Source organism: Limimaricola cinnabarinus LL-001, from assembly GCF_000466965.1.
Classification (GTDB): Bacteria; Pseudomonadota; Alphaproteobacteria; order Rhodobacterales; family Rhodobacteraceae; genus Limimaricola; species Limimaricola cinnabarinus.
The window spans coordinates 1-57671 of sequence record NZ_BATB01000005.1 but is presented as its reverse complement, the minus strand read 5'-3'; the positions used below and the strand labels follow the sequence as shown (position 1 = coordinate 57671).

Genomic DNA, 57671 nt, shown 5'->3' with positions numbered 1-57671 from the left:
AGATGAACGCCTGCTCGGCCTGTAGCAGCGCCGTGAGGTCATCGAGAAGGTTCTGCATGGATGGTCGCCCCCGGTTGGTCTTTTCGCACCTTGTGCCTGACGGGGCTGAGGAAATCCAGCCGATCCTTAAGTTACCCGGTAGTGCGGCGAGCCAGTATAGAGAGGTTACGGACAAGCAGAATGTTTGGAGAACAGCCACTATTTAGTGACGTGTCACAGTGACTTTGGGTATCTGGCCATAGCGACTGTGAAATACTTCCTGCATGACTTTTATCAGGTCGTGTTCATGATCTCTTGTGACAATGAAGCTGTCGTGTACCGGCAGGACCGGCACATCAAGGTCTGCGAAGTGCAGCATGATCTGCTCGGCTAAGTCGCTGTCCTCGCTTTGGAGGCTTAGCCCGATCCCAGCGCCGAATATGCCCGGCAACATGTGAAATGCATCTCTGACCACTTGGCGGAAGTGCTCTGCGGTCATGCCATGTACCTCACTGTCGAAGCCTCTAGGCTCCGCCGTATCGCCATCACTCGCATTCAGCAGGGCAAGAAGGGTTTTCTTGGCATGCTCACGCAATGTCTCATTGCCCGCGACACCGGGCACAAGGGCGTACGGGTCCGATGGAATACTCAAACCATTCTTGGCGAACAAGATAGCCGGATGCAGACCTCTGAAGTCCGCCTCAACAGTGGGCTGTCCTTCAATTGTTATGAAGCGGCGCTGTAGCTTCTTCAAGTTCTGCCACCAACCGCCGTAGAACCTTCCCCCTTGCTGAAAGCTACTATTGTTGAATATCCGATAGAGGTCAGTTCTCTCCATTACACTCCTGTTATCGCCTTCCCTCCCTGTATCGAGCGGTCGAGACGTGTTGATGTCTGTAACCGCCAGCAGGTCGTTCAAGCGTCGGGCATTGGCGCGCATGGCGTGTGTCTGACAAGTGTCATTGTATTTAGTTAGGCGCCCATAAGCATCCTTAAGTTGTATCACTTCGCCCAACCTGCTCTTGAGAAAGGCCCGCGCCGTCAAGCCGGATACAAAAAGCAATTTAGCGCCAGTCTCAGTCAATGCATATCGAGCCGTTTCCGCATATGTTTCTTGCCGATGACCTGACTTCACCTTATAGATCAAGCCATGCCCTATTAGCGCGCGTAGCGCAGTGCGGTGATACTGTACTGACATGAAGTCAGGGAGGTACCGTCTTTCCGCATCCAGCCGCCCTTTTCCACTAGGTATGCCTACCGTCAACTTGGTATCCACAACTCGTACGCGCAGCAAATTGAGTAAAATCACGCGGAGGCAACTGACGAAGTTGCGCTGCCGCTCCGGGTTTGGTTTGCGCTGGAAGTCCCGCATCCAGTGATCCCGTATGTCATTCAGAACAGATTCAAGAGTGATGCTGGCAACTCTATGGTCTAACTCAAGATAAGGCTCAAATGCCCAAGACCGCAGACCGCGCTGATCCGGCAACTCAGCAATCTGGGCGTCAGTCAAGAATGCTGTGAGTGGTCTATTTGGATCGGTCATCACAATTTCTCGGCACATTTTTTCGTGCCCCCTATCTATCCAGTCGGGCACCGGACTTCCCCCATACCCCTCGCCATAGCGGATACATACCGTACTCCGCCATCCGCTCAAAGGAACCAGCGCACGCCTCGCTACAACTGTCTGACCAGAGACAACCAACCGGGGCACGCTTGACAGACGTACAACCCAGAAAGCATATGGGTGGCACAAAGTGCGACACACAACTCAACCTCGCACCCGATTATTCAGGCCTTCCAGTGGCTTAGAAAAATGGTAGCGGGTCCGGTACCCGCCTCCACTCTTCACCTGGCCTCCCCTCCAATCGACCTCGCATGTGGGCAGCACAGTTTCGTCGATGACAGCGAGACAGGCCCCTGCAGTGTGGTCATGCGAAGGGCTCGGTCAGTCCAAGGCCCCTCCCCGTGACGGCACACATCAGAACCCCGGCCCTAACGGATCCAGACGCGCGCGTGCGGTGGCAGGGCGATCGCGCCTTGCGCATCGAGCACCGGGGCGTCGGACAGCGCATCGTGCAATGCATGCGCTCCGTGCTGGATCGCCCAGTCTCCAGGCATGTTCTGCCAAGTGTCCGTGAAATTGAACAGGCAGACCACGCTCCCCGTGGGGGCGCGGCGCGCGAAGGCGAAGAGCGCGGCGTTGCCGGTGTTCAGTATCTCGATGGCGTGGCTTGCATGAAACTCGGGCGTCGCCGCCCGCCGTGCCAGGATGTGGCGCAGCCCGGCCCGCAAGCGTCCCGCTGGGCTGTCGTCGCCCTGCCGCGCCGCTTGGGCCGTGTCCCAATCCATGCGAGGCCGATGCAGCCAACGGCTGTCATGCGCCTGCGCCGGATGGTTCACATAGCCATAATCGTTCAACAGCCCGATCTCGTCGCCCATGTAGATCAGAGGAATGCCCCCATAGCTCGCGATCAGCGCGTGTCCCATGAGGATGCGGTCGATGGCGTCGGACACGCCCGCCGCGTCACCCGCATCGAGCCCGGCCTCCAGCCCCGCGAGGGAGGCGCAGCTGCCGCTGATCCGCTTGTCGCCGGTCTCGGGGTTGTATTGGAACAGGGCCCCGCGCGAGAAGCTGCCCGGATATATGCCCTCGTAGAACTCCGAAAGGAAGGCGCGGTGCTGCGGACCGCCGAGTCCCACCGCCGCCGCGTCCTCGTCGGTCACGGCCCAGCCGATGTCGTCGTGGCACCGCAGATAGGTCGCATAGGTGGCGTTCGTCAGCACGGGCGGAAAATGCGTGGTCATGACATGGGTGAGAAGCCGTGTGTCGCGCGCTGCGAGAGCCGACCAGAACTGTACCATCAGCGAGTTGTGGTAGGCGAGGTTGCCCTCTTTGCCATCATGCTTGCCGCGCCCGAGATAGGGCAGCATCTCGGCCGGTCCCACGATCGCCTCCTCGAGATGGATCACCGCCGGTGCGGCGATGCGGCAGGCCGCGCGCAGAGCCTGCAACAGCATGTGGCACTCCGGCTCGGACTGGCAGCGCGTGCCCATCCGCTTCCACAGGAAGGCCACCGCATCGAGCCGCAGTACCTCGACGCCGCGATTGGCGAGAAACAACATCACCTCCACCATCTCGACGAAGACCTGCGGATTGGACCAGTTTAGGTCCCATTGATGTTCGTTGAAGGTGGTCCAGACCCATCTTTGCATGTCGTCGTAATAGGTGAAGCTGCCCGGCGCGTTGTCGGGAAAGATCTCGATCAGCGTGTCCTCATAAGCCTTCGGCAGCGTGTCGTCCTCGAAGGTGAGATAGTAGTCGAGATAGGTCGGATCGCCCGCGCGGGCCTTTTGCGCCCAGTCGTGCTCTTTGGCCGTATGGTTGAGGACAAAATCGATGCACACGCTCATGCCGCGCGCACGTGCGGCTGCCGTGGCGGCCTCGAAATCGGCCATGTCGCCATAGGCGGGGTTGATGGCACGGTAGTCCTGCACCGAATAGCCGCCGTCGCTGTCGCCCTCGCGCGGTTTCAGGCAGGGCATGAAATGCACATAGGTGATGCCAAGATCCGCGAGGTAGTCGAGCTTGTCGATTACCCCATTCAGATCGCCGGCGAAGCGATCGATGTAGAACACATAGCCGTTCATGCCGGGCCGCTGGAACCAATCGGGTTCCAGATCGCGCCTCAGGTCCAGGCGCTTGAGATCGGCAGGGCGAGCTGCCCAGCCCGCACGCAGCGCCGCGTCGAGTCGCTCACGGAAGGCGTCGAATCCCGGATTCTCGCCATAGAGCTCGTCGAGCATGCTCCAAAGGTCGTCATGGCTGCGCGCGTATCGCAGGTCGAAGACCGACTCGTCGGTAAGGGTGGCAGGGCTGGATGCAGTCGTCATCGCGGACACTCCGGCAAGAAATTCAATACTCAAAGCCCGCAAATCCACAAAGCCACAGGGGCGACGTCGATCCTGAAGACCTGAATCGCACGGATCAACCGTCCCGCGCGGGTCGCGTCTCGCTCGACTGCTCCATGGCCCAGCCGACGCTGAAGCCGTGCAGCAGGGTCGAACAGAGGATGACCAGCGCCACGAGGGACCACAACGAATCTTCGTCGACGAACTCGATATGGCTGCCCGCGTAGCACAGATAGTAGATCGAGCCGATGCCGCGCACGCCGTAGACCGCGACGATGGCCCTGTCGCGCCGGTCCATCCCCGCCCCCGTCAGCGCCAGCCAGCCCGCGACGGGCCGGACCAGCAGCAGCAGAACCGCTGCCGCCGCCACCTGCGTCCATGTCAGATCCGCGAACAGCAGCGGCAGCACCGTGCCCAGCGCCACCAGAAGCCCCGCCGTCAGCGCATGTTCGATCGATTCGGAAAAATCATGCAGGCGACGGTGAAAGTGATGGTCTTCCTCGATCCGCCGCAGCGTCAGCCCGAGGATCGCGACCGAAATGAAACCGTAGCCCTCGATCAGCTCGGTCGAGCCATAGCACAACAGGATGCCCGCGAGCGCGATCACACCCGATCCGGTCTCGGCCAAGGCCGCGTCGCGCGGCAGCCGGAACAACACGTAACCCAGCGCCTTGCCGCCAATCCAGCCCATCGCGACACCCACGGCGATCCGGTAGATCACGTCGAGCATGAGCCAGTCCAGCGCCCAGGCGCCGGGGTTGAGCCCTTCGGCGGCGATGATCAGACCAAGATAGACGAAGGGAAAGGCCAGCCCGTCATTGAGCCCTGCCTCGGTGGTCAGGGTAAAGCGCACCGGGTGTTCGGCCCCCTCCTGCGGCGGGCCGACCTGCACGTCGGCGGCCAGTACCGGATCGGTCGGTGCCAGCACTGCGCCCAGAAGGATCGCCCCCGCCACGGTCATGCCGGTGAGCCCCACCCCCAAAGCCGCCACGGCGAAGATCGTCAGCGGCATGGCGATACCCAGCATACGGAAGGTCGGTGTCCAGCGGGTCCATGGGCGCAGCTCGTCGATCCGCATGCCCGAGCCGAAGAGCGCCACGATGACAGTCAACTCGCTCACCAGCTCCCATGGCAGCGGCGTTTCACGCGGATCGGGCAGCGTGGCGAGGTCGGGTAGCAGCAGCGCGATCCCCGCGCCGAACAGGATCATCAGCGGCGCAGCCGCTGGCTCGCGCCGCGACACCAATCTCGGCAACCAGCGCGCGAGAATGACGACCATCCCCACCACAGCCAAAGCCACGTGATACGGGTTCAGCCCGAAGAACGGCTCGCCTTGCATCCCCCCTGCCCTCTTTCCAAGCTGCATTCGCATGGAAACTGCGTCGCCGGGCTCTCTCGGCAAGTGGCGTCGTGACGGCAACCGCGCATACGGAAACCGCGCATGCGGACGCGCGGGGCTTTTGGCGGGATCGCGCCGCTACGGGCCGGTCGCGAGTGACAGGGCAGCGCGTCCTGCCTAGTCTTCGCCCCGAACGGCGCCTCCCGATAATGGCCGCCGCCCGATGCCCCAACCCGAACGGATCGCTCCCCATGATGCGCCTTCTGCTCCTTATCATGTCTCTCGCCCTCCTGCCCGCAACCCTCGCCGCACAGGATCGCGCGGCGGTCGAACGGCAGTTCCGGGGCTGGCTCGAACAGGCGGTCTGGCCTCGCGCGCAGGCGAACGGCGTCGCGCGCGGCACCTTCGAGGCGGCCTTCACCGGCGTCACGCTCGACTGGGATCTGCCGGACCTCGCCCCACCCGGTGCACCCGCGCAGCCCCAAGGCCGGCAAAGGCAGGCCGAGTTCGGCAGCCCCGGCGCCTATTTCGGGCGCGGCACAGTCGATGGCGCAGCCTCGGTGGGGCGTCAGATGGCGGCGCGTCACGCGGGCACGCTGGCACGGGTGCAACGCGCGACCGGTGTGCCGGGGCACGTCATCCTCGCGATCTGGGGCCGCGAGAGTGCCTATGGACGCGCCGCGATCCCGCATGACGCATTTCGCATCCTCGGCACCAAGGGTTTCATGGGCCGACGCGCCGATTATTTCACCGACGAACTCATTGCTGCCCTGCGCATCGCTCAGGCGGGCCACGCCCCGGCGCGCTCCATGAAATCGAGCTGGGCCGGCGCACTGGGCCAGCCGCAGTTCATGCCGTCGAGCTTTCTGAAATACGCCGCCAACGGCGATGGCGATGGGCGCGCAGATATCTGGCGCTCCGAGGCGGACACCATCGCCTCGATCGGCACCTATCTCGCCCGGCACGGCTGGATCGCGGGGCGCGACTGGGGCTTCGAGGTCGCGGTGCCGGGGACCGTCTCCTGCGCGCTCGAAGGCCCGGATCAGGGTCGCGCGATCGCCGATTGGGCGGCGATGGGCATCAGGCGCGTGTCGGGCAAACCCTTTCCCGACCACGAGGTGCGCGCCGAAGGGTTTCTGATGATGCCCGCCGGGCGGCATGGCCCGGCCTTTATCGTGACGCCCAACTTCTACGTGCTCAAGGACTATAACATGAGCGATCTCTACGCGCTCTTCGTGGGTCATGTGGGCGACCGGATCGCCTATGGCTCGGGTGATTTCGCGGGCCGCTGGGGCGCGGTCGGCGGGCTGATGCGCTCGGACGTGGCGGCGATGCAGCGCGCGCTCGAGGTCATGGGACACGACGTGGGCGGGGCCGACGGACTCGCGGGCTACAAGACGCGCCGCTCCATCGGGCGCTGGCAGCAGGCCACGGGTCAGGCGCCCACCTGCTTTCCGCAAGCTGCGATGACCGCGGCACTGGCCCGCTGAGGGACATGAAAAAGGCCGGTGCCTCGCAGGCACCGGCCTTTGGGATTGAAGAGAACGACCGGTTCAGCCGCCTATCTTGTCTTGCGTCATCGTCTCGAAATCCTGCGCCGAGTGCCGCTCGTGAAGCTGAAGCTCCGGATCGCCGAAGGCGCGGTTGACCATGCGGCCCCGCTGCACCGCCGGCCGCGCGTCGATCGCCTTGGCCCAGCGCATCACGTGGCTGTAGCTCTCGACATCGAGGAACTCGGCCGCATCGTAGAGCCGCCCCAGCACCAGCTGACCATACCAAGCCCAGATCGCCATGTCGGCGATGGAATACTCGTCGGCCACGAACTCGTGCTCGGCCAGATGCCGGTCCAGCACGTCGAGCTGCCGCTTGGTCTCCATGGTGAAGCGGTCGATCGGATATTCGAACTTTTCCGGGGCATAGGCATAGAAATGCCCGAAACCACCGCCGAGATAGGGCGCGCTGCCCATCTGCCAGAAGAGCCAGTTCATCGCCTCGGTGCGGCGGCGCGGATAATTCGGCAGGAAGGCCCCGAATTTTTCGGCCAGATGCAGCAGGATGGCGCCGGATTCGAACACGCGTTGCGGCTTGTCGCCGGAGCGATCCAGAAGCGCCGGGATCTTGGAGTTCGGGTTGATCTCCACGAAGCCCGAACCGAACTGGTCACCATCGCCGATGTTGATCAGCCACGCGTCGTATTCCGCGCCCTCATGCCCCGCCTCGAGCAGTTCCTCGAACAACACCGTGACCTTGACGCCGTTTGGCGTCGCCATGGAGTAGAGCTGAAACGGATGTTCGCCCTCGGGCAGGGCCTTGTCATGCGTGGCCCCGGCGACGGGCCGGTTGGTCTTGGCGAACTGGCCGCCATTCTCGGCCTCCCAAGTCCAGACCTTGGGCGGGGTATACTCGGTGATATCCTTCATCGCGGCGTCCTGTGGGTTGGGCTGACATTGACCCGATAAATGGTATCGCAAGGCCATTCTGTCGAGGCTTCGCCCGCGCACAGGGCTCTGCACACCGCCGCACGACCTCTTTTGCTCGACGCGCCATCACGACTCCTGAAACCGGCCCTGATCGGACGAAACAGGCGAAATTCCGCTGGGCCGGTGGCAATTTTCGCCTAGGTCGGGCATGAAGCCGACTTTGAAACAACCCGGAGATCGCCCGCATCGTGACTGATAGAAACCTGCCTTCCCTCGGGCTGGCCCTGTTGCCGGTCGTGCTGACGCTTGGGCTTCTGGCCCTGCAACTTTTCTATTTCGGCGACTTCACGCCGCACATCCCCCTTGTGATCGGCCTTGCCATCACCGGGCTTCTGGGCGTGCTGCGCGGCCAGAAATGGACCGACATCCGCGAAGGCGTGTTCCACGTTATCCACGTCTCCCTGCCCTCGCTTTCGGTGCTGATCGTGGTGGGCATGATCATCGGTGTCTGGATCGCCTCGGGCACCGTGCCGACGCTGATCTATTACGGGCTGACGCTTCTGAACCCCTCGATCTTCCTTGCCGCGGCAATGATCCTCTGCGCGGTCGTCTCGCTGTCGCTGGGCACGTCCTGGGGCACCGTCGGCACGATCGGCGTGGCGCTCATGGGCATCGGCGCGGGCTTCGGCATCCCGATGTACTGGACTGCGGGCGCGATCGTCTCGGGCGCCTTCTTCGGCGACAAGATCTCGCCGCTGTCGGACACCACCAACCTCGCCCCCGCCGTGACCGGCGTCAACATCTTCGACCACATCCAGAACATGCTGCCGACCACGGTGCCGGCGATGCTGATCGCGCTGGGCGTCTACATCGTCGCAGGCTACGGGCTGATCGAGCCGGCCGAGACCTCTCTCGACGCGATCACCCAGATCACTGCGCGGCTGGAGCAGGACTTCGCCCTCGGGCTGATCCCACTGACCCCGGCGCTTCTGGTCATCGGTCTCGCGCTGTTCCGCCAGCCGCCGCTGCCCTCGCTCTTCGCGGGCGTGCTGCTGGGTGGTGTGATCGCGATCTTCCAGCAAGGGGTGGGCCTGCATGACGTGTTCACCTTCGCGCAGTCGGGCTATTCCATCGACACCGGCATCGCCGATATCGACGCGCTGCTGAACAAGGGCGGCATCCAGTCGATGATGTGGACGATCTCGCTCATGCTGATTGCGCTGGGCTTCGGTGGCGCGCTGGAGCGCACCGGCTGCCTCGAATCGATCATTCTGTCGATCGTCAACAAAGTGAAGAGCTTTGGCGCGGTGCAGTCCTCGGCCATCTTCACGGCTTTCGCGACCAACGTGGTTGCGGGCGATCCCTACATCTCGATCGCGCTGCCGGGCCGGATGTATGCCCCGCTCTATCGCGGCATGGGCTACTCCACGCTCAACCTCAGCCGCGCCGTCGAGGAAGGTGGTACGCTGATGAGCCCGCTGATCCCGTGGAACGCGGGCGGCGCGTTCGTGATCACCGCGCTGGGCCTTGGCATCATGGACGGCAATCTCGAGAACCTTCTCTACATCCCGCTGGCTTTCGCCTGTTGGACCGCGCCGGTGATCGGGGTGTTCTACGCGGTGACGGGCTTCTTCTCGCCCAAGGCCTCGGAGAAGGACCGCGCCAACTGGGCCGCCGACAACGAGGATATCATGGACCTCACCGAGCACGACCACCTCGGCGATCCCGGCCCTGCGAAGGAAGCCACGCCGATCTGATCGACGACACATCGTGTCAGCGAACGCCCCGCCCCACCGGCGGGGCGTTCGTCGTTTCAAGGGTTGGTGGATCGGCATCCCTGCCTATCTTGAGAAAGACCCTGAACGAGAAGGACATCACATGGCCGGAGGATGGGCCCGCGACGGCGCGGTGGAGGAACAGATCGAAGCCTCGATCAATGACGAATTGAGCAGGGTGAAGGCCCGGCGCGGCCCGGTCGGCGAAAGCGCGACCCATTGCGCCGAATGCGACGAGGAGATTCCCGAAAAGCGCCGCGCGGCGATCCCCGGCGTGAAGCTCTGTGTCGCGTGCCAGCAGGGACGCGACGCGCGGCCGCAATCGCGCGGCGGCTTCAACCGGCGCGGCTCCAAGGACAGTCAACTGCGCTGAGCATTGCGCCGGATGTCCGGCAGGGCAGGTTTCAAGCCGCCCCGCCTACGTCCTGTGGCGCCACGGCGCTCGCCTTGACGATGGCCCAGAGTTGCAGCCCGGGCTCCAGCCGCAGCGCCCGCGCGGAGCGACGCGTGACCCGGGCGAGCAGCCGGTCATGGCCGCAGCGCAGCCCGACCGCCACGCCCTCAGGGCCCTCGTCGAGGGCCGTGACCTCCGCCGACAGGATGTTGAGCGCGCTCAGCCCCACGGGGCGCTCGCGGCTCAGGATCACATCCTGCGCCGAAATGCGCAGCCGCAAATGCGTACCGAGGCCTCCCAGCCGCCCCGGCAGCACGATCCGCCCGCCCGACAGCGCGAGTTCCGTCAGCCCGTCGATCCGGTCGAGGCCCGCAATGCGCGCATATACCACCGCCCCCGCCTCCTGCGCGCCGATCATGCCGACAGCGGCGGGGTCGGACAGCACCTCGGAGACCGCGCCGACGCGTTTGACCGCGCCCGCCTCCATCACCACGACGGTGGTGGCGAGGCGGGCCACTTCGGAGGCGGCGTGACTGACATAAAGGATCGGCAGCCCGGCCTCGTCGCGCAGCCGTTCCAGCCATGGCAGGATCTCCGCCTTGCGCTCTGCGTCAAGCGCCGAGAGCGGCTCGTCCATCAACAGCAGGCGCGGATGGCTCATCAGCGCCCGCCCGATCGCCACGCGCTGCCGCTCCCCGCCCGAAAGCGCCACCGGGCGGCGGTCAAGCAGATCCGGCAGGCCGAGCATGTCGATCACCCGGTCACGGTCATGATCGCCGCCATAGGCAAGGTTCTTTGCCACAGATATGTGCGGAAACAGCCGTGCGTCCTGAAACACGTAGCCGATGCGACGGCGATGCACGGGCACGTCGACGCGCGCGGCCTTGTCATAGAGAAGCGCACCGCCGATCTCGACCCGTCCTGCATCGGGGCGCAGCAGACCTGCCACGGCGTTGATGACGCTGGTCTTGCCCGAGCCGGACCTGCCGAACAGCGCGATGACGCCCGGTGGCGCTTCGAACATGGCGTCGAGATCGAAGGCCCCGAGCCGCTTTTTCACGTGAATCCGGATCATGCCGCGACCCGCCGCGCGACCCGCCGCGACAGCCACTCCGAGGCCAGCAGCGCGCCCATGGCCAGCGCCACCGACACCGCGACGAGCCGCAGCGCTGCACCCTCGCCGCCCGGCATCTGCAGGAAAGCGTAAATCGCTGTAGGGATCGTGCGCGTCTCGCCGGGGATGTTCGACACGAAGGTGATCGTCGCGCCGAACTCGCCCATCGCCTTGGCGAAGGCGAGGATCGCACCCGCGACCACCCCCGGCAGCGCCAGCGGCAGCGTCACCGTGGCAAAGACCTTGAAACTCGATGCCCCCAGCGTCGCCGCCGCCTGCTCCAGACCGGGATCGACCGCCTCGAAAGCGAGCCGCATGGGTCGCACCATCAGCGGAAAGGCCATGATCGCGGCGGCCAGCGCCGCCCCGGTCCAGCGAAAGGCGAAGGAAACGCCGAAAGGCTCCAGCAGTGCGCCCAGCGGCCCTTGGCGTGAGAACGCAATCAGCAGCAGGTAGCCCGTTACCACGGGGGGCAATATCAGGGGCAGATGCACCAGACCGTTGAGAAGCTGCCGCCCCGGAAACCGTCCCTTGGCCAGCGCCAGCGCGCATAGAAGGCCCAGCGGCAGGCTCGCGGCGACCGCCGTGGCCGACACCTTGAGCGACAGCCGTACCGCCTGCCATTCCTCAGGGCCGAGCCAGTCGGTCACTCGGCAGGCTCCGGTTCGGGCGTGCCAGCTCCGGGGAGGGCAGCGTCGGGGATCGTGAAGCCCGCCGCCATGAACACGGCCTGCGCCTCGGCGCCCGACAGGAAGTCGAGAAACGCCGCCGCTTCAGGTGCTGCATCCAAGACGAGGGCCGCAGGGTAGCGGATCGGTGGATGGCTGTCTTCCGGGAACGCCCCCAGCATTGTCACGCGGGGCTCTTCGGCGGCGTCGGTTTCATAGACGATGCCGAGCGGCGCGGCCCCGCTCGCCACCAGCGCCAGCGCCGCGCGCACGTTCTCGGTCTGTGCCACCTGCGCGGCCACGCCATCCCAGAGCCCGAGACCTTCGAGCGCCGCACGGCCATATTGCCCGGCGGGCACCGCATCGACGAGCGCCATGGCGAGACGGCCTTCGCCCAGCAGGGCGGCGAGGTCGAGATCGGGGCTGATCAAAACCGGCGCGGCGTCCGGATCGGATGCGATCAACACGAGGCCGTTGCCCAGCAGGTCGCGGCGGCTGCCCGCCTCGATCAGCCCGGCTGCGGCGACCTCGTCCATCCAGTCCTCGCTGGCCGAGATGAACAGATCGGCGGGCGCGCCCGCCGCGATCTGCCGCGCCAAGGCCGAGCTTCCGGCATAGGACACCGTCACTTCCGCGCCGCCCTGCGCCTCCCAGGCTTCTACCACTCGGTCGAGCGGGCCGCCGAGGCTTGCCGCCGCGAAGGTCAGGATCTCGGCCCGCGCGGCGCAGGGCAGCGCCAGCAGCAGCGCCATGCAAAGGGGTTTCACCAGCATCGTCCACCTCGTGTCATGCGGGGTCTTTCGCATTGCACACCCCTGCCCCGCAAGCCCGCGCCCCGAGGATCGCCTCAGACCCATGCCACGAGCCGCGCCTCCAGCGCCGCGACACGCGCACGCAGCGCATCGGCGATCTCGCCGGGTCGCGCCGCATCGATAAGCGTCGTGAGCCATGCCTCCGGCGGTGTCGTCACCCGTCTCTGCCCGTGCCACTTCAACCCGCGCAGCACCGCCTGCGCGGGCGGCTCCAACCGCTCCGGCAATGCGCGCCCTGACCAGCACGCCCCATGAGGCGGTCCAGAGCCGCCCCACGCCCCAAGGGTTGTAGCCGCCGCCCCCCAGCAACAAAAACCGCGGCGCGAGCGGCAACAACCCCCGCAGCACGCCCAGATGCGCATGCCCCGACATGGCCAATCGCGATTGCGGATCCTCGAGCAGCGCGTCGGCCCCGTATTGCAGCACGATCGCGTCGGGGCGGAACGCGGCGACGGCGGGCAGGATCACCCGGTCGCGCGCCAGCGCCATCGCGTCGTCGCCCGACCCTGAGGGAATGGGGAGGTTGAACACCTGCCCCGCCCCTTCCTCTTCGACGGCCCCCGTGCGCGGCCAGCGGTTCTCCTCGTGGGTCGAGACGAGAAGCGTGTCCGGGTCATGTGAAAACCCCGCCTCGACCCCGTCGCAGTGATGCGCGTCGATGTCGACATAGGCGACACGACGTGCGCCATGGCGCCTGAGGGACTGGATCGCGAAGACCGGGTCGTTGAGATAGCAAAACCCGTTCGCCCGGTCGGGCAGGCCGTGATGCGTACCGCCGCCGGGCAGGTGCAGCCGACCGCCATGGCGCAGAAGCTCTCCTGCGAGCAGCGCGCCGCCCACCCCGGTGGCCGGTCGGCGATACATCTCGGAGAACACCGGGTTAGCCGGTGTGCCGAGGTGATGGCGCGCGCGGATCTCGGGGGTGACCTGCTGGCTGGTTTCGGCACCGAGCAGCGCGTCGACGTAGTCGGGCGTGTGAAAGGCGTGCAGGGCGACGGGCTTGGCGCGCGGGCTGCGAATATAGGCTTCGGGCGGCAGCCAGCCCAGCGCGCGCGACAGGTCCATCACGGTCGAGACGCGCGGCACCCTGAGCGGGTGCCAGTCGCCATAGGAGGAGCCGCGGTAGATCTCGGAGCCGATGAAACGTGCAGGCGGCGTCATGTGTCTCCCTTGGCGCAACTTCGGCGCGATGCGTCGCGGCGTCATGGCCACGTTGCCGCAGATAGCGCCCTAGGCGCTCTTGCCAGCCCCCGCCCTGTCGTGGAACCTCGGCAGACCCGCGACCCGAGAGGCCCCATGATTCAGCTTCCGCTCCGCGTCGCCAAGCGGCACCAGCGCCTCGGCCGCACGCAGTTCGCGGCTCTGCCATGGCGCGTCACCGGTGATTCGGTCGAGTTCTGCCTCGTCACCAGCCGCGGGCGGGGCCGTTGGATCCTGCCCAAGGGCTGGCCCATGGACGGCGCCACCCCGGCCGAGGCCGCCGCCACCGAGGCGCGCGAGGAGGCCGGTCTGGTCGGCATTCCCGATGATCGCTGCCTTGGCGTGTGGTCCTATGTGAAGGGCGGCGGCAAGACCGGCGCACCGCATTTCGCCATGGTGTTTCCGGTGCAGGTCACGCAGGTGCTCGCCGACTGGCCCGAACGCGGCCAGAGGCGGCGCAAATGGTTCACCCGCGATCGCGCGGCGGCCAAACTCGACGCGCCCGAGCTGCGCCAGATCGTACTGAGCTTTGATCCTGCGCCGCAGCGTCCCGTGGCGCTGACGACACCGCAGGCGGCCCCCTGACCGCACGCGTGATCGACCCCGCTTTGCACCTGGTCGCCCGAATGCCTATCTGAGGTCTGCATGCCACCGGGACACCCGCCGATGATCCGCTATGACCTCACCTGCAAGAACGGCCACGCCTTCGACAGCTGGTTCGCCTCGGCCAGCGCCTATGACACGCTTGAAAGATCCGGGCAGTTGTCCTGTGCGGTCTGCGGCGACACGCGCATCCACAAGGCGCTGATGGCCCCGTCGGTGAGCGAGGGCGCCAAGCAACCGGCGCGGCGGCTCTCCGAGCCGGGCAACCCGCTGGAAAAGGCGATGGCCGAGCTCAGACGCAAGGTCGAGGCAGGTTCGGACTATGTGGGCGACGCCTTCGCCCGCGAAGCCCGCGCCATGCATGAGGGCCGCTCACCAGAGCGCGCGATCCATGGCGAGGCCCGCATCGATGAAGCCCGCCGCCTGATCGAAGACGGCATCCCGGTGGCGCCGCTGCCCTTCGGCCCCAAGCGCAAGGCCAACTAGCCGTCCGTCGCGCATTGCCCTCGCGTCGCCCCGCCGCTATGGAGACGCCGAAATCTGCGCGGGGAGAGCCATGTCGGTCCTGGTGATGAAATTCGGCGGCACCTCGGTCGCCACGCTCGACCGGATCCACCGGGCCGCGAAACGCGTGGCCGTCGAGGTGGCCAAGGGGCACGAGGTGATCGTGATCGTCTCGGCCATGGCCGGCAAGACCAACGAACTGGTCGGCTGGGTCAACGAGACTTCGCCGATGTTCGACGCGCGCGAATACGACGCCGTCACCTCCTCGGGCGAGAACGTGACCGCGGGGCTGATGGCGCTGCGGCTTCAGGAGATGGAAGTCCCGGCGCGCAGCTGGCAGGGCTGGCAGGTGCCGGTGCAGACCACTTCGGCCCACGGCGCCGCCCGCATCCTCGACATCCCGCCCGAGAACATCCGCGCGAAGTTCGCCGAGGGCATGAAGGTCGCCGTGGTCGCGGGCTTTCAGGGCGTGAGCCCTGAAGGCCGGATCACCACGCTGGGGCGCGGCGGGTCGGACACGACCGCCGTGGCCTTTGCCGCCGCTTTCGACGCGGTGCGCTGCGACATCTACACGGATGTGGACGGGATCTATACCACCGACCCGCGGATCTGCGAGAAGGCGCGCAAGCTCGACCGCATCGCCTTCGAGGAAATGCTGGAGCTGGCCTCTCTCGGGGCCAAGGTGCTGCAGACCCGCTCGGTCGAGCTGGCGATGCGTTACAAGGTGAAGCTGCGGGTGCTGTCGAGCTTCGAGGAACAGTCCGACGAGGCGGGAACGCTCGTCTGCGACGAGGAGGAAATCATGGAAAGCAACGTGGTCGCCGGTGTCGCCTATTCGCGCGACGAGGCCAAGATGACGCTGATCTCCGTGGCCGACCGGCCCGGCATCGCCTCGGCGATCTTCGGTGCCTTGGCGGATGCGGGTGTGAACGTGGACATGATCGTCCAGAACATCTCGGAGGAGGGTCGCACCGATATGACCTTCTCCTGTCCCAATGATCAGGTGATGCGCGCCGAAAAGGCGGTCGAGGCCGCTCGCGAACGCGGCGACATCCGCTTCAACGACCTTGTCACCGACACCGGCGTGGCCAAGGTCTCGGTGGTCGGCATCGGCATGCGCAGCCACACCGCGTCGCCGCCGACATGTTCAAGGCGCTCTCCGCCGAGGGTATCAATATCAAGGTCATCACAACCTCGGAGATCAAGATTTCCGTGCTGATCGACCGGAAATACATGGAACTCGCGGTGCAAGCCCTGCATGATGCCTTCGGGTTGGACAAGGCCGCCTGACCGGGATCACTCCCCCCGGACATGGCGTTGAAAGGGCGGCGATGGTCGATCGACTGGTAGAATCCGAGAGCCGCAAGCTCCTGGGCCGTCTCTCGGCGGTGATGGCCGAGGGCGGCGCCGGGCAGGCGCGGCTCGACAGCATCGTGAGCCTCATAGCCACCTCGATGAAGACCGAGGTCTGCTCGATCTATCTCTTTCGCGACGCCGAGACGCTGGAGCTTTGCGCGACCGAGGGGTTGATGGCCGAATCCGTGCACCAGACCCGGATGCGGCTGGGCGAGGGTCTGGTCGGGCGCACCGCGCGCACGCGGCAGGTCGTCAACACCGCCGACGCCCCCTCCGAGCCGGGCTTTCGCTACATGCCCGAGACCGGCGAAGAACGGTATTCGAGTTTTTGCGGCGTGCCGATCCAGCGTCTGGGCGAGCCTCTCGGCGTGCTCGTCGTGCAATCGCGCGACGCGCGCGAGTTCACCCCGGACGAGATCTATGCCCTCGAAGTGGTCGCCATGGTGCTGGCCGAAATGACCGAGCTTGGCGCCTTCGTCGATACCGGCGCGGCGCTCTCGGCGCGGCATCAGCAGGCCGTCATGTTCAAGGGCACCTCGGGACAGGAGGGCGCGGCCGAGGGCCGGGTCTGGCTGCACGAGCCGCGCGTCGTCGTCACCAACCCCTTTGCCGAAGACCCCGTGATCGAGCTGACCCGCCTGCGCGCCGCCATCGACGAGTTGCGCGTGACGGTCGACGAGATGCTGTCCGGCGCGACCTCGGCCAATGCCGATCAGGTGCAGGTGCTCGAAACCTACCGCATGTTCGCCAATTCGCGCAGCTGGATGAAGCGCATGGAGGAGGACATCGAGAGCGGCCTTTCCGCCGAGGCCGCCGTCGAAAAGGAACAGTCCCTCGCCCGTTCGCGCATGAACCGCTCGGGCGACAACTACATGCGCGAACGCCTGTCGGATCTTGACGATCTGTCGAACCGGCTGCTGCGAATCCTCACGGGTCAGGGCCGCGACACCGGCGCCGAGATGCCCGATGATCCGGTGCTGGTCGCGCGCAATATCGGCCCCGGCGAGCTTCTGGAATACGGCAAGAAGCTCAAGGGCATCGTGCTTGAGGAGGGGTCGGTCGGCTCGCATGCGGCGATCGTCGCACGGGCCTGGGCGATCCCCTTGGTGATCCATGCCAAGAACATCACCCAAGAGGCGCTGAACGGCGATGTCATTCTCGTCGATGGCGATCAGGGGGCGGCGCATCTGCGCCCCGAGGAGACGGTCAAGACCGCCTTCCGCGACAAGATCGCGATGCAGGCCCGCGCGCTCGAGCGCTATGCCTCGATCCGCGACTTGAAGGCGACGGCTCTGTGCGGCACGACCGTTTCGCTGCACATGAACGCCGGGCTGATGGCCGATCTGCCCTCTCTCAAAGGCTCGGGCGCCGAGGGCGTGGGGCTGTTTCGCACCGAGTTGCAGTTCCTGATCCGCAACAAGATGCCCAAGCGCGCCGAGCTCTCCGCGCTTTATGCCCGCGTCATGGATTCGGCCAATGGCAAGCGGGTGGCCTTCCGCACGCTCGACATCGGGTCCGACAAGGTCCTGAGCTACATGAAGCCCAATGACGAGCCGAACCCGGCGATGGGCTGGCGCGCGATCCGCGTCGGACTCGACAAGCCGGGCGTGCTCAGGATGCAGCTTCAGGCGCTGATCCGGGCCGCCGCCGGGCGCCCTCTCGCGGTGATGTTTCCTTTCGTCGCGCTCCCGGCCGAGTTTCACGCGGCGCGCGAGGAGTTCGACAAGGCGATGGAGCGTGAGCGCATTCTTGGCCATCCCTTGCCCGAAAGCGTCGAGGTCGGCGCGATGCTGGAGACCCCGAGCCTCGCCTATGCGCCAGACGATTTCTTCAACGCCGTCGATTTCCTTTCGGTGGGCGGCAACGACCTCAAGCAGTTCTTCTTCGCCGCCGACCGCGAGAACGAGCGCGTGCGCCGCCGCTACGATACGCTCGATGTAAGCTTTCTGTCGTTCCTCGATCACATCCTCATGCGGGCAAAGACCGGCAACACCTCCGTCTCTTTCTGTGGCGAGGATGCGGGTCGGCCGATGGAAGCGTTGTGCCTCGCAGCGCTCGGCTTTCGGATGCTGTCGATGCGCCCGGCCTCGGTGGGACCGGTCAAGCACCTGATCCGGCACTGCAATCTTCAGGGCCTGCGCGGCGTCATCGACGAGGCGCGCGGCAGCGGTGCGGCTTCGGTCCGGCCCGCCGTGACCAAGTGGCTGACTTCTCAGGGCTGGCTGATGTAACGGTTGAACGGCTCCTTATAATTCCATATATCCAGAATCATGGAAACCAGGAGCCTGCCATGTCCGACTTGCCCAATCTTGATCTCGACCTCCTGATGCCGATCGATCCCGCGCTTTACACCGCCCCCGGCGATCCGGGCCATGCGCCGCGCATCTTGATCCTCTATGGCAGCCTGCGCGAACGCTCCTTCTCGCGCTTCGTGGCCGAGGAAGCGGCGCGGCTTCTCGAGCATCTGGGCGCGGAGGTGCGGATCTTCGACCCGTCCGGCCTGCCGCTTCCCGATGCCGCGCCCGAGGACCACCCCAAGGTGGCCGAGCTGCGCGGGTTGGCGAACTGGTCCGAGGGCATGGTCTGGTCCAGCCCGGAGCGCCACGGTGCGATGACCGGCATCCTCAAGGCGCAGATCGACTGGATTCCGCTGTCGCTGGGCGGCATCCGTCCGAGCCAAGGCAAGACGCTGGCGCTGTGTCAGGTCTGCGGCGGCTCGCAGAGCTTCAACGCGCTCAACCAGATGCGCGTGCTGGGCCGCTGGATGCGGATGGTGACGATCCCGAACCAATCCTCGGTCGCCAAGGCATGGGATGAATTCGACAAGGCGGGCCGGATGAAGCCGTCACCGTATTACAACCGTATCGTCGACGTGATGGAGGAGCTGGTGAAGTTCACCCTGATGACTCGCGGCAGGCCGGCCCTTACCGATCGCTATTCAGAACGAGTGGAAAGCCGCGAGGCCCTGTCGAAGCGGGTCAACGCAAGCAGGATCTAGCGGCGCGTCGGCATTCGGCGGCGGTTGAGCGCGGCATGAAAGCTTTCGAGCACCCTCTCCTCACCATGCAGCCGCGCCAGCCGGCGCAGGCCGAAATGCACATGCGCCACCTCCACGTAGTAGTCGATGAACGCATAGTTCGTCCCCGCCCCCGCCGCCGCGCCGAGGATCGGCACCGCCTGCCCCGCGAGCTTCTGGCCCAGCACGGTGGCAAAGCGCGGGGCCACGCGGGAGATCAGCCGGTTCACGGCAACGCCTGACAACCCCAACCGCGCGCCAAGAAAGGCAGTATCGACGCCGTCATCCTCCCCGCCCGGCGCGCCCGCGCCGAAGACACGCAGGCATTCGGCGCGGGTTTCCTCGCTCAGCGGGTCTTCACCATTCGCCTCCGCCACGCGTTGAACGGCGCGAAAGATCATGGTGGTGGCCACGGGCAGTTCCGCCAAAGCCGTGGTCAGGCCGCCAAGCCCGCCCAGCGCGCCGGAGAGCGTCGCCATGATGCGCGCGGCCCTGTCGGTCCCGAAGGCCGCCTCAAGCGCCCCGGCGCCATTGCCCGGCGCGCGCGTCCGGCTGGCGACGTCATAGCTGCGCGACAGCGCGCCGCGGGCGGCTATCTCGATACGCGCGCGGGCCGGTTTGGGCAGCATTCTCATGCCGCTCTCGACCCTGTCGCCCGCGAGATTGACGATCCGCATCAGCCGCGTCCCGCCCGCGCCTGCCGCTCCGCGAGCGCCACGATCTCGGCCTTGACCGCGTCATCGAGCGGCTGGGGCGGACTTTTGGGGTTGATCTCGCGAATGGGGGTGCTCATGCGCCGATACTTGGGATGCGCGAGGCGGTTTTCAATCCGCCTCAGTCTGCCTCGGGCGAAACCTCGCCCCGTATGCCATCCCAAGCCCCGTCTTCGAGCGCTATGCCCAACACCCGTTCGGGGTTGGTGGGCGGCGGCATGATCACCCCGTCGAGCCGCGCAAAGCCGAAGCGGCCATAATAGGGCGCGTCGCCCACCAGCATCATGCGCGGATGCCTGCCCGCGCGCGCGCGCTCAAGCACCTCGAAGATCAAGAGCGCGCCAAGCCCCTCGCCCTGTCGCACCGGGTGCACGGCCACGGGGCCAAGCAGCAGCGCCGCATGACCGCCAACCCGCACCGGCCAGGTTCGGATCGCGCCCGCCGCCTCGCCCGCACGGCCACGCGCGACGAGGCACAGCTCGGCCTGAGGCGCCACGCCTTCACGCAGACGGTAGGAGGAAAGGGCCTCGCGCCCGGGCGCGAAACACAGATCATAAAGGGCCTCGACCTCTTGGTGATCCCCGGCCTCTTCCCGCGCGATTTCGGCCATTGATCCCTCCCGCCCCTGTCGGCGCCGCCGCCGCGCCGCGCCGCGCCGCGCCGCGCCCTAGCACGGCGCCGAGGCGGTGCAAACCGTTCCGCGCTGGACCGGGTGCGGCACGACCGCTACCTCTGGCGTGACCAAGGAGGAGATGCCGATGTTCTACCGCCCCGAGGACGGCCATGGCCTGCCGCACAACCCGTTCAACGCCATCGTATCTCCGCGCCCGATCGCTTGGGTCTCGACGCGCGGTCCGGACGGAAGCGAGAACCTCGCCCCCTACTCCTTCTTCAATGCTGTGGCCTATGTGCCGCCGCAGGTGATGTTCGCCTCGACCTCGGCCAAAGAGGACCGGCCGTGGTCCAAGGACACGATGTTCAACATACGCGAGACCGGGCAGTTCTGCGTCAACATCGTCGAATATGCCGCACGCGACGCAATGAACGCGACCTCGGGGCCGTGGCCCAAGGAGCAGGATGAGTTCGCGCACGCGAACATCGAACGCGCCGCTTGCGACACCATAGCCTGTTCGCGCGTGGCGAATGCCCCGGCCTCTCTCGAATGCCGGCTGGTGAGGATCGTGGATCTCAAGGGCGCGCACAACTTCATGGCCATCGGCGAGGTGACGGGCATCCACATGCGCGACGATTGCGTGGTCGACGGTCGCTTCGACGTCACCACCTACGAGCCGCTCGCCCGCCTCGGCTACCGCGATTACACCCGCGTGAGCGAATTGTTCAGCCTCACCCGACCGGGCCAGTAAACGTCAAGGGCGGCCTCCAGGAGACCGCCCTTTCCACTGACTTCACGCCTAAAATACTCATGACGCGCGGGTTTGGTCCGGCCCCGCTGCCGGAGCCTTCAGTGCCCGCCGCCAAGCGCGCCCGGCTGGACATCGTAATCCACCGCGACGCCGTAATTGGGATCATCGTCGCTCTCGACCACAAGCTGGCCCGCGCGACGCAAAAGCGCGTGGCAGTCGGGCGAGAGGTGCCGCAGCACCAACCGCTTGCCCGCCGCCGTGTAGCGATCCGCCATCCCCTCGATCGCCGCCAGCGCCGATTGGTCGGCGACGCGGCTGTGCTCGAAATCGACGATCACATGGTCGGGGTCGGTCTCGACCTGGAACAGTTCGGAGAAGCCGTCGGCCGAGCCGAAGAAGAGCGGGCCCTGCACCTTGTAGACCTTGGCGCCGTCCTCGGTGCGGTAGGTGCGCGCCCCGATCCGGGTGGCGTTCTGCCAGGCATAGGCCAGCGCCGAGACGATGACGCCCGCGACCACGGCGGTGGCAAGGTCGGTCAGCACGGTGATGACGGTCACCAAAACGATGACGATGGCATCGACGCGCGGCACCCGGCGCATCACCCGGAAGGTGTTCCACGCGAAAGTGCCGATGACGACCATGAACATCACCCCCACGAGGGCCGCAAGCGGGATCTGCTCGATCACCGGGGCGGCGAAGAGGATGAAGCACAATAGGAAGATCGCGGCCGAGGCGGCGGCGAGACGGGTGCGCCCGCCCGAGGAGACGTTGATCATCGACTGGCCGATCATCGCACAGCCGCCCATGCCGCCGAAGAAGCCGGTGACGACGTTGGCGATGCCCTGCGCCACGCATTCCTGGCTGGCACCCCCGCGCTTGCCGGTGATCTCGGAAACAAGGTTGAGCGTCAGCAGGCTTTCGATCAGGCCGATGGCCGCGAGGATCAGCGCATAGGGCAGGATGATGCCGAAGGTCTCGAGGTTCAAAGGCACCAGCGGGATCGAGAATTCGGGCAGACCGCCCGAGATCTGCGCCAGATCGCCGACGCGCGGCACCGGCAGGCCAAAGCCGATCACGAGCGCGGCGACGATGCCGATGGCGGCGAGCGGCGCGGGGATTGCGCGGGTGAAGCGCGGCATGATCCAGATGATGAACATGGTGAGCGCCACGAGGCCCAGCATCAGCACCAGCGGAAAGCCCGACAGGAAGCCGCCTGTCGCGGGATCGTGGAACTGTTCGAGTTGCGACAGGCCGATGACGATCGCGAGGCCATTGACGAAGCCGAGCATCACCGGGTGCGGAACGAGGCGCATGAACTTGCCCAGCCGGAAGATCCCGGCAAGCACCTGAAGGATGCCCATCAGCACCACGGTGGCGAAGAGGTATTCGACCCCGTGATCGGCCACGAGGCTGACCATGACGACCGCGAGCGCGCCGGTAGCGCCCGAGACCATACCTGGCCGGCCGCCGATCAACGCGGTGATGATGCCGACGAGAAAGGCCGCGTAGAGACCTACGAGCGGGTTCACCCCGGCGACGAAGGCGAAGGCCACGGCTTCGGGTACCAGCGCCAGCGCTACGGTGAGGCCTGACAGGATCTCGGTCTTGTAGTCGGCCGCCGAGCTTGGCAGGGCTGGGGCGTTCTCGGAGGAAACGGCATTGGCCAGCACGGCCAGCGGAGATCGGCTCATCGGCTCACTTTCGCATGATAGGTGTTCGGGCTGCGGTGCGGGCATAGCCCACGCTGCCGTGTGACGGAACCCGCAAACGCGCCGTTTCCCCGAATCGGGCTTCGCAACGGCCGCCGTGGGCTTTATGAACGCGCCGCCCACATCAGGGGCACAAGATTTGATGCGGGGTGCCTTGCCCCGCCCTCCAGCAAGGAGCCGTCATGGCCCATGTGACCGACTACATCCGCACCATCCCCGATTTCCCGCATGAGGGGATCCAGTTTCGTGACGTGACGACGCTGTTCGCCGACCGCGACGGGCTGCGCCTTGCCATCGAGGGGTTGGTGGCGGCCTGCGAAGGGCTCGAGATCGATACCGTCGCGGGGTTGGAGGCGCGCGGCTTCATCCTTGGCGGCGCGCTGGCCGATCGGCTCGGCACCGGCTTCGTGCCGATCCGCAAGAAGGGCAAGCTGCCCGGTCGCACCATCGAGCAAGCCTATACGCTGGAATATGGCGAGGCGGTGGTCGAGATGCATGACGATGCCCTGCATGCGGGCCAGAAGGTGCTTCTGGTCGACGACCTGCTCGCCACGGGCGGCACCGCCGAAGCGGGGCTGCGGCTCATCGAACGGCTGGGGGCCGAGGTGGTGGTCTGCGCCTTCGTGATCGATCTCAAGGATCTCGGCGGTCGCGCGCGGCTCGAAGGCCTGGGTCAGCGGGTCGAGGCGCTCTGCGCCTATGAGGGCGCCTGAGCACGGATGATCTCGTCGAATTGATCGCGATGGCGCACCCCGGCGAGCAACCAATGTCAGGCCCGGAGGGTTTATCTCGCATATTGCGGAGCCGAGGCGATCACCGCCCGCCCGCGTAGCGCGAGGATGTGCCTATGGGTGAGTTCATCGACAAGACGAAGGCTGCCGCCAACAAGGCCGCCGGCTCCGTCAAGGATGCCGTCGGCGAAGCGACAGGCGACGACAAGCTGCGCACCGAGGGCAAGGGCCAGAAGGCGCGCGGCACGGCCCAGAACGTCTCCGGCTCCATCAAGGGCGCGTTGGGCGACGATATCTGAACCCTTCACCGAAACCTTGGTCACATGCATGACCCGAATGGCCGCGAAGACGCGGCCATTCGCCCGTCCGGCCTCAGCCTCTGAGGACCGCGCCCGGGTTCAGGATGCCATGCGGGTCGAGCGCCGTCTTGATCGCCCGCATCATCGACAGTTTCACCGGGTCGCCATAACGCTCCAGATCGTCCACCTTGAGCCGTCCGATGCCATGTTCGGCGCTGACCGAACCGCCGAAGCCATGCGCGAGATCGTGGACAATCTCCTTCACGCGCAGGCGGATCTCCTCGAACTCCTCGCGCGTGCGTCCCTTGGGCGGGAACACATTGTAATGCAGGTTGCCGTCCCCGAGATGGCCAAAGCAGTTGATCCGCACATTGCCCAAGGCGCGCAGCACCGGTTCGGCCTGCTCGATGAAATCAGGCAGTGCCGAGAGCGGCACCGAGATGTCATGCGAGGAAATCGAGCCGATGCGGCGGTTGGCCTCGGGGATCGTCTCGCGGATTGCCCAGAGCGCCTCGGCCTGCGTCTCCGACGAGGCGATGACGCCATCCGCACTGAGGCCTGCCGCCACCGCCGCCTCGAAGATCGCGGCGAGGCTGTCCTCGGGGCGCAACCCCTCGGGCAGGCCCAGCTCCATCAGCACCATCCATTCGGGCAGCGGATCAAGCGGCACCCGCGCATCGAGACCGGCCTCGATCAGGAACTCCGGCCCCTGCCGATGCATCAGTTCGAAGGCGGTGACGGTGTCGCCCACCCGGTCGCGCGCCAGCGCCAGAAGATCGAGCGCCGCGCGCGGCGAGGCCACGTGAAACAGCGCCGAGCCCGAAGCGGCGGGAACCGGCGCCATCCTCAGCGCGGCGGCGGTGATGATGCCGAGCGTGCCCTCGGCGCCGATCATCAGATCGCGCAAATCATAGCCGGTGTTGTCCTTGTAGAGCCGCGTCAGCCCGTGCCAGACCTCGCCCGTGGCCATCACCACCTCGAGCCCGAGGCACTGCGCACGCGCATTGCCATAGCGCAGCACGTTGAGCCCGCCCGCATTGGTCGAAAGCAGCCCGCCGATCCGGGCAGAGCCTTCAGAAGCGAGCGAGAGGGGAAACATTCGCCCCGCCTCGCGCGCCGCCCGCTGCACGTCGGCAAGGATCGCGCCCGCCTCGGCCAGCATCACGTTTTCGGAGGGGAAGACGTCGCGGATCGCAGTCATTCGCGCCAGAGACAGGATCACCGGGGCGACGCCGCCCTGCATCACCTGCCCGCCCACGAGGCCGGTGCCGCCGCCATGCGGCACCACCCCGACGCAGGCCGTGTGGCAGGCTTGAAGGATCGTCGCCACCTCCTCGGTCGAGCCGGGTGCCAGCAGCAGCCCCTGTCCGCGATAGCGTCCGCGCGGCTCTTCGAGATGTTCGGGGCCCGCGTCGCGAAAGACAGGTTCGGGCAGCCGGTCGCGCAGCGTGTCGAGGAACTCCGGCGTCGCGGGATTGAGCATGGGGACCTCCCTTGGCCTCGTATCGGCGGTCAACCGGTCTCGGTGCGCCCGCGCCGGTCAGCCCGCAGGTTGGCGTAAAGCACGTGGTTGCGCCAGCGCCCGTCGATCTGCAGGTAGCTTTGCGCCACGCCCTCGTACTTGTAGCCGCAGCGTTCCAGCAGCCGCCGCGACGGCGTGTTCTCCGGCAGGCAGCCCGCTTCGATGCGGCTCAACTCCATCGCGGTGAAGGCATGGTGCACCACCGCTTGCACCGCTTCGCGCGTGTAGCCCCGCCGCGCGAAGGGCGCACCGATCCAGTAGCCGGTGGTGCCCGCCTGCGCCGGACCGCGGCGGATGTTGTCGAGCGTGATCGCGCCCAAGAGCATGTCGTCTTCGCGACGGATCAGGAACAGCGGCAGCGCGGTGTTCTGGCTGATCGACCGCTGCGCCCAGTAGACGCGATTGGTGAAGGCGCGCCGCGTCAGGTGATCGGGCGCCCATGTCGGCTCCCACCGGGTCAGGAAGGCCGCCGAATCCTGCCGCAGCGCCGCCCACGCGCGAAAATCGCCATGTACCGGCGGGCGCAGTGTCAGCCGTTCCGTCTCGATCTGGACCCGCCGACGCTGGCCGAGCATCAGGCGGCGAGCCTTTCCTTCAGCTCTTCGAGGTGCGGCGCGGTCTCGGCCGGACCGTAGAGCGCCAGCGCGCTGCCCGCGCCGCCCGCCGCATGGGCGGCAAAGTCGCGCACGGCCTCGACGGTGACGGCATCGATCTTCTCGACCGCCTCCTCGACGCCGGGCACTCGGCCCCAGATCGCCAGCATCCGTGCCAGACGCTCGGCCCGGTTCGACGGACTCTCCAGCCCCATTAGCATCCCGGCCTTCATCTGCGCGCGGGCGCGGGCGACCTCGGCTTCGGACATGTCATGCGCGGCGCGCTTCATCTCGTCCATGGTGATCCGCGCCAGATCGCCGATCTCCTCGGCCGAGGTGCCGGCATAGATCGTGGTCATGCCGGTGTCTTCATAGGCCCCGGCCTGCGCGAAGATCGTGTAGCACAGGCCGCGATCCTCGCGCACCTTCTGGAACAGCCGCGAAGACATGCCGCCGCCCAGGGCCGTGGCATAGATCTGCGCGGTGTAGATCGCGGGATCGCGGTAGTCCGGCCCTTCGAGCGCCATGGCGAAATGGACCTGTTCGAGCGGCTTGATGACCCGCTTTTCGCCGCCCATGAAGCGCGCGGGCGGCTGGATCGGCGCGGTGACGCGCGGCGCGAGCCCGCCGAACAGCCGCTCGGCTTCGCGCACGATCTCGTCGTGGTCCACGTCGCCCGCCGCCGACAGGATCAGCTGACCGGGGCCGTAATGCGAACGGGTGAAATCCGCCAGATCGGCGCGGCTGAAGGCCGAGACCCGCTCGGCGGGGCCGAGGATGGTGCGGCCCAAGGGCTGATCGGGATAGGCTTCTTCCTGAAGCCAGTCGAAGATGATGTCGTCGGGCGTGTCGAGCGCCTGACCGATCTCCTGCAGGATCACGCCCCGCTCGACCTCGATCTCCTCCTCCGAGAAGACCGGATTCAGCAGGATGTCCGAGATCACGTCGAGCGCGAGCCTCACGTCCTGACCCAGCACCCGCGCGTAATAGGCCGTCATCTCGCGCGAGGTGTAGGCGTTGATGTAGCCGCCCACATCCTCGATCGCCTCGGCGATAGCGAGCGCCGATCGCGTCTTGGTGCCCTTGAACGCCATGTGCTCAAGGAAATGCGCGATACCGTTCTGATCGGCGGTTTCGTGGCGGCCACCGGCCAGCACCCAGATGCCGATCGAGGCCGATTGCAGCCCCGGCATCCGCTCCGTGGCGATGCGAAAGCCGTTGGACAGGGTATGAAGCTGGACACTCACCGTGCGATCTTCTCCCGAATGACGGATTGCAGGGCGGCGAGATCGTTCTCGACCCGCGTCACCCGTTCCGGCCGGTCATACAGCCCCGCCATGCGGGTGGGAAGGGGCGGCCGGATCGTGGTGGCGGCCTCGACCGCGTCGGGGAACTTTGCCGGGTGCGCGGTGGCCAGCGTCACCATCGGGTTGTCGCCGATATGCGCCTCGGCCACATGAACGCCGACGGCGGAATGCGGGCACAGGAGCTCGCCGGTCTCGGCGTGGACGCGGCGGATCGTCTCGCGGGTTTCGTCCTCGGAGGCGCATCCCGAGGCGAAGCCGTCGCGCAACCGTCCGATGGCGCCTTGGCTCACCGCGAAACCGCCATCGCGCTTGAGCTCGTCCATCAGCTGGGCAACGGCGGCGCCATCGCGCCCATAGGCGTCCCACAGCGCGCGCTCGAAGTTCGACGAGACCTGGATGTCCATCGAGGGGCTGATCGTGGGCGTCACGCCGGACTTGCGATGCTCGCCGCTCTGGATCGTGCGGTGCAGGATGTCGTTGCGGTTGGTGGCGATCACCAGCCGCCCGATCGACAGCCCCATACGGCGCGCGATGTCGCCCGCGTAGATGTCGCCGAAATTGCCGGTCGGCACGGTGAAGTCCACCTCGCGGTGCGGCGCGCCGAGCGTGGTGGCGGCGGTAAAGTAATATACCACCTGCGCCAGCACCCGGCCCCAGTTGATCGAGTTCACGCCGGCGAGCCGCACCTCGTCGCGAAAGGCGAAGTCGTTGAACATGTCCTTGAGCGCGGCTTGGCAGTCGTCGAAATCGCCCGTCACCGCGAGGCTGTGCACGTTCTCCTCCGACGGCGTCGTCATCTGGCGGCGCTGCACCTCCGAGATCCGCTCATGCGGGAACAGGATCACCACGTCGACATTGGCCAGCCCTCGGAACGCCTCGATCGCCGCCGAGCCCGTGTCGCCGGAGGTCGCGCCGACGATGGTGATGCGCTCTCCCGAGCGCTCCAGCGAGGCCTGAAACAGCTGGCCGATCAGCTGCATGGCGAAGTCCTTGAAGGCCAGCGTCGGCCCGTGGAACAGCTCAAGCAGGTGATGGTTCGCGCCGATCTGATTGAGCGGCGCGCGTGCCGGATGGGCAAAGCTCGCATAGGCCTCGGCGATCAGGCCACGAAACTCGTCCTCGGTGAAGGCGTCGCCGATGAAGGGGCGCATCACGCGGAAGGCCACCTCCTCGTAGGGCTGGCCCGCCATCGCCGCGATCTGGGCGCGGTCGAACATCGGCACCGTCTCGGGGACGTAGAGGCCGCCGTCGCGGGCGAGCCCGGTGAGCATCGCCTCCTCGAAGGAGAGGCTCGGGGCCTGGCCCCGTGTGGAGACGTAGCGCATGGGTCGGTCCTTCGAAATCATCAGGAAGCGGCGCGGCGGCCGCGCCACAGGAACAAGCCGGTCATGACGGCCAGCACGGCCGCCAGCGAAAACCAGGTGATCGCGTAGCCGAGGTGGTCGTTCGCCACGGCGGCGCTGTCAAGCGGCATGGGGGCCGTGCCCAATTCGGGCGTGATCCGCCGGGCCACGATCATCAAGGGCGCGGTGCCGAGAGCGGCGGCCATCGGGGCCACGTCGCGGGCATACCAGATATTGACGGCCATGTCGGGGGCGGGGGTCCAGTCGTCGACCTCCTGCGGCCAGTGCAGGTTACCGGTGATCATCACGTCGGATGCGGCGCGCCCGATATCCTTGGCCCCCAGCGGCACGAAGCCCAGATCCACCATGACCCGCCGCTGCGCGGTATCGAGCACGCCAATGACGCGGTAGCCGGGCCCGTCGGCGGCGCTGAGCACATGAAGCTCTTCACCGGTCAGCTGCCCCTGCGCCACCACGGGCAGGTAGCGCTGCGCCTGCGGGTCGGCGGTGTCGAGCCCCGCGAGCGGCACGGGAGCGGCGAGGATCCGTGCGTCGAGATCCGCGAGGATCGCCGTTTTCCATGACAGCCGCTGAAGCTGCCAGACACCCAGACCGATCAGGATGACGCAGCCGACGAGGCCCATGAGCAGCGGGAGAAAGGTTCGGCGCATCGTGTCTCCGGAAACGGACAGAACGCGCGGGAGGGCCCGCGCGTCCGTATTCGGTGGGCTGAAGTGTGGTCGGACGCGCAGGCCCGTTCCGATCAGCTGCCCCAGACGTAGATCGCCATGAACAGGAACAGCCAGACCACGTCGACGAAGTGCCAGTACCATGCCGCCGCCTCGAAGCCCACGTGCTTCTCGGGGGTGAAGTCGCCACGCTGCAGGCGGATCAGGCAGATCGCGAGGAAGATCGTGCCGATGATCACATGCGCGCCGTGAAAACCCGTCGCCATGAAGAACACGCCGCCATAGACGTTGCCGCCGAAGGTGAAGGGTGCCTCCCAGTACTCCAGCGCCTGAAAGGCGGTGAAGATCAGGCCGAGGCCGATTGCGATGGCGAGGCCGTTGCGCATGTCCTTGCGGTTGTTGTCATGCACCAGCGCATGGTGCGCCCAGGTCGCCGCCGCGCCCGAGCACAGCAGGATCAGCGTGTTGATCAGCGGCAGGTGCCACGGGTCGAAGGTCGTGATCCCCTCGGGCGGCCAGGTGCCGTCGACCATCGGGCTTTCGGGGCCCATGGGATAGAGCGCGTTCTTGAAGAACGCCCAGAACCACGCCACGAAGAACATGACCTCGGACATGATGAAGAAGATGAAGCCATAGCGCAGGCCGATCCGCACCACCGGAGTGTGATCGCCGATGCGGCTTTCGCCGACGACGTCGGCCCACCAGCCATACATGGTGTAGAGCACCGCCGCAAGGCCGATCAGGAACAGCCAGGGGCCGGAGCCGTGCATCCAGGTGACCGCGCCGAACAGCATGGCAAAGGCGCCGACGGCGGCGATGAACGGCCAGATGGACGGGGCCAGGATGTGGTAGTCGTGGTTCTTCTCATGCGCCATTGCGTCGATCCCTCGGGCCTTTCGTTCAGTTCGTGTCTATCGCCTGAGCGGCGGTTCGTGTCAAAGACTCGTTGCCCGGCGCAAGTGCGGCCGTCTCCGTGTCCTGAGGCAAGTCGATCTCGTAGAAGGTATAGCTCAGCGTGATCTCGTGGACATACTTGGCCTCGCGATGCTCTACGATCGCCGGATCGACGAAGAAACTCACCGGCATCAGCACCGTCTCGCCGGGCTGCAGCACCTGCTCGGTGAAGCAGAAGCATTCGATCTTCTCGAAATAGCCGCCAGCGGCATAGGGGGCGACGTTGTAGGCCGCCTGCCCCGCCACCGGGCGGTCGGTCGGGTTGTGGGCCTCGTAGAAGGCCAGTCCCGTTTCACCGATCTTGAGCGTCATCTGGCGCTCGACCGGATTGAATTCCCAAGGCATGCCCCGCTCCAGCGAGGCGTCGAAGCGCACGGTGATGCTCTGGTCGAGCACGGTGTCGGAGGCGGTCTCGGCCACCGAGGTAGCACCGCCAAAGCCGGTAACCTGACAGAACCAGCTGTAGAAGGGCACCGCAGCCCAGGCCAGCGCCCCCATGACAACGACGACGCCCGCCGTCTGTAGCGCGGTGCGGCGCAGCTTGCGGTCCCGATCGGTCATTGCGCAGGCGCCTCCTGAGGCACCAACTGCGGCCGGGCGACATGGTCGAAGCGCTCCAGCTCGACGATCGAGCCCAGGCTCAGCGTCTTGACCACGGTGAGACCGAAGATCAGGGCGACAAATCCCACGAGCAGCAGCCCGACGCCCCAGTTGCGGCCCCGCCTGCGGTGATGCAGTTCATGTTCGACACGCATGGACATGTCTCCTTATGCCCCGACCAGCCCCGACAGGATCTGCCAGGAACCGCCCCAAGGACGTAGCGCCGCTTCGATCAGAAGCGCGCCGAAATGCAGGAAAAGATAGCCGAGCGAGATCTTGAAGACCCTCTTCTCGGCGGCATAGCCATCGGCCTCGGCCGCGGCTTCGTCGCGGTTGTAAAGCCGCCACGCACCGCCGAGGAACTGGATGTTCAGCGCCGCGGCGATGACGAGATAGATCGGCCCGCCGATCGAGGTGAACCCCAGACCCAGCGCCACCGGCACCAGAAGCAGCGTGTAGGCGAGGATGTGGCGGCGGGTGGAGCGGCGGCCATGCGTCTCGGTCAGCATCGGCACGCCGGCATCGCCGTAGTCGGACTTCACGAACAGTGCCAGGGCCCAGAAATGCGGCGGCGTCCACATGAAGGTCAGCGCGAACATCAGCACGCTTTCGATGGCGATGTCGCCGGTGGCGGCAGCCCAGCCGATCATCGGAGGGAACGCGCCTGCGGCGCCGCCGATGACGATGTTCTGCGGCGTCGAACGCTTGAGCCACATCGTGTAGATCACGGCGTAGAAGAAGATGGTGAAGGCCAGAAGCCCGGCGGCGAGCGGCCCGGCGGCGAGGAACAGCACCACGACCGAAAAGCCCGAGAGCGCGAGGCCCAGCGCCAGCGCCTCGCCCGGCGTGGTCTTGCCCGCAGGGATCGGGCGCGACTTGGTGCGGCGCATCACCGCGTCGATATCGGCGTCCCACCACATGTTGAGCGCGCCCGAGGCCCCGCCGCCCACGGCGATGCACAGCACCGCCACGAAGCCGAGGAAGGGATGCACCGGCACCGGGGCCACCAAAAGGCCCACCAGTGCGGTGAAGACTACGAGGGACATCACGCGCGGCTTCAGCAGTGCGAAGTAATCGCCCAAGCCCGCTTCGGGGGCGCCGTTGTAGCTCACGTCGGTCATGCTGGCATCGGTCATGCGGGCTCCCGTCCGGCGGTCATCATCCGCCGTCGCTGGTGGCGCGGTCGCGGGGGTCTGCCCCGCCGTCGCGGTCGGGTTGTCCCGGCCGGTCGTCATGTCGTGTCGCGGCGCTGCCGCCGGGTCGGGCGGCGCATCCGCGCCCGGCCCCGTCATGCGCGTCCCGGCTCAGGCCGGATACTCTTCCTTGGCGCCCGCGAGCCACTGCTCGTAGACCTCGGGGCTCACCACCTTGACGGTGATCGGCATGTAGGCATGGTCCTTCCCACATAGCTCGGAGCACTGGCCGAAATAGACGCCTTCCTGCTCGGCGGCGAACCACAGCTGGGCGATCCGGCCCGGCACCGCGTCCTGCTTCACGCCGAAGGCGGGATGGTCCAGGAGTGGATCACGTCGGCGCCGGTCACGTCCATCACCACGGTGGCGCCCACCGGCACCACCACGGCGGTGTCGGTCGCCAGCTTGAACTCGTCGGCACCGTAACCGGCCTCGTTCAGCTCGGCCAGGATATCCTCATTGAGGTTGCCCATGCCCGCGCCGATCATGAAGCTTTCGAAGGCCACGTCCTCGTCGACATATTCATAACCCCAGTACCACTGGAAGCCGGTGACCTTGATGTGCACGTCGCCCTCGGGGATCTCCTGCTGGTCGAACAGCACCGGCAACGAGAAGGCCCCGATGAAGATCAGGATCACGATCGGCACGATGGTCCATGCGATCTCGAGCGGCGAGTTATGGGTGAACACCGCGGGCTTGGGGTTGGACTTGCGGTTGTAGCGCAGGATCACGAAGATCAGCAGGCCCGTGACGAAGAGCGTGATGGCGGTGATGATGACGAGCAGCATGCCGTCGAGCCAGTGGATGTCGCGCGCCAGCTTGGTGGCGGCGGGCTGCCAGCCCACGGCCCCGTCGACCGGACGACCGATGATCGGCAGTTCGGCGATCTGCTCCTGTGCCGAGACCATGCCCGCCATCAGGGTGGCTGTGGCGGTCCCGAGCACGGCGAGGGGCTTTGTGAGGTGCATGTCTCTACCTTGCGTGTGTGGCGTAAGTCGGCGCCCCGAGGCCCCCGCTTGGGCGGAATCCCCTGTCGTCCGCGGGTCTATTCCCATAAACTGCCGCGCAGAACAAGCTGTCGGGTTGCGGCAAACGGACGCCCACCGGCGGCGCGGCATCCAAGGAACATCGCATGTCCTCATCGCAGGCTGAGCCCGCTTTCGACCCTTTCGCAACCCATCTCGACCGCGCGGAGGCCCTGCGCCTGCTGCGCGAGGCGGTGGCGGGGGCCGATGACGGCGAACTCTTCATCGAGCGCCGCCGCTCGGAGGTTCTGGGCTTCGATGACGGTCGGCTGCGCCACGCCAATTTCGACGCCGCCGAAGGTTTCGGCCTGCGCGCGGTGCGCGGCGAGACCTCGGGCTACGCGCATTCCACCTCCATCGACGAGCGCGCGCTCGGGCGCGCCGTCGCCACCACCCGGCTTGCCGTGGGCGATGGCGGCGGCACGCTGGCCGAAGCACCCGCGCGCACCAACCGCCATCTCTATACCGACGCGACCCGATCGCCGGGGCGGCCTTCGGGGTGAAGGTCGATCTTTTGCGCGAGATCGACGCCTTCGCCCGCGCGCTCGACCCGAAGGTGGTGCAGGTCACCGCGAGCCTCGCGGCCTCGCATCAGGAGGTGGCGATCCTGCGGCCCGAGGACGCGCTTTACACCGACATCCGCCCGATGGCGCGCATCTCGATCGGCGTGATCGTCGAACGGAACGGGCGGCGCGAGAGCGGCAACATGGGGGGCGGCGGCCGCTTCGGCCTCGACGGGCTGATGGCACGCGACCATTGGGAGCCGGTGGTCCGCGAGGCGCTGCGCATCGCTCTGGTCAACCTGGACGCCGAGGCCGCGCCGGCAGGCGTCATGGACGTGGTGCTCGGGCCGGGCTGGCCCGGCATCCTGTTGCACGAGGCGATCGGCCACGGGCTCGAAGGCGACTTCAACCGCAAGGGCTCTTCGGCCTTCGCCGGTCTGATGGGCAGCCAGATCGCGGCCCCCGGCGTCACCGTGCTCGACGACGGCACCCTGCCCGACCGGCGCGGCTCGCTCACCTTCGACGATGAGGGCACGCCCTCGAATCGCACGACGCTGATCGAGGATGGCAGGCTGGTCGGCTACATGCAGGACCGGCAGAACGCGCGGCTGATGGGTGTGGCGCCCACCGGCAACGGTCGGCGCGAGAGCTTTGCCCACACGCCGATGCCGCGCATGACCAACACCTACATGCTCGCGGGCAAGGACGATCCGGCGGGAATGGTGGCGGATCTCAAGGACGGGATCTGGGCCGTGGGCTTCGGCGGCGGGCAGGTCGACATCACGTCGGGCAAGTTCGTCTTCTCCTGCACCGAAGCCTACCGCGTGAAGAACGGCAAGATCGGCGCACCGGTCAAGGGTGCTACGCTGATCGGCGACGGGGCGACCGCACTCAAGCAGATCCGCGCCATCGGCAACGATCTGGCGCTCGATCCGGGCATAGGCAACTGCGGCAAGAACGGCCAATGGGTGCCGGTGGGCGTGGGCCAGCCCTCGCTGACGATCGGCGGGCTGACGGTCGGCGGATCAGGGAGCTAGGCTTCCCGGTCTCGGGCCGTCCTCGATGTTCGCTTTGGTTTACGCGCTGTTAACCAAAGCGACCTAGACCTGAGCCTGCAACAGGCGAGGCGCGGATGGCCCAGAACCCGACTTCTTCCGCTCACCCCCCACTCCCACCCACAACGGAAGAGGACACGCTGTCCCGCCTGCGCCTGTTGCGCTCGCGCCGTGTCGGCATCGCCACCTACTGGCGGCTGCTGGCCGAACACGGCTCGGCCCGCGCGGCGCTCGACGTGCTGCCCGATGTCGCGCGGACCGCTGGGATCGAGGATTACGCCGCCTGCACCCCGCAGGCGCGCGCGCCGAGATGGCCGCGGCCGAGGCCGCAGGCGCGCGGCTGCTCGTCCATGGCGATCCGCTCTATCCCGCCGATCTCGCCGCCCTGTCCGACGCGCCGCCGCTGCTTTGGCTTCGGGGCCGCGCGGCCCTGTTGCGGCGACCGATGCTGGCCATGGTCGGCGCGCGCAACGCCTCTTCGCTGGGACGGCGCATGGCGCGCCGGCTGGCGGCGGATCTGTCGGAGGCGGGTTGGGTCGTGGTTTCGGGGCTGGCGCGCGGCATCGACGCGCAGGCGCATGAGGCCGCGCTCGGTGGCGGCACCATCGCCGTGACGGCGGGCGGGGTCGACGTCACCTACCCGCCCGAGAATTCCGATCTGACGACCCGCATCGGCCGCGAGGGGCTGATCCTGTCGGAGCAGCCGCTGGGGCTCGCGCCGCAGGGCCGCCATTTCCCGGCGCGCAACCGCATCGTCGCGGGGCTGTCGCGGGCGGTGGTGGTGGTCGAGGCCGCAACGCGCTCGGGCAGCCTCATCACCGCTCGCGCGGCGCTGGAGGCGGGGCGCGAGGTGCTGGCGGTGCCCGGTCATCCCTTCGATGCCCGCGCCGGTGGCTGCAACCTGCTGATCCGTGACGGGGCCACCTTGGTGCGCGGCGCGCAGGACGTGCTCGACCTCGTGGGGCCCATCCTGTCACCGGAGCCCCCGGCGGCCCCGCCCCGTCGCGTCGAAATGTCCACCGCTCCCAACGACGATCTCCCTGCTCGCATCTTGGAGCGGCTCTGCGCCGCGCCACTGGCCGAGGATCAGTTGTTGCGTGATCTCGGCCTTCCTGCGGCGCAAGTGTTGCAGGCGCTGGTAGAGCTGGAGCTTTCGGGTCAGGTTGGCCGACAACCCGGCGGGCTGCTGGTGCGGCACGATCTCGAACGGACGGAGGGCTGAGGGCCCCGGGACGGCAGTGGGATCAGGGCGCATTGACAATGCGGCGAGGCCCGCCACATGTTGCCCGCCCAAAGCGTCCCTCCCCTGACCCGAGGATTCCCCATGCCCGTCGTCGTCGTCGAATCTCCGGCCAAGGCCAAGACGATCAACACTTATCTCGGGTCGGACTACACCGTCCTCGCCTCCTATGGGCATGTCCGCGACCTGCCGGCCAAGGACGGATCGGTCGACACCGATAATGATTTCGACATGCGCTGGGAGGTCGGCGCCGACAGCCGCAAGCACGTCAAGGCCATCGCCGACGCACTCAAATCCGACCCCAACCTCATTCTCGCCACCGACCCCGATCGCGAGGGCGAGGCGATCTCGTGGCACCTGCAGGAGGCGCTGACCGCGCGCAAGGTGCTCAAGAAGGACACGCCGGTCAGCCGCGTCGTCTTCAATGCGATCACCAAAGCGGCCGTGACCGAGGCGATGAAGAACCCGCGAGAGGTCGACGCGCCCTTGGTGCACGCCTATCTGGCGCGGCGGGCGCTCGACTACCTCGTGGGCTTCAACCTGAGCCCGGTGCTGTGGCGCAAGCTGCCCGGCGCGAAATCGGCGGGGCGCGTGCAATCGGTCTGCCTGCGCCTCATCGTCGAGCGCGAAATGGAGATCGAAGCGTTCAACCCGCGCGAATACTGGAGCGTCAAGGCGCAGCTCGTCACGCCCCGAGGCCAGGAATACGAGGCGCGGCTTACCCTGCTGGCGGGCAAGAAGCTCGACCGCTTCGACATCGCCGACCGGACGCAGGCCGAGATGGCGGTGCAGGCCGTGGCCTCGCGCGATCTCACCGTGGCTTCGGTCGAGGCGAAGCCTGCCTCCCGCAACCCCTCGGCCCCCTTCATGACCTCCACGTTGCAGCAGGAGGCGAGCCGCAAGTTCGGCATGGGTGCGCGGGCGACGATGTCGGCGGCGCAACGGCTCTACGAGGCGGGCCATATCACCTACATGCGGACCGATGGCATCGACATGGCCCCCGAAGCGGTGATGGCCGCGCGCGACGAGATCAAGTCGCGCTATGGCGAGGCCTATGTCCCCCAAAGCCCGCGCATGTACAAGAACAAGGCCAAGAACGCGCAGGAAGCCCACGAGTGCATCCGGCCCACCGACATGTCGCGCGACGCCTCCAAGCTGGCGCGGTTGGAGCCCGAGCAACGCAAGCTCTACGACCTGATCTGGAAGCGCACGCTCGCCTGCCAGATGGAAGCCGCGCGGATGGAGCGCACCACCGTCGACATCGGCAGCCGCGACGAGCAGGTGATGCTGCGCGCCACCGGGCAGGTCGTGCTCTTCGACGGTTTCCTCAAGGTCTATGAAGAGGGCCGCGACGACGTCGAGAGCGATGACGACCGCCGCCTGCCGCAGATCCATCAGGGTGAGGCCGCGAAATTCGCGTCTGGCACGCTGAAGAGCGCCTTCGCCAAGGCGACCGAGGAGAACAAGGACGCCGCCGTGCTCGGTGGCCCCGGCGCCGTGCTGGCGCTGCAGCACCACACCCAGCCGCCGCCGCGCTACACCGAGGCGACGCTGGTCAAGCGGATGGAAGAGCTCGGCATCGGCCGCCCTTCGACCTATGCCAGCGTCATCGGCACGATCCAGGACCGCGAATATGTCACCAAGGACAAGAACCGGCTGATTCCGCAGGACAAGGGCCGAATCGTCACGATCTTCCTGCTCAACTTCTTCAAGCGCTACGTCGAATACGATTTCACCGCCGAACTCGAAGAACAGCTCGACGACGTCTCGGCCGGCAAGGCTGATTACAAGGAGCTGCTGGCACGGTTCTGGCGTGATTTCTCGGCCGCGATCGCCGAAACTTCGGAGCTTCGGATCACCGAGGTACTCGACGTGCTCGACGAAGCATTGGCGCCGCAGCTCTACCCGCCGCGCGAGGATGGCACCGATCCGCGTCAGTGTCCGCAATGCGGCACCGGCCAGCTGCACCTCAAGACCTCGCGCACGGGGGGCTTCGTCGGCTGCGGCAACTATCCCGAATGCCGCTATACTCGGCCCATCGGCGGCGACGGTGCCGACACCGGTGCCGACCGGGTGTTGGGCGAGGATGGCGGCGACGATATCTGGCTCAAGACCGGGCGCTTCGGCCCCTATGTCCAGCGCGGCGAGCCGACCGAAGACACGCCCAAGCCGCCGCGTGCCTCGCTGCCCAAGGGCTGGCAGGCGGATGCGATGGATCTCGACAAGGCGCTGACGCTCCTGTCGCTGCCGCGCCTCGTCGGCCATCACCCCGAAGATGGCGAGCCGGTCGAGGCCGGGCTTGGCCGCTTCGGCCCCTTCGTCAAGCACGGCAAGCTTTACGCCAACCTCAAGGAGGTGGACGAAGTCTTCGAGATCGGCATGAACCGGGCCGTCGAGGTGCTGGCGCAGAAAGCTGCCGGGCGCGCCGGTCGCGGCGCCGCCGCCAAGGCGCTCAAGGAGCTGGGAGAGCATCCTTCGGGTGGCGCCCTCTCCGTGATGCCGGGGCGATACGGGCCATATGTGAAGTGGGAAAAGGTCAATGCGACCCTGCCCAAGGACGTGGAGCCTGAGGCGCTGACCCTCGAACAGGCGATCGCTCTGGTGGACGAGAAGGCCGCGAAGGGTGGCAAGAAGAAGGCCCCGGCCAAGAAGACGGCGGCGAAGAAACCCGCCGCCAAGAAGGCCACGGCCAGCAAGACCACCGCAGCTAAGAAACCTGCGACGAAATCGGCGGCGGCCAAGAAGACCACCGCAAAAAAAGCGCCCGCGAAAAAACCCGAGGCCTCAGACGAGGCGGCCGAGTAGGCTCCGACCGGGCGGGATGCCGCGCCGCCCGCTGCAGCGCGGCATCCGCATTGACTTCGCGCCCGCCCGGCGCAACTCTCGCCCCGTGACAACAGGGGGAGACGCATGAAAAAAATCTATCCGGACGCGGCCGCGGCGCTCGATGGGCTCTTGTCCGACGGGATGCTGATCGCCGCCGGGGGCTTTGGCCTCTGCGGCATTCCAGAGCTGTTGATCGCCGCCATCCGCGACGCGGGCACGAAGGACCTCACCTTCGCGTCGAACAATGCGGGCGTCGACGATTTCGGCCTCGGTCTGCTGCTGCAGACCCGGCAGGTGAAGAAGATGATCTCTTCCTATGTCGGCGAGAACGCCGAGTTCATGCGCCAGTACCTGTCGGGCGAACTGGAGCTGGAGTTCACGCCACAGGGCACGCTGGCCGAGCGGATGCGCGCGGGCGGCTCGGGCATCCCGGGCTTTTACACCAAGACCGGCGTCGGCACGAAGGTGGCCGAGGGCAAGGAGGAGAAGGTCTTCGACGGAGAGACCTACATCCTCGAGCGCGGCATCGTCGCCGACCTGTCGATTGTCAAGGCGTGGAAGGCCGACGAAACCGGCAATCTCGTGTTCCGCAAGACCGCTCGCAACTTCAACCCGCCCGCCGCGATGGCCGGACGCGTCTGCGTGGCCGAGGTCGAGGAAATCGTGCCTGCCGGATCGCTCGACCCCGATCACATCCACCTGCCCGGCATCTACGTGCACCGTCTGATCCAGGGCGAGCACGAAAAGCGCATCGAACAGCGCACCCTGAGGGAGGCTTGATCATGGGCTGGGATCGCAAGCAGATGGCGGCACGCGCCGCGCAGGAACTCGAGGACGGCACCTATGTTAACCTCGGGATCGGCATTCCGACGCTCGTGCCGAACTACATCCCCAAGGGCATCCATGTGACGCTCCAATCCGAGAACGGCATGCTTGGCATGGGCCCCTTCCCGACCGAGGACGAGATCGATCCCGATCTCATCAACGCTGGCAAGCAGACCATCACCGAGCTGCCCCACACCGCCTATTTCGACAGTGCAACCTCCTTCGGCATGATCCGTGGCGGCAAGATCGCCATGGCGATCCTCGGCGCCATGGAGGTGGCCGAGAACGGCGATCTGGCGAACTGGATGATCCCCGGCAAGCTGGTGAAGGGCATGGGCGGCGCGATGGACCTCGTCGCCGGCGTCGGCCGCGTCGTGGTGGTGATGGACCACACCTCCAAACATGGCGAGAGCAAGCTTCTGAAAGAATGTTCGCTGCCGCTTACCGGCAAGGCGGTGGTGGACCGGATCATCACCGGCATGGGGGTGCTCGACGTGGTCGAGGGCGGGCTCAGGATCGTCGAATGCGCGCCGGGCGTCACCGAAGACGAGATCCGCGCAGCCACGGAGGCGACCATTGTCTGAGGTAACGCGAGAGGGCGGCCCCGAGAGGGGTCGCTATGTCCTCGATCTCGAAGATGGCTCCGAAGCCGAACTTACATGGGTGGCCCGCGGCGAGACGCGCTTGGCCACCCATACCGGCGTGCCGCGCAAGCATGAGGGGCGCGGTCATGCGAGCACCCTCGTCGCGGCGATGGTCGAGGATGCGAGGGCGGAAGGGTTCCGCATCGTGCCGGCCTGCTCCTATGTCGCGGTCTGGGCGCGGCGGCACCCTGAGGCGGCGCAGCACTTCGCCTGAGACCTAAAGGCGGTTCACCAAAAAGACGCAGCCGTCGCTCACCAGCACCGGCGGCGTCAGGCAAAGCCCCCGCGCCACGGTCCAGGCGGCCAGCACCTTGGGCACGTAGGCGCGGGTTTCGGCATAGGGCGGCACGCCCGCATTGTCGCGCACCGATCCTTCGCCCGCGTTGTAGCCCGCGAGCACGAGGATCGGGTCGCGGTCGAAATGTCCCATCAACCAGTCGAGATAGGCGATGCCGCCGCGGATGTTCTCGGTGGCGACGCGGCTGTCGGTGACCCCGAAGCGCGCCGCCGTGGCAGGCATGAGCTGCATCAGCCCCTGCGCGCCGGCCGAGCTGACCGCGTCGGTGCGCCCCGCGCTCTCCACCGCGATCACCGACAGCGCCAGCGCCGGGGACACCTTGGTGCCGATGGTCATGCGCATGATGTCGGCGCCGTGCAGGCGTGCGATCTCCTGCAGATGTTGCAACCGCGGTGTCGCGGCGGCCCGGCCGGAGCGTCGCGCAAGGCCGCCAGCGCCTGTTCGAGCCGCCCCGGCCCGCTCTCGGACAGGCGGGGCGAAACGGCGGTCCAGAACCACTCGGCTGCGGGCCGCCCCACGGGGGCGGGGGATGCCCCCGCCGCGCCCGTGCCACCCTGTCCGGCCGAGGGGGGCGCTGCAGGCTTGAAAGGGGTCACGGGGGCGATCTGCACGGTGATCCGTCGGGCACCCGTCTTGGGGACGGCGATCCGGCGATAGGTGAAGTCGGTGCCGATCCTTTCTGCCGCCACAGGCCCCACCGCCCCGAGCAACAGCCCCGCCGCGAGGGCGATCGGTCCGTACAGTTTCGCAGGCGTCATCGGCCAGCCCCATAGTTGCCGCGATTCTCCTGCGCACCCTATCGACCCGCATCGCGCAACGATGCCCCCGTCGATCACTGTGTTGGCGCCTGAGGAGAAACCGACACGCCCCATGCGTGTCGGTTGACGGCAAAGCGCGCGAAAAACGCGCGAGTGCAAACAAACTCCCGCCCCAATCGACAGCGCATATAGGGACATCCAACGCGGTGATCGCAACCGGACAAATCCCGGCCGAAACAGCCCGCACGGGTAGAGAACGTTCATCATTGCCCCGAGGAGGGTTACAACATGCTCAACTTCTTCAAGACTTTCGCCAAGGATGAAGACGGTGCGGTCACCGTGGACTGGGTCGTGCTCACTGCCGCCATCGTCGGCCTCGGCGTGGTGATTCTCGGTCAGGTGACCGGCGGCGCCAAGACCCTTGCCGATGGCATCGGCACCAACCTGACCAGTCAAGTTGGCAAGACCTACTGAGTCGCTTCTGATGCCAGTCGCCAAATGGGCCGCACCCCGGGTGCGGCCCATTTTTCTGGTGGATGCAGACAGCCCCGCTTAGGGCCAGATATGCCCATCGCCGTGCCACAATCATCCGTCAATCCTGACAATGAAGTTCAGCAGAGCCCCAGCGATCTAGACAGGAAGTTGGCATGACGAATTCAATAATCGCCCTTTGGCAGCAAGATGACGGTGCCGTGACCATCGACTGGGTCGTGCTGACGGCCGCCCTAGTGGGGTTGTCGATTTCCGTCGTTGCGGTTTTCGCGTCGGCCTCGAAATCGCCCGAGGGGAATTACAACACCAACCTGAGCAGCGCACAGAGCTTCGTCGACGACCTCGATCAATGACAAGCCCCGGCCCGAGAGGAGACACGAGATGAGAACGGTATTCGGACTGGTCCTGATGCTTGGCCTCGGGCTTGCGGGCTTTGCGGTCTACATGATCAAGGGCTATTTCGACGAGCAGCAGGCCGCCATCATGGCCGAGCGCGAGGCCGCCTCGCTGCGCCAGCCGACGGTGGAGGTCGTGGGCGTCTCGCGGGCCCTGCCCTATGGCACGGTCATCACCCGCGAAGACCTAAGGCCGATCCTCTATGCTGAGGAGTTCCTGCCCGAAGGCACCTTCCCCGACCTCGAAGCGCTCTTTCCCGAGGGTGAGGACGTGCCGCGCATCGTGTTGCGTCCGATGGAGCCGAACGAGCCGGTGCTGGCCTCGAAGATCACCGCACCGGGTGGCGATGCGGGCATCAGCACGCGCTTGGGCAGCGGCATGCGCGCCTTCGCGATCAGCGTCAACGCGGCAAGCGGCGTATCAGGCTTTCTGCGGCCGGGCGATCGGGTCGATGTCTACTGGACCGGCTCCGTCGCGAAAGGCACCGATGCCCGCGACGTCACCAAGCTGATCGAGACCGGCCTCGAGCTGGTCGGCGTCGATCAGACCGCCGATCAGGGCCGCGCCGAGGCGATCATCGCCCGCACCGTGACAGTGCAGGCCTCGCCCGAGCAGGTTGCCAAGCTCGCCCAAGCCCAGTCCACCGGCACGCTGGCGCTGTCTCTCGTGGGCCTGTTCGACGACAAGGTCGCGGGCACCGTGGAAGTGGATCAGCGCAGCCTGCTCGGCATCGCGCCCGAGCCAGAACCCGAGGCGGCGCCGCAGATCGCAGCCGCCCCCCCGCCCCCGCCCGAGGTCTGCTCGGTACGCACGCGCAGGGGCGCCGAAGTGGTCGAAATCGCGATTCCCTGCACCAATTGAGCGAGCGGTCGGAGCGCGCGGCCTGTGGCCGCGCGCCCACAGACCCGTTCCATGCCCCGCCGCGCGTTGCAATACGCCGCGCCGTCGGGCAGGCTTCGCCACGACGGGGCACGACAAGACCCCGATGCACGACCTGCAGCGAGGCGGCCCGATGAGCATCCGACATACCCTCCGGGCCGGCCTGACCGGCCTCGCCCTGGCGATGGCGATCCCGGCGGCGGGCCAGGCCGAGGCGCTCAGGATTCTGGGCGGCTCTCCAACCGGAGCGCTTCAGGTGCCGATGAACCGCGCCGTCGTGGTCGAGAGCGATATCCCCTTTACCGAGCTATCGATCGCCAACCCGGGCATCGCGGACATCTCCTCGCTCACTGACCGGACCATCTATGTGCTGGGCAAGGCGCCGGGCCGCACCACCCTCACCGTCTTAGGCGAAAACGGTCGCCTGATCACCAATGTCGAGGTCCACGTCACCCCCGACATCGCCGAGTTCAAGGAGCGCCTGGAGCAGATCCTGCCCGGCGAGCCGATCGAAGTGCGCACCGCCAATGACGGCATCGTGCTGTCGGGCGTGGTCAGCTCCATCGGCAAGCTCGACCGCGCGCTGGAACTGGCCCAGCGCTACGCCCCCGAACGCGTGTCCAACCTGATGAGCGTCGGCGGCACCCAGCAGGTGATGCTCAAGGTCCGCTTCTCGGAGATGCAGCGCTCGGTGAGCAAATCGCTCTCGGCCTCGCTCGGCGCACGCGGCACCGCTTTGGGCGAAAATCTCGGTCTGGCCATCGGTACGAACACACTGGCCAATTCGGGCGCGCTGGGCACCGCCTTGGGCGGCAGCCTGCCGAGCGTCAGCACCGGCAACGCGGCGACGCTGTTCGGGTTCAACGCGGGCGGCGTCGAGGTGGGCCTGCTGCTCGAAGCGCTCGAGAATCGCGGCGTCGTGCGCACCTTGGCCGAGCCCAACCTCACCGCCCTGTCGGGTCAGGAGGCGAGCTTTCTCGCCGGCGGCGAATACCCGGTCCCGGTGAGCCAGGACAGCGGCAACATCGCAATCGAATACAAGCCCTTCGGCGTCGAGCTCAACTTCGTTCCCCGCGTGGTAGAGGGCGACCTGATCAACCTCGAACTCAACGCCTCGGTCAGCTCGATCGACCCTACCAACGGCTTCACAGCCAACGGCTTCACCGTCGACGCCTTCCGGCGGCGGCAGACCTCGACCACGGTCGAGATGCGCGATGGCGAAAGCTTTGCCATCGCGGGGCTCTTGTCGGATGATTTCCGCGATCTCAAGGGACAGGTGCCGTGGCTGGGCGACATTCCGGTGCTTGGCGCGCTGTTCCGTTCCGCCGAATACAGCCGCCAGCAGACCGAACTTGTGATCATCATCACACCGCATCTGGTCACGCCCACCCGTGGCGAGACGCTGGCCATGCCCACCGACCGGGTCCGCCCGCCGACCGAGCGCGATCTGTTTCTCTTCGGGCGGATCGCGGCCGATCGCGCGCCGCAATCGGGCGGCGCGGGCGAAATCGCGCGGCAGGACTTCTCGGGCTCCTATGGCTACGTGCTCGATTGATGGAGGGAACCGCGATGCGCCACGTCCTGACCGCGCTGGGCTGCGCCCTCTCGCTCGCCGCCTGCGCCGCGCCGCCGGGCTTCGATCAGGAGGCCGGCGGCAACACCGCCGGATTCGGCAGCGCCACGCTGACCAATACCGTGGCGCAGGGACAGGCCTCCGAGGGGATCAGGGTGGATCTCGCGCGGCAGTTCGCCGCGGAGGTCGACACGGTGATCAACTTCGCCTTCAACTCCGACCAGCTCGACACCGCCGCGCGCGCTACACTGCAGCGGCAGGCGAACTGGATCGGCCGCTATCCCGAACTGCGGTTCCGGGTTTACGGCCATACCGACCTCGTGGGGAGCGACACCTACAACGAGGCGCTCGGACTGCGCCGGGCCCGTGCCGCCGTCGCCTATCTCGTGGCGCAGGGCCTCGACGCGCGTCGTCTCGAGGCGGTGGCCTCCTTCGGAGAAACGCGCCCCCTCATCGCCACCTCTCAGCCGGAGCGCGCCAACCGCCGCACCGTCACCGAGGTCTCGGGCTTTGTTCAGGGCCATCCCAACCTGCTCAACGGCAAATACGCGGCCGTGATCTTCGAGGGCTATGTCGAGAGCGCGGCGGTCCCGACCACGCTCAGCAACACGGGCGGTGAGACCGAAGCAGGGACCGCGGCGGCGCCGTAAAACTTGGCGACAAACCCCGGATCGCCCGGGGATCGTTGCCCCACTTCCAACAATTTCAGCTTTTTAGCCCCAATGCAGCCATGATTTCCCTGCATGAAAGGTCTCGTGGAGGATAAAGGCCGGGTTCGGCGACGCTCCGGACCAGCATATAAAGGCGGAGCCACCGCCTGACAGAGGATCGAAGGAATGAGCAGCACGGCACCCTTGCAACCGGACCCTCAGCCGATCACGGCCTGCACCATCAGCCGTGACGTGCAGCTGTTCGATCTGCTGATCGAGGACATGGAAGCCGCGATGGGCGAGAACTGGGGCGATCTGGGCTTCGACGACGCGCTCGCCTTTCTCGAACAGCCCGAGGCCACGGAGCTCGAATTCATCGCCGTGGCGCTGAGCAAGGACGACGAGGGCCAGCTCGCGCTCATCGCCGACATCATTTCCCATGCCAAACGGCGCGGCATCAAGGTGGTGCTCATCGCCGACGAGGTGAGCCCTGCGGTGCTGCACCAACTCTTGCGCGAGGGCGGCGACGAGTTCGTGCCGTATCCGCTGCCCGAGGGCGAGCTGGCGCAGGCGATCGACCGGCTGCGCCGGGGCGTGGGACCGATCCTGCCCGACGCCCCAAAGCCCGAGCCGCGCGCCACCGGCGACCGCAATGGCGTCGTGATTCCGGTGCAGGGGCTGGCCGGCGGCAGCGGCGCCACGACGCTGGCGGTGAACCTCGCCTGGGAGCTGGCCAATGCCGATCGGAAATCCCCGCCACGGGTCTGCCTGATCGATCTCGACCTGCAGTTCGGCACCGTCGCCACCTATCTCGACCTGCCCCGCCGCGAGGCGGTGCTCGAATTGCTGGGCGACCTCGCATCTGCCGACAGCGACAGCCTGCTCTCGGCAATGCTGCTCCATCAGGAGCGGCTGCATGTGCTGACCTCGCCATCCGAACTGGTGCCGCTCGATTTGATCGGCCCGGACGAGGTGGCGCATCTGATCGAACTGGCGCGGGTCAATTTCGACTACGTCGTGATCGACATGCCGCCGACGCTCGTCGATTGGTCCGAGACCCTGCTTCGGGTCGCGCATGTCTACTTCGCGACGCTCGAACTCGACATGCGGTCGGCGCAGAACACGATGCGGCTCAAGCGAGCGCTTCAATCCGAGGACCTGCCTTTCGAGAAGCTGCGCTTCGTGCTGAACAGGGCGCCAGGCTTTACCGACCTCTCGGGCAAGAGCCGGGCTCGCAGGCTGGCCGATTCGCTCGGGATCTCGATCGAGATCCAGCTTCCCGATGGCGGCCGGGCGGTGACGCAAAGCGCCGATCACGGCACGCCGCTTGCCGATGGGGCCGCGAAGAATTCGCTGCGCCGCGAGATCGCGAAACTCGCGCGCTCGGTCCACAAGGTCAACGTCGCCGACGCCAGCGCCGAAACGGCAGGCTGAGCCCAGCACAGGAGGACGTCATGTTCTCGAAGTTCAGGAAAACCGACACCGAAGGTCAGCCCGCCCCGACCAAGCCCCTCGCCGCCGCCCCGGCGGCGGCCCGCGCGCCGCAACCCTCTGCTCCGCAACCCGCCCTGTCCGGCACCGCCGCATCCGCCGCACGCCGGGCCGCCCCCGCGACAGACTTGCCGCGCCGTGCCGCCGAGGCCAGCCCCGCCGACAAGGAACGCCGCCGCAAGGAGCGTTTCGCCGAGATCAAGCTTGAGGTGCACAAGGCACTTCTCGACACGCTCAACCTCGCCGCCCTTGAAAAGGCCAGCGAACAGGACCTGCGGGCCGAGATCAACGCCATCGCCACCGAAACGCTCGAGACCATGGGCGTGTCCCTCAACCGCGAGGAACGCCAGAGCCTGGGACAGGATCTGTTCTTCGAGGTCACGGGCCTCGGCCCGCTCGAGACACTCCTGAAAGACGATTCGGTCAACGACATCCTCGTCAATGGCCCGCACCAGATCTTCGTGGAGCGCGACGGCAGGCTGCAGCTCACCGACATCACTTTCAAGGACGAGCGCCACCTGCTCAGGATCATCGACAAGATCGTCTCCGCCGTGGGCCGCCGGGTCGACGAATCGAACCCTTATGTCGACGCCCGCCTCGCCGACGGTTCGCGCTTCAACGCCATGGTCGGACCGATCGCGGTCGACGGCTCCCTCGTGTCGATCCGCAAGTTCAAGAAGGAAAAGCTCGGCATCGACGACCTCGTGCGGTTCGGCGCGATGACCGAGGAGATGGCGGCCTATCTGCAGGCCGCCGTCGCCACCCGGCTCAACATCATCGTCTCGGGCGGCACCGGCTCGGGCAAGACCACGACGCTCAACGCGCTGTCTTCCTTCATCGACGACAACGAACGCATCCTGACCATCGAGGACACCGCCGAGCTTCAGCTGCAGCAGACCCATGTCGGCCGGATGGAAAGCCGCCCCGCCAACGTCGAGGGCCGCGGCGCGGTAAGCCAGCGCGATTGTCTCAAGAACGCGCTTCGGATGCGGCCCGACCGGATCATCGTCGGCGAGACGCGCGGCGAGGAAGTGATCGACATGCTGCAGGCGATGAACACCGGCCATGACGGCTCGATGACCACGATCCACGCCAACTCCGCGCGTGACGGCATCAGCCGGCTCGAGAACATGATCGCCATGGCAGGCATCGAGATGCCGATCAAGGCGATCCGCTCCCAGATCGCCAGCGCCGTCCACCTGATCGTGCAGGCCAGCCGCCTGCAGGACGGCTCGCGCCGGATGACCTCGATAACCGAGATCACCGGCATGGAGGGCGACGTGATCTCGATGCAGGAGGTGTTCCGCTACCGCCGCGTCGGGCTGACCCCGGACAACAAGATCATCGGCCATTTCACCGCGACCGGTGTGCGCAGCCATTACTCCGAGCGTTTCCGGCTCTGGGGCTACGACCTGCCGCCTTCGCTTTTCGAACCCATGGCGGCGGAGTGAGATCATGAGCCTCAGCGCGGAACCGATCATCTATGGCCTCGTCTTCATCGCCGTCCTCGTGCTGGTCGAGGGGGTGTATCTCACTGTCTTCGGCCGCTCCATCAGCCTCAACAACCGGGTCAACCGGCGGCTGACGCTTCTGGAAAAGGGCGGTCGGCGCGAAGAGGTGCTCGAACAGCTGCGCAAGGAGATGTCGCAGCACATGCGCTCGCGCCGCGTGCCGCTCTATTCGATCCTCGCCCACAAGGCGCAAAAAGCCAACATCGCCTTCACCCCTCGCCAGCTCGTGCTGCTGATGGTCGGCCTTGGCGCAGTGGCTTATGCCGGGCTCACCTTCGGCACGGGTGCTGCGCTCGAGATCCGCGTCGCCGTCGCGGCGGCGATGGGGGTGGGAAGCGTCTATGTCTGGGTCGGTCACAAGGCCAAGAAGCGCATCGGCCTCATCGAGGCACAGCTGCCCGACGCGATCGAGCTGATGGTCCGATCGCTTCGGGTCGGCATCCGTTCTCCTCGGCGGTCGCCGTCGTCGCCAAGGAGGTGCCCGATCCGCTCGGCTCCGAAATGGGGTTGATCGCCGACGAATCCGCCTATGGCCGCGACATGAGCGACAGCCTCAAGGCCATGGCCGAACGGCTCGACCTTCAGGATCTGCGCTTCCTCGCCGTTGCCGTGACGATCCAGCAGCAGGCGGGCGGCAACCTCGCCGAGATTCTCGATGGCCTGTCCAAAGTGGTCCGAGCCCGCTTTCGGCTGTTCCGGCGGGTCAAGGCGATCACCGCCGAGGCCAAGTGGTCGGGCATGTTCCTGTCGGGTTTCCCGCTGGCGGCGCTGGCGGCGATCAACCTGATGGAGCCCAACTACTATGACAAGGTGAGCCAGACGCCGGTGTTCGTGCCCGCCTGCCTCGTCGTCGCGGCGTTCTTGATCGTGAACGTCATCGTCATGCGCGCCCTCGTCAACATCAAGGTCTGATACATGAACCTGCTCCAGCAGATCGAGGCCCTGCTCGTGGCCCGGCTCGGCCCCGCGGGCCCCCTCCTCGCGGTCGGCTTTCTCGGCCTCGCGATGATCCTGCTCACGCTGCCGGTGCTCCTCCGCCGCAAGAGCGATCCCCTCGACCGGCTCAAGGCCCAGAACGCGCGCGGCGGCGACGCCCCGAAGATCGTCGACCGCCTCCGGACCCCCTCGGCCGCCGACAAGCTCGAACGCTACGCCACCTTCCTCGAGCCGCAGAACGCCGAGGAATACTCGGCCGCGCGGCTGCGGCTGATGCAGGCGGGCTACCGCACCCGCAACGCGGTGCGGATCTACCATTTCAGCCAGTTCGCTCTGGGCGTCGGCGCGCTGATCGGCGGCCTCGTCTTTGCGCTGAGCCAAGGCAGCTCCGATCCGCAGGACATGATCATCGCCACGATCGGGCCGGCGGCGATCGGCTACATGGCCCCCAAATACTGGGTCACGCGCCGCCGCGAGGCCCGCCGCCAGAACATCACCGATGGCTTTCCCGACAGCCTCGACATGATGCTGGTCTGCGTCGAGGCCGGCCAGTCGCTCGACCAATCCATCATCCGGGTGAGCCATGAGTTGCGCTCGGGCTATCCCGACCTCGCCTTCGAATACAGCCAGGTCGCGCATGAGATGAAGGCCGGCAAGGACAAGACGCTGGTGCTGCGCGACCTCTCCGAGCGCTGCGGCGTGACCGACATATCGAGCTTCGTCACCGTGTTGGTGCAAAGCCAGCAATTCGGCACCTCGATCGCCGAGGCGCTGCGGGTGTTCTCGGCGGAGATGCGTGACAAACGCGTGATGCGGGCCGAGGAAAAGGCGAATACGCTGCCCACCAAGATGACGTTGGCCACGATGATGTTGACGGTGCCGCCGCTGCTGATCATCCTGATCGGGCCGTCGCTCTACGACATCTACATGACCCTGGGCGGCGGGGCTGCCGGGAACTGACACCCCTTTCATGAGACCTTTTGCCCTTATCGCCGCATTCGCCCTGCTGGCAGCCTGCGCGGCCACGGGCGACCTGTCCAGATCCTCGGGCGGCGTCTATGCCCCCGGCCCCTCCGGCGCGTCGGACGTCGACGGTCTTATCGTCGGGCACCGGCTCATGGCCTCGAACGAGGCCGAGCTGGCGCTCTCGGCCTATGGGCGCGCGGCGGCGGAGCGCGGTCTCGACGTCGACACGCTCTCGGCGATGGGGTCGGCCAATCTGCGTCTCGGGCGGCTCGGTCAGGCCGAACGGCTGCTGCGCCGGGCCGTGGCGCTGGACCAAGATTTCGCCCCGGCCTGGAACAACCTCGGCGTGGTGTTGATGGAAACGGGGCGCACCGCCGAGGCCGCGGAGAGCTTTCGCCGCGCCTTCGGCCTCGTCGATGGCGGTGACGAGATGGTGCGCGACAACCTGCGCCGGGCCCTCGCCAAGCGGGACGACGCTCTCTATGCTGGTCCGCAGGAAACCGAAGAGTTTCAACTGGTGCGGCGCGGATCGAGCGAATACGCGATACTGACCGCGCTGTGAGGATACGAGCAGCAAAGGACGCCGCCCCATGCGACTTCCCGTCCGCCATTTCGCCGCTCTCGCGGCGTTGTTTCTGGTCGGCTGCGGCACGCCGGACGGCGAAGTGGACCGCGCGGTGAGCGATCTGCGCGAGGCGCGCGACGCCGATCTCAACGAGATCATGCTCACCGTGGCCGACCCCGTCGAAAGCGTCGCCTATTTCCAGCGTCTCGCCACCGAAACCCCTGATGCGATCGAGATCCAGCGTGGTCTGGCCACCTCGCTGGTGCGGGCCAAGCGCGGCCCCGAGGGTGTCGCGGCCTGGCGCCGGGTAACCGCGCATCCACAGTCGGGACCCGCCGACGGTGTCGAGCTCGCCGACGCGTTGATCCGCACCAATGATTGGGACGGCGCCGAAAAGGTCCTCGACGGCGTCCCGCCGACCTTCGAGACCTTCCAGAGATACCGGCTCGAGGCGATGGTCGCCGACAGCAATCAGGAATGGGCCCGCGCCGACAGCTTCTACGAGACCGCCGTGGGGCTCACCACCACGCCCGCCGGGGCGCTCAACAACTGGGGCTATTCCAAGCTCACCCGCGGCGACTATCGCGGGGCCGAGCGGCTCTTCACCGACGCGCTGCGGCAGGAGCCGGGGCTTTTCACCGCCAAGAACAACCTAGTTCTGGCGCGCGGCGCGCAGCGCAACTACCAGCTCCCCGTGATCCCGCTGAGCCAGACCGAACGCGCGCAACTGCTCTACACACTCGCTCTCACGGCGATCAAACAAAGCGACGTGACGATCGGCCGGGGTCTTCTGCGCGAAGCGGTCGACACGCATCCGCAGCATTTCGAGGAAGCGGCGCGGGCGCTGCGCGCGCTGGAGGGCGGCGCGACCAACTAGCGCCCCGCCTGCTCCCTGCTCATGCCATATTACTCATCCAGACAGGCCCGACCGTTCGGGGAGGGGCCACCATGAACATGCAGATCGGTACAGCCGCGCCACAGTTGCCGCGCAGCCTCGACGAGGTCGGGCTGCAAGTGGTGATGATGCGCGATATCGCCCTCAAGACAATTTTTCGGACCAATGCGCGGCTGGTCAGCGAAATCGCGAAATCGCTCCGCCTGCCGGTCAACGTGACACAGGATCTTGTCGACCTGATGCGAGGCCAGAAGCTCATTGAGGCGATGGGCACTCTGACCGGCTCCGGGGCGAGCTCGGAAATGCCCTATCAGCTGACCGATGGCGGACGGGCCCGGGCGCTCGACGCGCTGGCCCAGTCGGAATATTTCGGCCCGATGCCGGTGCCACTGGCGGAGTACCGGGCGCAGGTGTCGCGCCAATCGGTGCGCAACATCACGCTCACCCGCGATCGGCTCCAATCGGCGATGGGCCATCTGGTGCTGCCGCCCGCCCTGATCGATCAACTTGGGCCAGCAATCGGTGCCGGACGCTCGATCCTGATGTACGGCCCCCCCGGCAACGGCAAATCCTCGATCTCGAACGGCATCCGCGAAGCCTTCGGCGATCTGGTCTACGTGCCCTGCGCGATCGAATACGGCGGTCAAGTCATCACCCTCTACGACCCCGTGATCCACGCAAGCGTCGACGACACCCCCGAGGATCCGAATGCGCTGCGCCTCTCGTGCACTAGGTTCGACACGAGATATGTCCGCTGCGAGCGGCCAACGGTCGTCACGGGGGGCGAGCTGTCGCTCGACATGCTGGACCTCGTCTACAACCCGGTCTCGCGCACCTATCAGGCGCCGCTACAGCTCAAGGCCACGGGCGGGATCTTCATCATCGACGACCTCGGGCGTCAGGCCGAACCGCCACAGAAGATCGTGAACCGCTGGATCGTGCCGCTCGAGGAAAACCGCGACATCCTCTCGCTGCAATCGGGCGAGAAGTTTGAGGTTCCCTTTGATACGCTGGTGATCTTCTCGACCAACTTCCACCCGCGCGAGATCTTCGACCAAGCGGCGCTGCGGCGGATCTTCTTCAAGATCCGCATCGACGGTCCGAGCCAGGAGGACTTCCTGAAGATCTTTGCGCTGGTGGCGCGCAAGAAGCGGATGCCGCTCGATCAGGCGGCCCTGATCCACCTTCTCAAGGTCAAGTATCCGACCATCGGCAACGTCTTTGCCAATTACCAGCCGGTGTTCCTCATCGACCAGATCATCTCGATCTGCGAGTTCGAGGGCCTGCCCTACCGGATGACGCCCGAATTGATAGACCGGGCGTGGGACAACATGTTCGTGCGCGATGGTGACGTGATCCACTAGGCTTCGGCCAAGGGCTCCTCGCGCAGCATGAGCGTGATCGCGAAGGCCAGCGCCGCGATGCCCGCCGCCAGCAGGAAGATCGGGTCGAGCGCCGCCGCAAATCCCGCGAGCACACTTTCGCGCGCCTGCGGCTCGAGCGCCATGACCGTTTCGCGGCTGATCGCGCCAAGGCCCGCCCCCTCGATCCGCCCGGCGAGGTTCTGCGCCAGCCCCGCGCCGAACACGGCGCCGAAGATCGAGGTGCCAAGCGAGCCGCCGATGAGCCGGAACATGTTGGCGCTCGCGGTGCCCACGCCCAGCATAGCACGCGGCACCGCGTTCTGGATCGCGGCGACGCCCACGCTCATCATCGGGCCGATACCAAGGCCGGTGGCCGTCATGAGGACCACGACCTGCCACAGCGGCGTCTGCGCCCCGAGCCGCGACAGGCCAAGCATCGCGACGCTCAAAAGCGCCGTGGAGAGGACCGGCAACAGCTTGTAGCGCCCGGTGCGTCCCATCACCCGCCCCGAGGCGACCGACGCCCCGATCAGCCCCGCCATCATCGGCAGCAGGAACATCCCCGACATCACCGGCGACACGCCTTTGACCACCTGAACGTAAAGCGGCAGGAAGGTGATGGTGCCGAACATCGCCATGCCGACCAGCAGCCCCGCTGCATTGACCACCGCCACCGCGTTGAGCCGGAACAGCGACAGCGGCAGGATCGGCTCCTGAGCCTTCGTTTCGGCCACCAAGAACCCCGCGAGAGCCGCGATCGTCGCCGCGATCAGCGCCAGCATCGCCGGATCGCCCCAGCGCAGGGCCGTACCGCCCAGGCTCGAGGTCAGGACGAGACCCGAAAGCGCCGCGGTCAGCAGTGCAGCTCCGGCCACGTCGATGCGCGGGCGGACGGAGGGAGCCCGGCCTTCGAGCGCCGATTGCAGCACGATCCATGCCAGCGCCACCACCGGCAGGTTGGCAAAGAAGATCCAGTGCCAGCCGAGGCTTTGGACCAGAAAGCCGCCGACCAGCGGGCCGATCACGGTCGACAGGCCGAACACCCCGCCCAGTGCGCCCTGCACTCGGCTGCGCTCGCGCGGGGGCAGCAGGTCGGCCACCACCGCCATCGCCACGACGATCAGCCCGCCGCCGCCGAGCCCCTGCACCGCCCGCCCCGCGATCAGCACCTCCATCGAGGGCGCCACGCCGCAGATCAGCGCGCCAAGCGTGAAGACGCCGAGCCCACCCTGCAGCACCGCCTTGCGGCCGAACAGGTCGCCAAGCTTGCCGAAGATCGGCGCGCCCACGGTCGAGGCCAGCAGATAGGCCGTCACCACCCATGTCATCCGGTTGAGCCCGCCCAGATCGGCAGTGATCACCGGCAGTGCGGTCGACACGATGGTCTGCCCGGTTGAGGCCACGAACAAAGTCACCGCCACCGCCCAGAGGGCGAGGCGAACCCGCCTGTCCCGCCCCGGAGCCATGGTAGGAATGGTATCGGGTGTGGCGGTCATGCAAAACTCCGGGTTATCAGGGCACGAACGAGGCAGGCCCGCCAGAGGGGCGGGTGGGTCTTGCGACGAGACTGCGGTGACGCCAGATATGTGTCACTGGCACATGCATGTCAATGGCATGCAAATTGGAAAGGCGGAGAATGGCCGAACGCGACGAGGAGCTGATCGGGGAAATGGCACGCGCCGGTATCGACCCGGAGGTCACGCGCGCGGCGTTGGCCTTCGACGCGGTGCTGCAACGCTGGCGCAGGCGGGTCCGCACGCGCGAGCTTGGCCACCGGGCGCTGGCCGAGCTTGGCCTGCCGCTCGATCTGGCGCAGCTCGACGTGATGATCGCCATCCACGCCCCGGCCAACGAGTTTGGCGACGACCCTGAGGGGGAAACCATGGTCTCGACCGTGGCGCAGCGGCTCAACATTGACCCCTCGCGCGCCAGCCGCATCGTGTCGGACCTGATCGCCCGCGGCTTTGCCGAGCGCGCGGCGAGCCAAGCGGATGCGCGACGCACCATCGTGGCACTGACCGCTTCGGGGCAGGCGATCGTCGAGGCGGTGCGGCGCTACAAGTTTCTGCTTCTGGGCGGGTTCCTCTCGGGCTGGACCGCCGAGGAAACCGAAACCCTGCTGCCGCTGCTCGAGCGTTTCTCGCATTGGTCCGAGACCGGGGCCACGGCGACCGAGGCGGGCCTCGATGCGCGCATCGCAAGCCTGCGCGACGAACTGGCGCAGCGCCTCGCGGCGCTTTGAAAGCCGGGCCGCCGCGCCTAGATGGCAGGGGATGACCACCCTGCCCCCCTCCTTCGAGACCTGGTTCGCCAAACGCGGCTGGAGCATCCATCCGCACCAGCGCGAAATGCTGACCCGCGCCGATGCGCCGGCCTTGATGCTCATCGCGCCCACCGGGGGCGGAAAGACGCTCGCCGGGTTTCTGCCCACCCTCGCGGAGCTGGCCGACGGCGCGCATCAGGGGCTCCACACGCTCTACATCTCGCCACTCAAGGCGCTGGCCACCGACATCCGCCGCAACCTCACCATCCCGATCGAGGAGATGGACCTGCCGATCCGGGTCGAGGACCGTACCGGCGACACAAGGCAGACGGCCAAGAAGCGCCAGCGCGCCGACCCTCCACATATCCTGCTGACCACGCCCGAGAGCCTTGCGCTGCTCATCTCCTATGAGGACGCGCCGCGCATTTTCGCGGGGCTGCAACGGGTCATCGTGGACGAGATCCACGCGCTGGCGGAGGGCAAGCGCGGCGACCAGCTGATGCTGACGCTCGGGCGGCTCGAAACCCTGTCGCCCGGCCTGCGCCGGGTCGGCCTATCGGCCACGGTGGACGACCCCGCCGCGCTGGCGGCGCAGCTCGCCCGCGCGCCGGAGCCGTGCGAGATCATCGAGGCCGATCCCGGCCCCGATCCCGACATCTCGATGCTGCACACCGAGGCCCCGCCGCCATGGGCGGGAGCGGGGGGCGGCTATGCCGTGCGCGAGGTTCTGGCGCAGGTGAAACGGCACAAGACCACGCTTATCTTCCACAACACCCGCGCGCAGGCAGAGATCTTCTTTCACAAGCTCTGGCTCGCCAACGAGGACGACCTGCCGATCGGCATCCATCATGGCAGCCTGAGCCGACAGGTCCGCGCCAATGTCGAGGCGGCGATGGTTGCAGGCGAGCTCAAGGCCATCGTCTGCACCGGCAGCCTCGATCTCGGGATCGACTGGGGCGACGTGGACCTCGTGATCCAGATCGGCGCGCCCAAGAACGTGAAACGCCTCGTGCAGCGGATCGGGCGGGCCAACCACCGCTACAACGCGCCCTCGAAGGCGCTTCTGGTGCCCGCCAACCGGTTCGAGGTGGTGGAATGCATGGCAGCGCTTGAGGCTGTGAAGGCGCGCGAGCTCGACGGCAACCCCAAGGGCCCCGGCCCGCTCGACGTGCTGTGCCAGCACATCATGATCACCGCCTGTGCCGGGCCCTTCGACGAAGACGCGCTCTTCGCCGAGGTGAAGACCGTCGGCGCCTATGCGGGCATCAGCCGGGCGCAGTTCGACGACTGCCTCGATTTCGTGGCGACGGGCGGCTATGCGCTGCGCGCCTATGACAAGTGGAAGCGCCTGCTCAAACGCCCCGACGGGCTGTGGCAGCTGCGCGACCCGCGCTCCGCCCTGCGCATCCGCATGAACATCGGCACGATTCAGGATGCCGACATGCTGAAGGTCCGTATGCGCGGACGTGGCGGACGCCCCTTGGGCGAGGTCGAGGAAGGCTTCGCGTCCTCGCTGACGCCGGGCGACACATTTCTCATCGGCGGTCAGGTCGTACGCTACGAGACGCTGCGCGAGATGACGGTCGAGGTCACCCGCCGCGCCGACCGAGAGCCGCGCATCGCCACATATGCGGGGGCCAAGATGCCGACCTCGGCCCAGCTTGCCCACCGCATCCTCGACACGCTGCAGCGCCCCGACTGGCCCGAGCTGCCACGCCATACGCGCGACTGGCTGCACCTGCAGCGCGAGGTGTCGCAGATGCCGCAGCGCGGCCGCATCCTTGTCGAGACCTTCGAGCATGACGGACGGCACCATGCCTGCTTCCACACTTTCGCGGGGCGGCACGCGCAGCAGACCCTGGGCCTTCTGCTCACCCGGAGGATGGAGACGCTCGGCCTGCATCCGCTGGGCTTCGTCGGCACCGATTATGCCACGCTCGTCTGGGGGCTCGACGAGCTGACCGATCCCGCCCCGCTGTTCGAAGCGGACGGGCTGCGCGAAGGGTTGGAGGGCTGGTTCACTTCTAACGCGGTGATGAAGCGGACCTTTCGGGGCGTGGCGAGCATCGCCGGACTGATCGAGAAGAACCTGCCGCAGCTGCGCAAGACCGGTAAGCAGGCGACCTTCTCGTCCGACATCCTCTACGACACGCTGGCGAAATACGACCCCGAGCACCTGATCCTGCGCGTCACCCGCGAAGAGGCGATGCGCGGCCTCGTGGATTTCGCCCGCGTCGAGGAGATGCTTGAGCGCACCAAGGGCCGGGTCGATCTGGTGCGCGCCAAGCGCCCCACCCCGCTCGCCGCTGCGATGCTGCTGGAGCGCGACCGGGTGCCGGTGGCGGGCGCGGGGCGCGAGCGTCTGGCCGAGGAGGAGGCCGCGCGCCTGCTCAAGGAATCGGGCCTTGCG

Annotated in this window: 48 protein-coding genes and 7 pseudogenes (1 of these 55 running past the window's edge); 31 read left to right on the top strand and 24 right to left on the bottom strand. The window is 66.8% G+C overall.

The genetic code is table 11. The annotated features are described in order from the left end of the window. The 4 genes from MBELCI_RS03380 to MBELCI_RS03365 form a co-directional block, all read right to left on the bottom strand. Positions 1–58 carry the start of a DNA methyltransferase gene (locus MBELCI_RS03380; protein ID WP_021692746.1) on the bottom strand. The gene continues 1880 nt to the left of window position 1, outside the view, so 58 of the gene's 1938 nt are visible here — the first part of the coding sequence; the start codon lies at positions 56–58; its stop codon lies beyond the left edge, outside the window. A 144-nt stretch (positions 59–202) separates the two neighbouring features. Next, the gene (locus MBELCI_RS20675) at positions 203–1522 is read right to left on the bottom strand and encodes a hypothetical protein (RefSeq protein ID WP_131505501.1); all 1320 of its coding nucleotides are present in this window, start codon (positions 1520–1522) and stop codon (positions 203–205) included. Between the two features lie 449 nt (positions 1523–1971). Then, positions 1972–3870 carry an alpha-amylase family protein gene (locus MBELCI_RS03370; protein WP_021692744.1) on the bottom strand — a complete coding sequence of 633 codons (1899 nt, stop codon included), beginning with the start codon at positions 3868–3870 and terminating at the stop codon, positions 1972–1974. A gap of 94 nt (positions 3871–3964) precedes the next feature. Then, the gene (locus MBELCI_RS03365) at positions 3965–5227 is read right to left on the bottom strand and encodes a cation:proton antiporter (protein ID WP_021692743.1); all 1263 of its coding nucleotides are present in this window, start codon (positions 5225–5227) and stop codon (positions 3965–3967) included. A gap of 254 nt (positions 5228–5481) precedes the next feature. Between MBELCI_RS03365 and MBELCI_RS03360 the strand changes: the two genes are divergently transcribed. Then, positions 5482–6717, top strand: coding sequence for a lytic murein transglycosylase (locus MBELCI_RS03360; RefSeq protein ID WP_045319662.1), 1236 nt, complete (start codon positions 5482–5484; stop codon positions 6715–6717). 63 nt (positions 6718–6780) lie between these two features. Here MBELCI_RS03360 and yghU read toward each other — a convergent pair whose 3' ends face one another. Beyond that, positions 6781–7647 carry a glutathione-dependent disulfide-bond oxidoreductase gene (yghU, locus tag MBELCI_RS03355; protein ID WP_021692740.1) on the bottom strand — a complete coding sequence of 289 codons (867 nt, stop codon included), beginning with the start codon at positions 7645–7647 and terminating at the stop codon, positions 6781–6783. A gap of 248 nt (positions 7648–7895) precedes the next feature. Here yghU and nhaC point away from each other — a divergent pair, with 248 nt between their 5' ends. Both nhaC and MBELCI_RS03345 read left to right on the top strand, forming a co-directional pair. Beyond that, positions 7896–9404 (top strand): Na+/H+ antiporter NhaC, encoded by a 1509-nt coding sequence (gene nhaC / locus MBELCI_RS03350; RefSeq protein WP_021692739.1) that lies wholly within the window; start codon positions 7896–7898, stop codon positions 9402–9404. Between the two features lie 121 nt (positions 9405–9525). Further along, positions 9526–9795: a DksA/TraR family C4-type zinc finger protein gene (locus MBELCI_RS03345; protein WP_021692738.1), complete on the top strand. Its 270-nt coding sequence runs from the start codon at positions 9526–9528 to the stop codon at positions 9793–9795. A gap of 31 nt (positions 9796–9826) precedes the next feature. Here the strand turns inward: MBELCI_RS03345 and modC are convergent, their stop codons facing one another. The 4 genes and pseudogenes from modC to MBELCI_RS03325 form a co-directional block, all read right to left on the bottom strand. Beyond that, on the bottom strand, positions 9827–10891 hold the full coding sequence (gene modC / locus MBELCI_RS03340) for a molybdenum ABC transporter ATP-binding protein (RefSeq protein ID WP_045319661.1): 1065 nt from the start codon (positions 10889–10891) through the stop codon (positions 9827–9829). Next, the gene (modB, locus tag MBELCI_RS03335) at positions 10888–11580 is read right to left on the bottom strand and encodes a molybdate ABC transporter permease subunit (RefSeq protein WP_021692736.1); all 693 of its coding nucleotides are present in this window, start codon (positions 11578–11580) and stop codon (positions 10888–10890) included. The genes modC and modB overlap by 4 nt, the downstream gene beginning before the upstream one ends. Further along, positions 11577–12371: a molybdate ABC transporter substrate-binding protein gene (modA, locus tag MBELCI_RS03330; RefSeq protein WP_045319646.1), complete on the bottom strand. Its 795-nt coding sequence runs from the start codon at positions 12369–12371 to the stop codon at positions 11577–11579. Before modA ends, modB begins: the two co-directional genes overlap by 4 nt. Positions 12372–12445: 74 nt before the next feature. Next, a pseudogene (locus tag MBELCI_RS03325) lies at positions 12446–13571 on the bottom strand (acetoin utilization protein AcuC). 135 nt (positions 13572–13706) lie between these two features. Here MBELCI_RS03325 and MBELCI_RS03320 point away from each other — a divergent pair. From MBELCI_RS03320 to arsH, 5 genes and pseudogenes are all read left to right on the top strand, one after another. Continuing rightward, the gene (locus tag MBELCI_RS03320) at positions 13707–14195 is read left to right on the top strand and encodes an NUDIX hydrolase (RefSeq protein ID WP_021692734.1); all 489 of its coding nucleotides are present in this window, start codon (positions 13707–13709) and stop codon (positions 14193–14195) included. Between the two features lie 81 nt (positions 14196–14276). After that, on the top strand, positions 14277–14699 hold the full coding sequence (locus MBELCI_RS03315) for a DUF1178 family protein (RefSeq protein ID WP_021692733.1): 423 nt from the start codon (positions 14277–14279) through the stop codon (positions 14697–14699). 70 nt (positions 14700–14769) lie between these two features. After that, positions 14770–16007 (top strand): annotated as a pseudogene (locus tag MBELCI_RS03310) (aspartate kinase). Between the two features lie 41 nt (positions 16008–16048). Further along, positions 16049–18304: a phosphoenolpyruvate--protein phosphotransferase gene (locus MBELCI_RS03305; RefSeq protein WP_021692731.1), complete on the top strand. Its 2256-nt coding sequence runs from the start codon at positions 16049–16051 to the stop codon at positions 18302–18304. 59 nt (positions 18305–18363) lie between these two features. After that, a complete protein-coding gene (gene arsH, locus MBELCI_RS03300) occupies positions 18364–19071 on the top strand; it encodes an arsenical resistance protein ArsH (protein WP_021692730.1) in 708 nt (235 codons plus the stop codon). Here the strand turns inward: arsH and MBELCI_RS03295 are convergent. Both MBELCI_RS03295 and MBELCI_RS03290 read right to left on the bottom strand, forming a co-directional pair. Beyond that, entirely contained in the window at positions 19068–19766 is a 699-nt protein-coding gene (locus tag MBELCI_RS03295) for an EcsC family protein (protein WP_021692729.1), read from the bottom strand. The genes arsH and MBELCI_RS03295 overlap by 4 nt on opposite strands. 157 nt (positions 19767–19923) lie before the next feature. Then, complete coding sequence (locus MBELCI_RS03290; RefSeq protein ID WP_045319645.1) at positions 19924–20412, bottom strand: GNAT family N-acetyltransferase; 489 nt, start codon at positions 20410–20412, stop codon at positions 19924–19926. Positions 20413–20560: 148 nt separating this feature from the next. Here MBELCI_RS03290 and MBELCI_RS03285 point away from each other — a divergent pair, with 148 nt between their 5' ends. After that, positions 20561–21166 carry a flavin reductase family protein gene (locus MBELCI_RS03285; protein WP_200861248.1) on the top strand — a complete coding sequence of 202 codons (606 nt, stop codon included), beginning with the start codon at positions 20561–20563 and terminating at the stop codon, positions 21164–21166. A gap of 98 nt (positions 21167–21264) precedes the next feature. Here the strand turns inward: MBELCI_RS03285 and MBELCI_RS03280 are convergent, their stop codons facing one another. Continuing rightward, entirely contained in the window at positions 21265–22857 is a 1593-nt protein-coding gene (locus MBELCI_RS03280; protein WP_021692725.1) for a SulP family inorganic anion transporter, read from the bottom strand. Positions 22858–23057: 200 nt separating this feature from the next. Between MBELCI_RS03280 and MBELCI_RS03275 the strand changes: the two genes are divergently transcribed. Both MBELCI_RS03275 and MBELCI_RS03270 read left to right on the top strand, forming a co-directional pair. After that, positions 23058–23588: an adenine phosphoribosyltransferase gene (locus MBELCI_RS03275; RefSeq protein ID WP_021692724.1), complete on the top strand. Its 531-nt coding sequence runs from the start codon at positions 23058–23060 to the stop codon at positions 23586–23588. A gap of 134 nt (positions 23589–23722) precedes the next feature. After that, positions 23723–23905 carry a CsbD family protein gene (locus MBELCI_RS03270; RefSeq protein WP_021692723.1) on the top strand — a complete coding sequence of 61 codons (183 nt, stop codon included), beginning with the start codon at positions 23723–23725 and terminating at the stop codon, positions 23903–23905. Positions 23906–23978: 73 nt separating this feature from the next. Here MBELCI_RS03270 and MBELCI_RS03265 read toward each other — a convergent pair whose 3' ends face one another. The 10 genes and pseudogenes from MBELCI_RS03265 to coxB all read right to left on the bottom strand — a co-directional run bounded on the left by MBELCI_RS03265 (position 23979) and on the right by coxB (position 33023). Beyond that, positions 23979–25388, bottom strand: coding sequence for an FAD-binding oxidoreductase (locus tag MBELCI_RS03265; protein WP_021692722.1), 1410 nt, complete (start codon positions 25386–25388; stop codon positions 23979–23981). Between the two features lie 29 nt (positions 25389–25417). Then, positions 25418–26002 (bottom strand): GNAT family N-acetyltransferase, encoded by a 585-nt coding sequence (locus MBELCI_RS03260; RefSeq protein WP_021692721.1) that lies wholly within the window; start codon positions 26000–26002, stop codon positions 25418–25420. Next, positions 26002–27267, bottom strand: coding sequence for a M16 family metallopeptidase (locus MBELCI_RS03255; RefSeq protein WP_021692720.1), 1266 nt, complete (start codon positions 27265–27267; stop codon positions 26002–26004). Before MBELCI_RS03255 ends, MBELCI_RS03260 begins: the two co-directional genes overlap by 1 nt. Next, positions 27264–28652 (bottom strand): threonine synthase, encoded by a 1389-nt coding sequence (thrC, locus tag MBELCI_RS03250; RefSeq protein ID WP_021692719.1) that lies wholly within the window; start codon positions 28650–28652, stop codon positions 27264–27266. Before thrC ends, MBELCI_RS03255 begins: the two co-directional genes overlap by 4 nt. A gap of 20 nt (positions 28653–28672) precedes the next feature. Then, complete coding sequence (locus MBELCI_RS03245; protein WP_021692718.1) at positions 28673–29341, bottom strand: SURF1 family protein; 669 nt, start codon at positions 29339–29341, stop codon at positions 28673–28675. Positions 29342–29433: 92 nt separating this feature from the next. After that, the gene (locus MBELCI_RS03240; RefSeq protein ID WP_021692717.1) at positions 29434–30234 is read right to left on the bottom strand and encodes a cytochrome c oxidase subunit 3; all 801 of its coding nucleotides are present in this window, start codon (positions 30232–30234) and stop codon (positions 29434–29436) included. Positions 30235–30259: 25 nt separating this feature from the next. After that, positions 30260–30874 (bottom strand): cytochrome c oxidase assembly protein, encoded by a 615-nt coding sequence (locus MBELCI_RS03235; protein WP_021692716.1) that lies wholly within the window; start codon positions 30872–30874, stop codon positions 30260–30262. After that, positions 30871–31074: a cytochrome c oxidase system small membrane protein gene (locus MBELCI_RS03230; protein WP_045319643.1), complete on the bottom strand. Its 204-nt coding sequence runs from the start codon at positions 31072–31074 to the stop codon at positions 30871–30873. The genes MBELCI_RS03235 and MBELCI_RS03230 overlap by 4 nt, the downstream gene beginning before the upstream one ends. A gap of 6 nt (positions 31075–31080) precedes the next feature. Continuing rightward, entirely contained in the window at positions 31081–32049 is a 969-nt protein-coding gene (gene cyoE / locus MBELCI_RS03225) for a heme o synthase (RefSeq protein WP_081698477.1), read from the bottom strand. A 168-nt stretch (positions 32050–32217) separates the two neighbouring features. Beyond that, positions 32218–33023: pseudogene (gene coxB, locus MBELCI_RS03220) on the bottom strand (cytochrome c oxidase subunit II). 215 nt (positions 33024–33238) lie between these two features. Here coxB and tldD point away from each other — a divergent pair. From tldD to MBELCI_RS03190, 6 genes and pseudogenes are all read left to right on the top strand, one after another. Beyond that, positions 33239–34671 (top strand): annotated as a pseudogene (gene tldD, locus MBELCI_RS03215) (metalloprotease TldD). Between the two features lie 95 nt (positions 34672–34766). Further along, a pseudogene (gene dprA, locus MBELCI_RS03210) lies at positions 34767–35911 on the top strand (DNA-processing protein DprA). A 102-nt stretch (positions 35912–36013) separates the two neighbouring features. Then, positions 36014–38734, top strand: a complete 2721-nt coding sequence (gene topA, locus MBELCI_RS03205) for a type I DNA topoisomerase (RefSeq protein WP_021692710.1) — start codon at positions 36014–36016, stop codon at positions 38732–38734. A gap of 105 nt (positions 38735–38839) precedes the next feature. Further along, on the top strand, positions 38840–39535 hold the full coding sequence (locus MBELCI_RS03200) for a CoA transferase subunit A (RefSeq protein ID WP_021692709.1): 696 nt from the start codon (positions 38840–38842) through the stop codon (positions 39533–39535). A 2-nt stretch (positions 39536–39537) separates the two neighbouring features. Further along, positions 39538–40164, top strand: coding sequence for a 3-oxoacid CoA-transferase subunit B (locus tag MBELCI_RS03195; RefSeq protein WP_021692708.1), 627 nt, complete (start codon positions 39538–39540; stop codon positions 40162–40164). Further along, complete coding sequence (locus MBELCI_RS03190; protein WP_021692707.1) at positions 40157–40438, top strand: GNAT family N-acetyltransferase; 282 nt, start codon at positions 40157–40159, stop codon at positions 40436–40438. Before MBELCI_RS03195 ends, MBELCI_RS03190 begins: the two co-directional genes overlap by 8 nt. A gap of 3 nt (positions 40439–40441) precedes the next feature. Here the strand turns inward: MBELCI_RS03190 and MBELCI_RS03185 are convergent. Further along, a pseudogene (locus tag MBELCI_RS03185) lies at positions 40442–41280 on the bottom strand (lytic transglycosylase domain-containing protein). A 288-nt stretch (positions 41281–41568) separates the two neighbouring features. Here MBELCI_RS03185 and MBELCI_RS03180 point away from each other — a divergent pair. From MBELCI_RS03180 to MBELCI_RS03125, 12 genes and pseudogenes are all read left to right on the top strand, one after another. Beyond that, a complete protein-coding gene (locus tag MBELCI_RS03180) occupies positions 41569–41754 on the top strand; it encodes a Flp family type IVb pilin (RefSeq protein ID WP_021692705.1) in 186 nt (61 codons plus the stop codon). A gap of 173 nt (positions 41755–41927) precedes the next feature. Beyond that, on the top strand, positions 41928–42125 hold the full coding sequence (locus tag MBELCI_RS03175) for a hypothetical protein (protein ID WP_045319642.1): 198 nt from the start codon (positions 41928–41930) through the stop codon (positions 42123–42125). Positions 42126–42153: 28 nt separating this feature from the next. Further along, a complete protein-coding gene (gene cpaB / locus MBELCI_RS03170) occupies positions 42154–43029 on the top strand; it encodes a Flp pilus assembly protein CpaB (RefSeq protein WP_021692703.1) in 876 nt (291 codons plus the stop codon). A gap of 151 nt (positions 43030–43180) precedes the next feature. Beyond that, positions 43181–44602, top strand: coding sequence for a type II and III secretion system protein family protein (locus MBELCI_RS03165; protein ID WP_045319659.1), 1422 nt, complete (start codon positions 43181–43183; stop codon positions 44600–44602). A 14-nt stretch (positions 44603–44616) separates the two neighbouring features. After that, positions 44617–45270 carry an OmpA family protein gene (locus tag MBELCI_RS03160; RefSeq protein WP_021692701.1) on the top strand — a complete coding sequence of 218 codons (654 nt, stop codon included), beginning with the start codon at positions 44617–44619 and terminating at the stop codon, positions 45268–45270. Between the two features lie 186 nt (positions 45271–45456). After that, positions 45457–46704 (top strand): CpaE/TadZ family protein, encoded by a 1248-nt coding sequence (locus MBELCI_RS03155; protein ID WP_045319640.1) that lies wholly within the window; start codon positions 45457–45459, stop codon positions 46702–46704. 20 nt (positions 46705–46724) lie between these two features. Further along, entirely contained in the window at positions 46725–48212 is a 1488-nt protein-coding gene (locus MBELCI_RS03150; RefSeq protein WP_021692699.1) for a TadA family conjugal transfer-associated ATPase, read from the top strand. Between the two features lie 4 nt (positions 48213–48216). Further along, positions 48217–49184: pseudogene (locus MBELCI_RS03145) on the top strand (type II secretion system F family protein). A 3-nt stretch (positions 49185–49187) separates the two neighbouring features. After that, positions 49188–50168 (top strand): type II secretion system F family protein, encoded by a 981-nt coding sequence (locus tag MBELCI_RS03140; RefSeq protein WP_021692697.1) that lies wholly within the window; start codon positions 49188–49190, stop codon positions 50166–50168. 10 nt (positions 50169–50178) lie between these two features. Beyond that, the gene (locus MBELCI_RS03135) at positions 50179–50736 is read left to right on the top strand and encodes a tetratricopeptide repeat protein (RefSeq protein WP_021692696.1); all 558 of its coding nucleotides are present in this window, start codon (positions 50179–50181) and stop codon (positions 50734–50736) included. Positions 50737–50764: 28 nt separating this feature from the next. Beyond that, positions 50765–51616 carry a tetratricopeptide repeat protein gene (locus MBELCI_RS03130; RefSeq protein ID WP_021692695.1) on the top strand — a complete coding sequence of 284 codons (852 nt, stop codon included), beginning with the start codon at positions 50765–50767 and terminating at the stop codon, positions 51614–51616. Between the two features lie 71 nt (positions 51617–51687). After that, positions 51688–52998, top strand: coding sequence for a DUF8689 domain-containing protein (locus MBELCI_RS03125; RefSeq protein ID WP_021692694.1), 1311 nt, complete (start codon positions 51688–51690; stop codon positions 52996–52998). On the opposite strand, the gene MBELCI_RS03120 is transcribed toward MBELCI_RS03125, so the two are convergent. After that, positions 52995–54494 carry an MDR family MFS transporter gene (locus MBELCI_RS03120; RefSeq protein WP_045319639.1) on the bottom strand — a complete coding sequence of 500 codons (1500 nt, stop codon included), beginning with the start codon at positions 54492–54494 and terminating at the stop codon, positions 52995–52997. The genes MBELCI_RS03125 and MBELCI_RS03120 overlap by 4 nt on opposite strands. A 140-nt stretch (positions 54495–54634) precedes the next feature. On the opposite strand from MBELCI_RS03120, the gene MBELCI_RS03115 reads away from it, so the two are divergent. Further along, positions 54635–55240, top strand: a complete 606-nt coding sequence (locus MBELCI_RS03115; protein WP_021692692.1) for a MarR family winged helix-turn-helix transcriptional regulator — start codon at positions 54635–54637, stop codon at positions 55238–55240. Between the two features lie 31 nt (positions 55241–55271). Further along, positions 55272–57671, top strand: a 2400-nt coding sequence (locus MBELCI_RS03110) for a ligase-associated DNA damage response DEXH box helicase (protein ID WP_045319638.1), incomplete at its 3' end; no start/stop codon positions are given.

Coding starts and splice junctions, on each gene's coding strand:
- MBELCI_RS20675 (WP_131505501.1), bottom strand. CDS start 1,522: ATGACCGATCCAAATAGACCACTCACAGCATTCTTGACTGACGCCCAG.
- MBELCI_RS03370 (WP_021692744.1), bottom strand. CDS start 3,870: ATGACGACTGCATCCAGCCCTGCCACCCTTACCGACGAGTCGGTCTTC.
- MBELCI_RS03365 (WP_021692743.1), bottom strand. CDS start 5,227: ATGCAAGGCGAGCCGTTCTTCGGGCTGAACCCGTATCACGTGGCTTTG.
- MBELCI_RS03360 (WP_045319662.1), top strand. CDS start 5,482: ATGCGCCTTCTGCTCCTTATCATGTCTCTCGCCCTCCTGCCCGCAACC.
- yghU (WP_021692740.1), bottom strand. CDS start 7,647: ATGAAGGATATCACCGAGTATACCCCGCCCAAGGTCTGGACTTGGGAG.
- MBELCI_RS03345 (WP_021692738.1), top strand. CDS start 9,526: ATGGCCGGAGGATGGGCCCGCGACGGCGCGGTGGAGGAACAGATCGAA.
- modC (WP_045319661.1), bottom strand. CDS start 10,891: ATGATCCGGATTCACGTGAAAAAGCGGCTCGGGGCCTTCGATCTCGAC.
- modA (WP_045319646.1), bottom strand. CDS start 12,371: ATGCTGGTGAAACCCCTTTGCATGGCGCTGCTGCTGGCGCTGCCCTGC.
- MBELCI_RS03320 (WP_021692734.1), top strand. CDS start 13,707: ATGATTCAGCTTCCGCTCCGCGTCGCCAAGCGGCACCAGCGCCTCGGC.
- MBELCI_RS03315 (WP_021692733.1), top strand. CDS start 14,277: ATGATCCGCTATGACCTCACCTGCAAGAACGGCCACGCCTTCGACAGC.
- MBELCI_RS03305 (WP_021692731.1), top strand. CDS start 16,049: ATGGTCGATCGACTGGTAGAATCCGAGAGCCGCAAGCTCCTGGGCCGT.
- arsH (WP_021692730.1), top strand. CDS start 18,364: ATGTCCGACTTGCCCAATCTTGATCTCGACCTCCTGATGCCGATCGAT.
- MBELCI_RS03295 (WP_021692729.1), bottom strand. CDS start 19,766: ATGCGGATCGTCAATCTCGCGGGCGACAGGGTCGAGAGCGGCATGAGA.
- MBELCI_RS03290 (WP_045319645.1), bottom strand. CDS start 20,412: ATGGCCGAAATCGCGCGGGAAGAGGCCGGGGATCACCAAGAGGTCGAG.
- MBELCI_RS03285 (WP_200861248.1), top strand. CDS start 20,561: ATGTTCTACCGCCCCGAGGACGGCCATGGCCTGCCGCACAACCCGTTC.
- MBELCI_RS03280 (WP_021692725.1), bottom strand. CDS start 22,857: ATGAGCCGATCTCCGCTGGCCGTGCTGGCCAATGCCGTTTCCTCCGAG.
- MBELCI_RS03275 (WP_021692724.1), top strand. CDS start 23,058: ATGGCCCATGTGACCGACTACATCCGCACCATCCCCGATTTCCCGCAT.
- MBELCI_RS03270 (WP_021692723.1), top strand. CDS start 23,723: ATGGGTGAGTTCATCGACAAGACGAAGGCTGCCGCCAACAAGGCCGCC.
- MBELCI_RS03265 (WP_021692722.1), bottom strand. CDS start 25,388: ATGCTCAATCCCGCGACGCCGGAGTTCCTCGACACGCTGCGCGACCGG.
- MBELCI_RS03260 (WP_021692721.1), bottom strand. CDS start 26,002: ATGCTCGGCCAGCGTCGGCGGGTCCAGATCGAGACGGAACGGCTGACA.
- thrC (WP_021692719.1), bottom strand. CDS start 28,652: ATGCGCTACGTCTCCACACGGGGCCAGGCCCCGAGCCTCTCCTTCGAG.
- MBELCI_RS03245 (WP_021692718.1), bottom strand. CDS start 29,341: ATGCGCCGAACCTTTCTCCCGCTGCTCATGGGCCTCGTCGGCTGCGTC.
- MBELCI_RS03240 (WP_021692717.1), bottom strand. CDS start 30,234: ATGGCGCATGAGAAGAACCACGACTACCACATCCTGGCCCCGTCCATC.
- MBELCI_RS03235 (WP_021692716.1), bottom strand. CDS start 30,874: ATGACCGATCGGGACCGCAAGCTGCGCCGCACCGCGCTACAGACGGCG.
- MBELCI_RS03230 (WP_045319643.1), bottom strand. CDS start 31,074: ATGTCCATGCGTGTCGAACATGAACTGCATCACCGCAGGCGGGGCCGC.
- cyoE (WP_081698477.1), bottom strand. CDS start 32,049: ATGACCGATGCCAGCATGACCGACGTGAGCTACAACGGCGCCCCCGAA.
- topA (WP_021692710.1), top strand. CDS start 36,014: ATGCCCGTCGTCGTCGTCGAATCTCCGGCCAAGGCCAAGACGATCAAC.
- MBELCI_RS03200 (WP_021692709.1), top strand. CDS start 38,840: ATGAAAAAAATCTATCCGGACGCGGCCGCGGCGCTCGATGGGCTCTTG.
- MBELCI_RS03195 (WP_021692708.1), top strand. CDS start 39,538: ATGGGCTGGGATCGCAAGCAGATGGCGGCACGCGCCGCGCAGGAACTC.
- MBELCI_RS03180 (WP_021692705.1), top strand. CDS start 41,569: ATGCTCAACTTCTTCAAGACTTTCGCCAAGGATGAAGACGGTGCGGTC.
- MBELCI_RS03175 (WP_045319642.1), top strand. CDS start 41,928: ATGACGAATTCAATAATCGCCCTTTGGCAGCAAGATGACGGTGCCGTG.
- cpaB (WP_021692703.1), top strand. CDS start 42,154: ATGAGAACGGTATTCGGACTGGTCCTGATGCTTGGCCTCGGGCTTGCG.
- MBELCI_RS03165 (WP_045319659.1), top strand. CDS start 43,181: ATGAGCATCCGACATACCCTCCGGGCCGGCCTGACCGGCCTCGCCCTG.
- MBELCI_RS03160 (WP_021692701.1), top strand. CDS start 44,617: ATGCGCCACGTCCTGACCGCGCTGGGCTGCGCCCTCTCGCTCGCCGCC.
- MBELCI_RS03155 (WP_045319640.1), top strand. CDS start 45,457: ATGAGCAGCACGGCACCCTTGCAACCGGACCCTCAGCCGATCACGGCC.
- MBELCI_RS03150 (WP_021692699.1), top strand. CDS start 46,725: ATGTTCTCGAAGTTCAGGAAAACCGACACCGAAGGTCAGCCCGCCCCG.
- MBELCI_RS03140 (WP_021692697.1), top strand. CDS start 49,188: ATGAACCTGCTCCAGCAGATCGAGGCCCTGCTCGTGGCCCGGCTCGGC.
- MBELCI_RS03135 (WP_021692696.1), top strand. CDS start 50,179: ATGAGACCTTTTGCCCTTATCGCCGCATTCGCCCTGCTGGCAGCCTGC.
- MBELCI_RS03130 (WP_021692695.1), top strand. CDS start 50,765: ATGCGACTTCCCGTCCGCCATTTCGCCGCTCTCGCGGCGTTGTTTCTG.
- MBELCI_RS03125 (WP_021692694.1), top strand. CDS start 51,688: ATGAACATGCAGATCGGTACAGCCGCGCCACAGTTGCCGCGCAGCCTC.
- MBELCI_RS03120 (WP_045319639.1), bottom strand. CDS start 54,494: ATGACCGCCACACCCGATACCATTCCTACCATGGCTCCGGGGCGGGAC.
- MBELCI_RS03115 (WP_021692692.1), top strand. CDS start 54,635: ATGGCCGAACGCGACGAGGAGCTGATCGGGGAAATGGCACGCGCCGGT.